Here is a 56,301-nt window from a genome sequence, read left to right as displayed (position 1 = left end):
GACACCCTCGGCACCGAGGCCGGCGACCAGCTGCTCAGCCAGGTCGCCGACCGGCTGCGCTGGAGCACCCGCGTCGAGGACACCGCCGTCCGGCTCGGCGCCGACGAGTTCCTCATCCTCGCCGAGGACGTCGAGGACCTCGACGGGCTGCGGGCGCTGGCCGACCGGCTGCTGTCGGTGCTCGACGACCCGTTCCAGCTGGGCAACCGCGAGATCGTGCTGTCGGCGAGCGTCGGGCTGACCATGGGCTCCGACGTCGCCCCCGACGACCTGCTGCGCCAGGCGCACAGCGCGCTCACCCGCGCCAAGCGGGACGGCAGCCGGGCGCGGATCGAGGTGCACGACGGCGGCCTGACCGAGGACGAGGTCGACCTGCTGCAGCTGGAGACCGACCTGCGCCGGGCGCTGGACGGCGACGAGCTGCGGCTGTTCTACCAGCCGATCGTCTCCCTGGCCGACGAGACGCTGCTCGGCTACGAGGCGCTCATCCGCTGGCAGCACCCCACCCGTGGGCTGCTGCCGCCCGGCGCGTTCCTCGACGCCGCGGAGAACAACCGGCTCACCTCCCGCCTGGGCGCCTGGGTGCTGCGCCAGGCGTGCACCGACGCCGCCGGCTGGCCGGCCGGGCTGCGGGTGCACGTCAACGTCTCCGCCCGGCACCTGGCCGAGGAGGGCTTCAGCGACCTGGTCGCGGCCGCGCTGGAGGAGTCCGGCCTGCCGCCCGAGCGGCTGGAGCTGGAGATCACCGAGTCGACGGCGCTGTTCGCCGCCGAGGCCACGCTGCAGGCGGTGTCGGAGGTGACCGCGCGCGGCGTCACGCTGGCGCTCGACGACTTCGGCACCGGCTACTCGGCGATCACCGCGCTGCACCGGCTGCCGATCCACACCGTGAAGATCGACCGGTCGTTCGTCGCCGACGTCGTCACCCGGCCCTCCACCGCCGCGCTGGTCCAGGGCCTGCTGCAGCTCGGGCAGGGCATGGGCCTGCAGGTGATCGCCGAGGGCATCGAGGACCTCGAGCAGGCCGAGTGGCTGCGCCGGCACGGCTGCGCGATGGCGCAGGGCTACGCGTTCGGCCGGCCCGCGCCGCTGCCCAGCCGCGCCGAGGCGCTGATGGCCGAGGTGCTCGTCGAGCAGGCCGCGGAGGAGGCCGCCGCCGTCCTGGAGGCCGTGACCGGCGAGCTGGAGGCGGTCACCGGCGAGCTGCCCCCGGTGCCGGACCCGGCCGGCGGCGACGGCGTCGACCTGTTCCCGCTGGAGGACGCCGGGGAGCCCCCGGCCTCCCGGCCGTTCCTCGTGGTCGTCGAGGACACCACCACCGACGACGAGCAGGACGACGACGAGCCGGACGACGACGAGCCGGCCGACGAGGACGAGTCCCGGCCCTGAGCCTTCCGGGCACGTCCGCGGAGGTGCCCGGTGCACCTCCGCGGACGTGCACGCTCAGCCGCGCGGCAGCGCCTGCGGCACCGGCCGCTTCGGGGCCCGGCCGTCGCCGGAGGACCGGCCGCGCAGGCGGCGGGCGATCCACGGCGCGACGAACCCGCGCACCCACGCGGCCTCCTCGGCCAGCGCCGCGCGCAGCGCCCGCGGCGGGGCCGGCGGCAGCGGGGTGCGCCACTCGCCGTCGCCGGGGACCGGGACGCCGAGCGCGTCGGCCGCGGCCAGCGCCATCCGCCGGTGCCCCTCGGCGGTGAGGTGGATGCGGTCGCTGTCCCACAGCCGCCAGTCCAGCAGCCAGTCCGCGCCCCACTGGTCGAGGACGACGGCGCCGTGCCGGGCGGCGATCGACCACAGCGAGGCGTTGAACACCGCGACCCGGCCGCGGGTGCGCCGGATGATCGGCGTCAGCCGCGGGTCGACACCGGTGGCCAGCAGCACGTCGGCGCCGCCGGCGCGGAAGCCGGCCACCGCCTCCTCCAGCGCGGCAGCCAGCACGTCGGGGTCGGCGCCGGGGCGGAGCATGTCGTTGCCGCCGGCCACCAGGCTCACCAGGTCCGGCCGCGCCGCGCGGGCGACCGGCACCTGCTCGGCGAGCACCTGCGGGAGCAGCCGCCCGCGGATGGCGAGGTTGGCGTACTCGACGTCGGCGCCCGGCGAGGCCTCGGCCAGGTGCCCGGCGAGCCGGTCGGCCCAGCCGCGGTACTCGCCGGGGCGGGCCGGGTCGGGGTCGCTGAGCCCCTCCGTGAAGGAGTCGCCGAGGGCGACGTAGCGGCGCCAGGAGCTGCGGGACGGTGCGGGCACGGATCCACTGCAGCACGGTGAGCGAGCACACAGCGCGCCGGGACCCCGGCCGCGGCGACGATTCCGGGCATGCCGACCTCCGTCGCTGCCTCGCTCACCCTCTCCTCGGCCGGCCCGGCCACCGCGTTGCTGCAGGTGGCGGTGGCCGCGCCCGCCACCGAGACGCTGACCGTGCTGTGCGAGGGGCGCCCGCTGGAGGTCGAGGAGGTCCAGGTGGGCGAGGCGCGGGTGCACCGGGTCCGGCTGGAGGCGGGCACCACCGAGGTCACCTACACCGCGACCGCGGAGCGCGGCGGCCCGGGCCGGGCGGTGACGCCGGAGGCGTGGGCGGAGGCGATCCGGCCCAGCCGCTACTGCCCGTCGGACCAGCTCGAGGGGTTCGCCTCCGCCGAGTTCGACCGCTCGCTGCCCCGCGCGGAGCTGGTGGGCGCGGTGACCGACTGGGTGCACCGCCGGCTGGTCTACGCCGCGGGCGCCAGCCGCCCGGTGGACACCGCCGTCGACACGCTGCTGGCCGGGCGCGGCGTGTGCCGCGACTACGCGCACCTCACGGTCACCCTGCTGCGCGCGCTGGAGGTGCCGGCGCGGCTGGTCGCCGTCTACGCGCCGGGGCTGGACCCGATGGACTTCCACGCCGTCGCCGAGGCCGACGTCGACGGGACGTGGTGCGTGGTCGACGCGACGCGGCTGGCGCCGACGTCGTCGCTGGTGCGGATCTGCTCGGGCCGCGACGCCGCCGACACCGCCTTCCTCACCACGCTCGGCGGGGCGCGGTTCCTCGGCATGACCGTCACCGCCGCCGTCGACGGCGACCTGCCCGCACCCGACGGCGCGCCGTTCCCGCTGCCCTGAGCGCTCAGCCCTCCTCGGGCGCCTCGCGCAGCCGCTCCCGGAGGTCGCGCGGGAGCAGCTCGACCATCTCGGCGGGCAGGAACGGCAGGTCCAGCAGCGAGAGCTTGGCCCGGCTGCGCTGTGCCGAGCGGGAGCCCTCGATCCGCACGAGCTGCCCGGCGCCGGGGCGGTAGGAGACGGTCACCTCGTCGCCGGGCTGCAGCCGGCCGCCGAGGACGCCGTCGAACTCCATCGCCGGCCGCCCGGCGCCGATGGTCAGGGCCAGGGTCTCCCGGGCGCCGAGCAGCACCGTGCGCGAGATGCCCTGCATCGGCGCCGCCGGGGTGAGCAGGATGCCGTCGACCTCCGGGCTGACCACCGGGCCGCCGGCGGCGTAGTTGTAGGCCGTCGAGCCCATGGCGGTGGCCACGATGACGGCGTCGCAGCGCAGGTGGCCGTGCCGCCGGCCGCCCACCGACAGGTCGGCGCTGACCATCCCCTCCCCCGGCACCCGCGCGAGGACGGCGTCGTTGAACGCCAGCCACTCCCAGTCGCGCAGCCGGACCACCAGGCAGCCCCGCGACTCGGTGGTGACCCGGCCCTCGGCGAGCGCGGCCAGCGCCTCGCCGAGCTCGCGGCCCTCCACCTCGGCGAGGAACCCCAGGTGGCCGAGGTTGACGCCGAGCACCGGCACCGGGCGGGCGCTGACCATCCGCATCGCCCCGAGGATCGTGCCGTCGCCGCCGAGCGCGATGACGCCGTCGCAGGTGCCCGCCAGCTCCTCGGGCGCCACCGCGGTGACGCCGGTCAGGGCGAGCCGGGCGACGTCGTCGCGATCGGCCAGCAGCTGCACCCCGGCGCCGGCGGTCCACTCGGTGACCTGCCGGACCGCGGCGGAGGAGTCCCGCGTGGGGTGCAGGACCAGCCCGAGGCGCATCCCGGCGCTCAGCCGCGCCAGGTCTCGAGGAGGCGCAGCCAGATCTCGCTGACCGTCGGGTAGGCCGGGACCGCGTGCCACAGCCGCGCGATCGGCACCTCCCCGACGACGGCGATCGTCGCCGCGTGCAGCAGCTCGGCCACCGCCGGGCCGACGAAGGTCAGCCCGAGCAGCACCTCGCGCTCGGTGTCGACGACGGCGATCGCGGTCCCCTCGTAGCCGTCGGCGAACAGCGCCGCGCCCGAGACCGAGCCGATGGGGTACTCGACGACGCGGTGCGGCAGGCCCCGCTCCTCGGCGTGGGCGCTGGTCAGGCCGACGCTGGCCACCTGCGGGTCGGTGAACACGACCGAGGGCGTGGCGGCGCGGTCGGCGGTGGCGGTGTGCGGCGACCAGTCCTCCCCGCGCACCTCCTCGCCGCGGGCGCGCGCGACGATCGCCGCGCCGGCCTGGCGGGCCTGGTACTTGCCCATGTGGGTGAGCTGCCGGCGGCCGTTGACGTCGCCGACGCCGTAGAGCCAGGGCAGCCCGCGCACCTGCAGCGTGTCGTCGACGTCGAGGTACTCCCCCGGCTCCAGCCCGACGCTGTCCACGCCGATCGCGGTCGTCCGCGCCCGCCGCCCGACGGCCACGAGCACCTCGTCGCCGCGGACCTCGCCCTCGGCGGTCGTGAGGACCACCTCGTCGTGCTCGCGGCGGGCCGCGCGGACCTCGGCGCCGAGCCGGACGTCGACGCCGCGGTCGCGCAGCGAGGCGAGCACGGCGTCCCCGGCCTGCGGCTCGGCGCCGGGCAGCAGCCGGTCGCCCTGCTGGAGGAGCGTCACCCGCGAGCCGAGGGCGTTCCAGGCGGAGGACATCTCGCAGCCGACGTAGCCGCCGCCGACCACCAGCAGCCGGCGCGGGGGCTCCTTGGCGCTCGTGGCCTCGCGCGGGCTCCACGGCTCGACGTCGGCCAGGCCCTCGACCGGCGGCACCGCCGGCTCCGACCCGGTGCAGACGGCGACGGCGTGCCGCGCGGTCAGCCGGGTCTCGCCGCCGTCGGGGCGGGTCACGACGACCGTGCGCTCGCCCTCGAGCCGGGCGGTGCCGCGGACCAGGTCGATGCCGGCGCCCTGCACCCAGCGCACTTGGCCCGCGTCGTCCCAGTGGCTCGCGAAGGAGTCGCGGCGCTCGAGGGTGGCGGGAACGTCCTGCTCGCCGGTCACCGCGGCCGCGGCGCCCCGGACCGCGCGGGCCTCCTCGATCGCCTCGGTGCCGCGCAGCAGCGCCTTGCTCGGCATGCACGCGTAGTACGAGCACTCCCCGCCGACGAGGTGCTGCTCGACGAGCACCGCGGACAGCCCGCCCCGCACGACGACGTCGGCGACGTTCTCGCCGGTCGAGCCGGCTCCCATCACGACGACGTCGTAGATCTCCTCGTCCGCGCTGCTCACCGGGCCATCCTGGCGGTGTGGTCGACTGGCCGCCATGCCGGTGTCACCCTCCGAGTTCACCGCCGCCCTGCGGCAGTACGCCGCGGGGGTGGCGCTGCTGACCGTCCGGGACGACATCGACGACGTCGGGACGACGGTCACCTCGGTCATGAGCGTGTCGGCCGACCCGCCGCTGGTCGCCGTCGGGCTGACCGCCGACGGCTACCCGGCCGAGGTGCTGGAGGCCGTGGGCAGCTGCGGGCTCACCGTGCTCGCCGCCGGGCAGGCGATCCTCGCCAGCCGGTTCTCCTCCGCGGGGCGGCCCTCGGCGCGGCACCTGCTCGAGTCGGTGCCGTGGTCGCGGGCGGGCGGCAGCGGCGCGATCGTGCTCGACGGCGGCGTCGTCGCGCTGGACTGCCGGCTCGACCGGCTGGTGCCGGCCGGGGACCACGTGCTGGCGCTGCTCGCCGTCGAGGACGTGCCGGTGCTGCGCGAGGACGCCGCGCCCCTGCTCCGGCTGCGCGGTCGCTACGTCGACGCCCCCTGACGGGCGGATCCGCGCACGCGGGACGGCCGGCCCCCTCGCCGGGCCCCGTCGCGCGCGTGCGAGCCATGGGGTGCGAGGGGGTCCGTCAACTAGCGTGCGGGGTGATGACCGAGCCGCAGACCCCCGTGCCGTCCGCGCTGCGCCGGGCCCTCGCCCGCGCCGAGCGGGGCGTGACCCTCGACGCCGGCGAGGCCGAGACCCTGCTGTCGGCCCGCGGGCTCGGCGACGGGGAGCCGCTGGACCGCCTGCTCACCGCCGCCTCCCGGGTGCGCGACGCCGGCCTCGCCTCGGCCGGCCGGCCCGGCGTGGTCACCTACAGCCGCAAGGTGTTCATCCCGCTCACCCACCTGTGCCGCGACCGCTGCCACTACTGCACCTTCGTGACCACGCCCGGGCAGCTGCGCGCCCAGGGGAGGGCGCCGTTCCTCTCCCCCGACGAGGTGCTCGACGTCGCCCGGCAGGGTGCCGCGCTGGGCTGCAAGGAGGCGCTGTTCACCCTCGGCGACCGCCCCGAGGACCGCTGGCCGGTCGCCGCCGAGTGGCTGGAGGCGCACGGCTTCGACTCCACCCTGGCCTACCTGCGCGCGATGGCGGTCCGGGTGCTGGAGGAGACCGGGCTGCTGCCGCACCTGAACCCCGGGGTGATGACCTGGGAGGAGGTCCAGCGGCTCAAGCCGGTGTCGGCGTCGATGGGGATGATGATCGAGACGACGGCGACCCGGCTGTGGTCCGAGCGCGGCGGCCCCCACTACGGCTCCCCCGACAAGGAGCCGGCGGTCCGGCTGCGGGTGCTCGAGGACGCCGGCCGCTCCGCGGTCCCGTTCACCACCGGCGTGCTGCTGGGCATCGGCGAGACGCCGGCCGAGCGGGTCGACGCCGTCCTGCGGATCCGCGCCGCGCACCAGCGGCACGGGCACGTGCAGGAGGTCATCGTCCAGAACTTCCGCGCCAAGCCGCGCACCGCGATGGCCGCGCACGACGACCTCGCGCTGCAGGAGTACGTGGCCGCCGTCGCCGTCACCCGGCTGCTGCTCGGCCCGCGGGCGCGGGTGCAGGCGCCGCCGAACCTGTCCGACTCCACCGAGCTCGGGCTGCTGCTGCGGGCCGGCGTCGACGACTGGGGCGGGGTCTCCCCGCTCACGCCCGACCACGTCAACCCCGAGCGGCCCTGGCCCAACATCGACAAGCTCGCCGCGCTCACCGCGGAGGGCGGGTTCACGCTGCGCGAGCGGCTGGCCGCCCAGCCGCGCTACGTGCTCGAGCCCGAGCCGTGGCTGGACCCGCGGGTGCGCCCGCACGTGGCCGCGCTGGCCGGGCCGGACGGGCTCGCGGTCGAGGGCCGGGTCCCGGCCGGGCTGCCGTGGCAGGAGCCGGACGAGGCGTGGGTGTCCTCCGGCCGCACCGACCTGCACGTCGAGGTGGACACCGTCGGCCGCACCGGCGACCGGCGCGGGGACTTCGACGCCGTCTACGGCGACTGGGCCGACCTGCGCTCGCGCACCGAGTCCGCCCGCGACGGCTCCTCCACCGCGCTCCCTGTCGGCGACCCCGAGGTGGCCGCCGCGCTGCGCGCCGCCGAGCGCGACCCCGCCGGCCTCACCGACGCGCAGTACCTCGCGCTGCTCGGCGCCGACGGCCCGGACCTCGAGGCGCTGTGCGCCCTGGCCGACGCCGTCCGCCGCGACGTCACCGGCGACGACGTCACCTACGTGGTCAACCGGAACGTCAACTTCACCAACGTCTGCTACACCGGCTGCCGGTTCTGCGCGTTCGCGCAGCGGCGCACCGACGCCGACGCCTACACGCTGTCGCTGTCCGAGGTGGGCGACCGGGTGGACCGCGCCTGGGCCGCCGGCGCCACCGAGATCTGCATGCAGGGCGGCATCCACCCCGACCTGCCGGGCTCCGCCTACCTCGACCTGATCGGCGAGGTGAAGCGCCGGCAGCCGGGCATCCACCTGCACGCGTTCAGCCCCATGGAGATCGTCAACGCCTCGGCGCGGACCGGGCTGTCGTTCGAGGACTTCCTGCTCGCCGCGAAGGAGGCCGGGCTCGACTCGGTCCCCGGCACGGCGGCGGAGATCCTCGACGACGACGTCCGCTGGGTGCTGACCAAGGGCAAGCTGCCCGCGGCGACCTGGCTGGAGATCATCGGCACCGCGCACCGGGTGGGCATCGCGACGACGTCGACGATGATGTACGGCCACGTCGACACCCCGGCGCACTGGGTGGCGCACCTGCGCACCATCGCCCGCCAGCAGGACGAGACCGGCGGGTTCACCGAGTTCGTGCTGCTGCCCTTCGTGCACCACAACGCGCCGATCTACCTCGCCGGCGTCGCCCGGCCGGGCCCGACGGTGCGGGAGAACCGGGCGGTGCACGCCGTCGCCCGGCTGCTGCTGCACGGCCGCATCCGCAACGTCCAGACGTCGTGGGTGAAGCTCGGCGACGCCGGCACCCAGGCGGTGCTGCGGGGCGGCGCCAACGACCTCGGCGGCACGCTGATGGAGGAGACCATCAGCCGGATGGCCGGCAGCGAGAACGGCTCGCTCAAGACGATCGCCGAGCTCGAGGCGATGGCCGCGGCGATCGGCCGGCCCGCGCGGCAGCGCACCACCGACTACGGCACCCCCTCGGAGGAGCGGCTGCGCACCGCCCGCTCCGAGGCCGGCCGCCGCGCGCTGACCCTCTCGATCACCCCCGCCTGAGCCGCCTGCCGGCGACTCGTCCCCGCGGGGTGATCCCCGCCCGCGCCGACGGCCCCTACCGTCCGGTCGCGGCGGAGGAGGCGGTCATGGTCCAGCAGAGCCCCAGCACCGCGAGCACCGGCGGGACCGGGAACACGCCCAGCAGCGCCCGACTCAGCGGCGGGGTCGTCGCGGCCCTCGCCGGCGGGGGGCTGCTGCTCGTGTTCATGCTGCAGAACCGGCAGGACGTCACGCTGGACTTCCTGTTCTGGAGCTTCACCTGGCCGCTGTGGCTGTTCGCCCTGGTGGACGCGTTCCTGGGAGCGATCCTGTGGCTCGGGCTCGGCGTGCTGCGCCGGCACCGTCGCCGGGTGGCGCGGCGGGCCGCCCGGGACGACTGACCGGGTTCCGGCCGACGGACGGGCCCGTCGGGGACACACCGGCCGCCCGGGGAGGGCAGCCCGTCGGGCTTGCGGTGCGCGCCGACGTCTCCCAGGATCGTCGCCGCACGGGCAGGAGGTGCACGGATGACCGGAGCTGACCACGGCGGTGACGCCACCGCCGAGATCCGCGTGCTCCTCGTCGAGGACCACCCGCACCTGCGCAGGACCCTGGTGGAGGCACTGTCCGAGGAGGACGGCCTCGTCGTCGTCGGCGAGTGCGAGGACGGGTCACAGGTGGTGGAGGCCGCTGCGCGCCTGCGTCCCGACGTCGTGTGCATGGACCTGTCCATGCCGGTGATGGACGGGTTGGCGGCCACGGAGGCGCTGCGTGCCGCTCGACCCGAGGCCCGGGTCGTCGTGCTGACCGCGGAAGCCGGCGAGGCACGAGTCGAGGCGCTCGCCGCCGGCGCCCACGCGCTGGTGCCGAAGGGCACCCGTCTCCACGCGCTGCTCCGCTGCGTGCGCACGGTCGCCGCCGGCGGCACGGGCTGTCCCTACTGCCTGTGACGCCGCGGCACCCCGTCGACCGTCGCGCCGCTTCCCGGCGCTCGGGTGACACCGGCACCGCCGGAACGCACCGGTGGGCCGCCGCGGGGGTCCGCGGCGGCCCACCGGGCTCACTGCGTCAGGCCGCCGGGTAGTCGGTCACGTAGGCCGGCGCGCCGGGACGGCTGCCGTCGACCTGGTCGCCGACGTCGTTGACCACGTGCCGGATGATCCCCAGACCGTCGAGGTGGACGGTCATCACGTGGTGCAGCCGGACGCCCGGCGTCGTCGGCACCTCGAAGCCGCTCTCGGTGGTGATCCCCGGACCGGCGTTGCGCTGGTAGCCGTACACGCCGCCGCCGTAGAGGCGGTGCTGCTGCACGTCGTCGGCCACCTTGTAGCCGGCCCAGCCCAGCGTGCCGTCGGGCTGCTGCCAGTCGGCCTGCGACGGCGGGTCGTAGGGCAGCTCGTTCTGGTAGAGCACCGTCGTCCCCTGCTCGCCGTTCCAGATCGTGTTGTGGGTCTGGAAGTGCTCGACGAACAGCCCGGTCGCGGTCACCCGGTCGCCGTTGACCTCGGCGCCCACGCGGCCGGTGTTGGTCCGCCAGCGGTCGGTGTCGCCGTTGACGCCCTGGGTGAAGCCGGGCTCGACGCCGTGGTCGGCGCGCCACACCCAGGTGTGGTCGACGAGCACGTCGTCGCTGTTGACCTCGAGCGCGGTGTCGACCTTGCCGACGTGCGGGCCGCCGACGCGGAAGTAGACGTCCGACAGCGTCGTCGGGTCCGCCGCGCTGGAGATCCCGCCGTCGCCGTTGGGCTTGCCGACCTGCAGCAGCGCCGGCGACTCGACGGTGCCGGCGTCGATCGTCACGCCGGCCACGACGACGCCGGGGACGTCGGCGACGGTCAGCGGGACCGCCCCGCCGACCGCGGTGAGCGTGGCCTGCCCCAGGCCGAGCACCACGGTGCCCGGCCGCTTGACGTCGATGCTGCGCGCGACGTCGTAGACCCCCGGCGTGAGCAGCAGGTGGCCGCCGCGGGCGAGGTGGTTGTTGATCTGCTGCACCGGCGTCGACGGCGTCGCGACGAGGAAGTCGGTGAGGGAGAGCGTGCGGCCCGGCGTGAGCCCGGCGGCCCAGCTGATGCCGCGTGAGGCCTGCTGCGCCGCGGGCACCCGGACGTTCCAGCGGCCCGCGTCGTCGAGGAAGAGGAACGGCTTCTCGCGGCTGACCGGGGTGTTCTGCAGCGTGGTGTAGGGCGGGTTCGGGAAGGCCGCCTCGGAGGGCGCGCCCTCGACGCCGGAGAACACCTGGTTCCACACGCCGTTGGACCAGCTGCCGATCGTGCTGTTGCGGGTCAGCCACTGCTGCTGCGAGCCGTTGACGACCGTGCCCGCCCGCGAGTCGGCGATGAACCCGCCGCTGGCGTACTGCGGGCCGGCGGTGCAGTAGTCCATCAGCGACAGGTTGCCGCCGGTGACGTCCACCCGGCGCAGCGAGACCGCCTGCGACACGGCCCAGAAGTTGGCGCTCTGCCGGCAGCCGTCCTGGCCGGCGCCGTTGACGTCGATCGTCAGGTTCGACACGGTGCGCCAGAAGTTGTTCAGCGCGATGCAGTTGGTCTCGGTCAGGCAGCGGTTGTAGGTCTCGACCTTGCCGTTGATGACCACGTCGGACGGCGAGTCCCCGAGGCCGGTGACCTCGGTGTAGTAGCCGACCTTGATCTGCAGCGGCTGGGCGTCGGTGCCGTAGACGCCGGGCTTGAAGAGGTAGGCGTAGCGCTCGCTGCCCATCTCGTTGTCCCGCTGCTTCTCCCAGGTGGCGTCGAGGGTCGCCTGGATCTGGCTGACGGGCGTGCTGGGGTCGAACACGGTGACGTTCACGCCGAGGGCCGGCGCGGTCGGGCTGGTGGCGGGCGGCGGGGCGGCGGAGGCCGCCCCCACCGCGAGGGGCGAGACGGACAGGGCCGTCGCGACGGCGAGCACGGCGCCGAGACGGCGCCGGCGGGCCGGGGGGAGGGATGCTGGCTGCACGGACGTCCTCATCGTCGAGGGGTGTACGCACGGTGTGACTGATGTCACGGTGCGGACACAGGTTAGGGGACCGTTCCGTTTCACCCGCAACCACCCCGGACGCCCGCGCAGGTCAGGCGGTCGGTACCGGCTCCCGCGGCGCGGGGACGACGACGGCGGCCGCCGGCTGGGCGGGGTCGTGCGCGGGCGCGGGCAGCGGGCGGCCGAACAGGAAGCCCTGCGCGTGCGAGCACGCCAGGCCGCCGAGGACGGCGTGCTGCTCGCTGGTCTCCACGCCCTCCGCGACCACCTCCAGCCGCAGGTTGTGCGCCAGCTCGATCATCGAGGCCACCAGCGCGGTCGAGCGGACGTCGCCGCCGAGGTCCTGCACGAAGCTGCGGTCGATCTTGAGGACGTCGGCGGGCAGCCGGCGCAGGTAGGACAGGCTCGCGTAGCCGGTGCCGAAGTCGTCGATCGCGATCCGCACGCCGAGCTCCCGGAGCGCGCACAACTGGCCGGCCACCCGGTCGACGTCGCGCAGCAGCACGCCCTCGGTCACCTCCAGCGTCAGCTGCGCCGCCGGCAGGCCGCTCGCGGCGAGGACGGCGGACACCAGCGCGACGACGTCGTCGTCGGCCAGCTGCCGCGGCGAGAGGTTGACCGCGATGCCGATCGGCCGGCCGGCCTCCGCCGTCCAGGCCGCCGCCTGGCCGACCGCCCGCTCGAGCACCCAGCGGCCGATCTCGAGGATCGCGCCGCTCGCCTCGGCCAGCGGCACGAACTCCGCCGGCGGCACCAGTCCCCGCTCCGGGTGGTGCCAGCGCAGCAGCGCCTCGTAGCCGGTGGTGCGGCCGTCGGCGAGGTCGACGGTGGGCTGGTAGTGGACCTCCAGCTGGCCGGCCCGGACCGCGGCGGCCAGGTCCTGCAGCAGGGTGACCTCGTCCTCGGCCGCCTCGGCCATGCCGGGCACGTAGCGGACCAGCCGGTTCTTCCCCAGCGCCTTGGCGCGGTACATGGCCAGGTCGGCGTTGCGCAGCAGTGTCCCGGGCCGCCGGTCGCCGGCGGTCGCGGTGTCGGCGACGCCGATGCTCACGTGCACCGCCAGCGGACGCCCGCCGACGTCGACCGGCTCGGCGAGCGCGGCCAGGACCCGCTCGCCGACGGCCGCCGCCTCGTCGGCGCCGCCGTCGACCACGACGGCGAACTCGTCGCCACCCAGCCGGCCCACCTCGTCGCCCTCGCGGACGCAGGCCCGCAGCCGGTCGCTCACCGTGGTGAGCAGGACGTCGCCGGCGGCGTGGCCGCGGGTGTCGTTGACGTCCTTGAAGTCGTCCAGGTCCAGGAACAGCACGCTGACCGGGCCGGTGCGGCGGGCCAGCAGCGCGGCGGTGGTCTGCAGCAGGCGGGTGCGGTTGGCCAGCCCCGTGAGCGGGTCGTGCAGCCCCTGCCGCTCGTTGAGCCGCCACGAGGACAGGTGCGCCAGGCTCGCGGCCAGCACGAACCCGCCGTGCACGAGTGCCCACAGCCACGGGTCGCGGTAGGCGGCCTCGTGGTCGAACACCGAGTGCGGGAAGAGCGTCCCGACCGCGCCGTGGTGCCCGATGACGACCACGAGGGCGAGCCCGAAGGGCACCCAGTCCTGGTAGAGCGACACCAGGCCGACGACGACGAAGAAGTGGAAGTGCGCCTCGGTCAGCCCGTCGCAGGCGTGCACGAGGAGCACCGAGGCGGCCAGCAGGCTCCCGGTCACCCCCGCCGCCCGCAGCGTGCGGCCGGCGTTCGGCAGCAGGCTGAACGACAGCGGGTAGGCGACGGCGAGGGCGGCACCGACCGCCGCGACCGGGGACCAGCCCCGGGCCACCGCGACGACGCCGATCACCACGGCCTGCACCGCGGCCAGCCGCAGCAGCAGCGTGTGCCGCCGCTGCCAGACCTCGTCCGGCAGGGGCCGCCCCTCGGGCAGCGCGCGGCGGAGTCGGCCGATGACGGGGAGCTCCATGGTGCCCCCATCGGCCGCCCATCCGTACCGGATCAGTTCCGTTCCCCCGTGCTCACTCCAGGGGGTGAGGAGGGCTCCCCGACCAGCGCGGACCGGAACGGCGCCGTGCGCAAGGGGCCCGCCGGACGGGGTAGGGCCGCGGGGTGCGTGCCATCACCTACACCCGGCCCGGCGGCCCCGAGGTCCTGCAGCTGACCGACCGGCCCACCCCCGACCCCGGCCCCGGCGAGGTCCTCGTCCGGCTGGCGCTGGCCGGCGTCAACCCGACCGACTGGAAGTCCCGCACCAACGCGCAGCCCGGGCCGGACGGCCAGGTGCCCGGCCAGGACGGCGCGGGCACGGTCGAGGCGGTCGGTCAGGGCGTGGACCCCGCGATCCGCGGCGAGCGGGTCTGGGTGTGGGAGGCGGCCTGGCAGCGCCCCTGGGGGACGGCGGCGGAGTACACCGTCGTGCCCGCGCGCCAGGCGGTGCCCATGGGCCCGAAGCCCTCGTTCGAGCTCGGCGCGGCGCTGGGGATCCCGTTCCTCACCGCGCACCGTTGCCTCACCCTCGGCGAGTCCGTGCCCGACCGGATGGGCCCCGGCTCGCTGACCGGGCGGACCGTGCTGGTGCAGGGCGGCGCCGGCGCGGTGGGCAACGCGGCGGTCCAGCTGGCGCGCTGGGCCGACGCCACGGTCATCGCCACGGTGAGCAGCCCGCGCAAGGCGCAGCTGGCCGCGGCGGCCGGCGCCTCGCACGTCGTCGACTACCGGCAGCAGGACGTCGTCGCCGAGGTCCGCAAGATCGCGCCGAAGGGCGTCGACACGGTCGTGGAGGTGTCCGCGGCCCGCAACGCCGCCGTCGACGCCCAGGTCGTCGGCATGCACGGCGCGGTGGCGATGTACGCCGACGACGGCGGCGCGGAGGTCACCGTCCCGGTGCGCGCGCAGATGGGTCCCAACGCCCGCTGGCAGTTCGTGTACGTCTACACGGTGCCCGAGCGGGCCAAGGTCCTCGGCGTCGAGGACGTCGACGCCGCCCTGCTCGACGGCGCGCTGCGGGTGGGCGAGGACGCCGGGCTGCCGCTGCACGTCTTCCCGCTGGCGGAGACCGCGCAGGCGCACCAGGCGGTGCAGGACGGCGTCGTCGGCAAGGTCCTGGTCGACGTCACGGCCTAGCCGACGCCGAGGTCCTTCGCGATGAGCATCCGCTGCACCTCGCTGGTGCCCTCGCCGATCTCGAGGATCTTCGCGTCGCGGTAGAAGCGCCCGACCGGCGTCTCGTTCATGAACCCGTAGCCGCCGTGCACCTGGGTGGCCGCGCGGGCGTTGTCCATCGCGACCTCGGAGCTGTAGAGCTTGGCGATCGAGGCCTCGCGGCGGAACGGCTCGCCGCGCAGCATCTTCTCGGCGGCGCGGTAGTAGGCCAGCCGCGCGGTGGAGGCGCGCACCTCCATGTCGGCGATCATGAACTGGACCGCCTGGTTGCGGCCGATCGGCCGGCCGAAGGCCTCGCGGGTGCCGGCGTAGCGCACCGACTCGTCCACGCAGCCCTGCGCGAGGCCCGTGGCCAGCGCGGAGATGGCCACGCGGCCCTCGTCGAGGATGGAGAGGAACTGCGCGTAGCCGCGGCCGCGCTCCCCCACCAGCGAGTCCTCGGGCACGCGGCAGTCGCTGAAGGACAGCTCGCGGGTGTCCGAGGCGTTCCAGCCGACCTTCGAGTACCGCGGGCCCACGGCGAACCCGGGGGTCCCCGCCGGGATCGCGATCGCGGAGATCTCCTTGCCACCGTCGGGCCGGGTGCCCGTGACGGCGGTGACGGTGACCAGCTCGGTGAGGTCGGTGCCGGAGTTGGTGATGAAGGCCTTGGAGCCGTTGACCACCCAGTGCCCGTCCTCCAGGCGCGCGGTGGTGCGGGTGGCGCCGGCGTCGGAGCCGCCGCCGGGCTCGGTCAGGCCGAACGCGGCCAGCGCCTCGCCCGTGCACAGCCGCGGCAGCCAGCGCTTCCGCTGCTCCTCGCTGCCGAACCGGTACAGCGGCATCGCGCCCAGCGAGACGCCGGCCTCCAGCGTGATGGCCACCGAGCTGTCCACCCGGGCCAGCTCCTCGATCGCCACGCACAGGTCGAAGTAGGTCCCGCCCGAGCCGCCGTACTCCTCGGGGAAGGGCAGGCCGAACAGCCCGAGCTCGCCCATCTGCCGCACGATCGCGGTGGGGAACTCGTCGCGCTCGTAGAAGCCGCCGATCTGCGGGGCCACCACCTCGAGCGCGAACTCGCGGACGGTCCGCCGCAGGGCCTCGGTCTCGTCGTCGAGCCGGTAGTCCAGCACGGTGTGCTCCCTGGTGCCGGGGCCGCCGGTGGGGTCCTCCCCGGGGCCCGCCTGCGGCCGCACCGGTCGGCCGGCCGCTCCCCCGCGATGTTAACGACGGTTCACATCGGGGTCCAGACGGCGGCGGTTAGCATCCGCGGCGTGACCGCCAGCCAGCCCGACTCGGCGCTGACGGCCGACGCCGCCCGGCCCTCCCGGCGGGAGCAGATCCTGCGGGCGGCCGCGCAGCTGTTCGCCGAGCGCGGCGCGCGGGCGGTCGGCGTCGACGACGTCGGCGCCGCGGTCGGGGTGACCGGCCCGGCGATCTACCGGCACTTCGCCAGCAAGGACGCGATGCTGGCCGAGATGCTCGAGGGCATCAGCCAGCGGCTGCTGGCCGGCGCGCGCGAGCAGGTCGCCGCCGCCGGTCCCGACCCCGCCGCGCAGCTGCGGGCGCTGATCGCCTTCCAGGTGGACTTCGCGCTGGACAACCCCGCGCTGATCACCGTGCAGGACCGCGACCTCGGCTCCCTGCCGGCGGACGACGCGGCCGCGGTGCGCCGGCTGCAGCGCCGCTACGTCGAGGTGTGGGTGGACGTGCTGGCCCGGCTGCGGCCCGAGGAGGGCACCGACGCCAGCCGGGCCCGCGCGCACGCCGTCTTCGGGCTGGTCAACTCCACGCCGCACAGCGCCGGCCGGCTGCCGCGCGCGCGGACGGCCGCGCTGCTCGCCGCGATGGCCGAGGCGGCCGCGACCGCCTGACGCGGCGTCGTCGCCGGGTCGTCGCCGGGGTCGTCAGTCCGCGGACGGGTCGGGCATCGGCAGGCTCAGGCCGGTGCCGGCGACCAGGTCGAGGTCGGCGGTGCCGCCCTCGCCGGGGCCGGTCCAGGCGGTCTCCACGACGGTGACCACCGGGCCCTGGACGGCGCTGGCGTACTCGGCGCCGTCCAGCCCGGCGGGCGCCCCCGGGTAGGTCACGCCCTCGCGCAGCAGGTCGCTGACGTTGCCGCTGCCGTTGCGGTCGGTCAGGTCGCGCAGGTCGCGGGCGGCGACGGTGTCGCCCATGTCCACGGTGGCGACCGAGACCACCACGGCCCGGCCGTCGACGTCGGTCGACCACAGCGCCCGCGCCAGGCCGGTGCAGTCGGTCCGCTCGAAGGAGTCGGCGACGTCGCCGTAGGAGTTGCCGACGCAGGTGTCGTCGACCTGCACCCGCTGCAGGACGAACTCCAGGCCGTCGAGGACGGTGCGCTCGCCCGGCTGCGGGCCGGCCTCCTGCGGCTCCGGGGACGCGGCCGGGGCGCTCGTGCTCGGCGGGGCGGCGGAGGCGTCACCCCCGCCGCCGGTGAGGCTCACCAGCGCGACCACCGCGACGACGACCACGGCCAGCGCGGCGGCGGCCAGCAGCACCAGCCGGCGCCGCGCGGCCGGCGAGCGGCGGCGCGGCCCCACCAGCGGGATCGGCGGGGACGGCGGGACCGGGACGGGCGCCGCGACCGGCGGCGCGACGGGCGGCGCGGCCGGCGGGGCCTCGTACCCGGCGGCGGTGTCGGCGCGGCCGAACAGCCCGCCGAGGCCGCCGGTCTCGTCGGCGACGTCGGCAACGGGGTCGGCGGCGGCGTGAGGGACGTCCGGGACGCCGCCCCCGGACTGGACGGCGGGCGCCTCGAACCGCGCGGTGGCCGGGTGCGCCGGGGCGGGTGCAGGCGCGACGGGTGCAGGCGGGACGGGTGCAGGCGGGACGGGACCGGGCTCGAGCGGAGCGGCCACCCGGGCGGCCGCCGCGCGCGACGCGGCCTCCTCGTCCGCCCGGATCGCGGCGGCGGCGACGGCGGCGGCCGCGACCGGGTCGACCAGCGGGCCGGCCGGGGCCGGGGCGGGCGGTGGGACGGCCACCGGGGCCGGCACCGGGGTGGACGGCGCCGCGGGGGCGGCCGAGGCGGCCATCGCCGCGGGGGCCAGCAGCTCGCGCCGGCGCAGGACGTAGGGCGAGTACGGGAAGCCCTCGCCGTTGAGCTCCTCGACCGTGGGCCCGCGGCCCTGCAGGCCGAGCGCGGTCAGCGCGGCGCGGACGTCGGCGGTGGTCCACAGCCGCGGGTTGTCCACCCCGGCGTAGCGGGCGGCCCGCGAGATGCCGAGCAGCAGCGAGCGGGGTTCCAGCAGCGCGACCTGGTCGCCGTCGCCGAGGTCGCCGTCGGCGGGGACCAGGCCGGTGAGGTCGCCGGCCAGGACGGTGAGCCGGGCGATGCGGCCGGGCTCGAGCCCGGCCCGGCGCAGCCGGACCGCGGCGTCCATCCCGGCCCGCATGAGACCGTCCAGCGGCGTCGAGCCGCCGCCGGCCAGCCGCAGCACCTCGCCGGGACCGGCGCCCGGGCCGATGGTCCAGGAGCCCTCCGGGGTCGCGGTGACGACGCCGGCCTGCCGGACCACCTCGACCACGCGCACGACGGCCAGGCCCTCGGGGACGAAGACCACGGCGTCGGACAGGCGCCGCTCCATGGGGCCGTCGACGACCGGCACCGACGCCACGACGGCGCCCCGGACGGCTCCGCCGCGGTCCCAGCGGGTCAGCTCGGCGAAGAGCGCACGCTCCCCCGCCGTCTGCGGCGGCACGGGCGTCAGGGCCAGCACGTCGTCCTCCGGGGGCGGGTGGGGGTCGGGGGGAGGCCGGGCGCGCGCGGGGGCGCGGGGCGCGGCCCGGGAGCGGGGTCCGGGCGGGCGGCTCCGTCCGACGTTACGTCAGCAGACGGGCCGGTCCCGCGCCTCAGCGGGACGGCGCGCCGCCGGCCGGGACCGCGGCGGCCGGGAGGCCCGGCTCGACGGGACGGCGCCAGCCGGCGAACCGCGCGCTGCCGCCGACGACGTCGACCGCCGACCACAGGACGGTGAACGCCGCGACGACGAGCGCGATCGACCACCAGGACCAGTTCCACGGCGGCAGGCCCCCGGCGGCGTCCTGCAGCCGGCCGGCGGCGTGGACGACGACGGCGGTGGCCGGCGCGGCGCTCCAGCCGGGCAGCCCGCGGGTGATCGCCAGGTCGACGCAGACGGCGCCGGCCAGCAGGACCAGCGGCAGCACCGACGGTGGGAAGCCCATCGCCACCAGCCCGGCCCACATCACGGCGCGGTAGGCGAGGTAGGTGCCGGCGACGACCGTCGCGGTCCACCGCAGGCCGACGACCTTGCGCGCCACGACCAGCGAGAGCAGGCCGGCGCAGAGGAGCCACGCCGGGTGCACCCAGGAGGGCACCGGCAGCATGAACATCGTCGGCGTCTGGCCCTGCGCGGCGGCGAAGTCCAGCAGCTGCGGTTCGGCCGTCGTCCGCCCGGCCTCGTAGGCGCGCAGCGAGAGGACGCCGTACTCCTGGTGCTGGTTGGGGAAGACGACGTTCTCGACGAAGAACAGCCACAGGCCCAGCGAGACGAGCGTGCGGACCCGGCCGGGCGCGGCGTACAGCCACCAGCCGCGGATCGCGCCGGCCAGCATGATCGCCGTCCCGAGGTAGAGCAGCGCGTGGCTCGGGCTCCAGCTGGTGATGTCCAGCCCGTTGATCCGGTGGTTGACGATGTCGACCGGGATGGCGACGAGGAAGGTGCCGATCCCCCACTGCATGAGCCGCAGCGCCCGGCGGTCGACGCCGTAGCCGCTGTAGCTGTGGAAGACCACCAGCGCGACGACCACCGCGGTGCCGGCCGAGTTGAGCAGGTGCGGGGGCGCCAGGTCGTCGCGCAGCCACCTGAAGTGCCAGGAGACGTCCCAGGACGAGCCGAGCATCTTGAGCAGGAAGGCCCCGAGCCAGGCGGTGTAGATCCAGCGCAGTTCGGTCTCCCCCGTCGGGCGCCCGGGCCGGCCCGGCGTCATGTACGCCGGCCACAGCCAGCGCAGCAGCGCGACGGGGTGCCGCAGCCCGGCCGCCAGCGAGCCCGGTGCCGGGGGGACCGCTCGGGCGTGAGCGGCGGGGGCGGGGTGGGGCACGGGAGGACTCCCTGGTCTCGCTGACGGGATGGACCCACCGTAACGGCGCAGGTCGCCGAAGCCGACCCCCCGAGTGGCGCCGGTGTGGCGCATGGAGTAGTGGGCCGACACGCGAGGCGTGCGGGACTGACGGGACGTAGGGTCGGCCGACGTGGCGGACAACGGCGGGCACCTGGTCTGGATCGACTGCGAGATGACCGGGCTGGACCTCACCCGGGACAAGCTCATCGAGGTCGCCGTCGTCGTGACCGACTCGGAGCTGCGGGTCCTCGACCCCGGCCTGGACCTCGTGATCTCCGCCGACGACGCCGATCTGGAGGACATGGCCGACGTCGTCACCGAGATGCACGCCAAGTCGGGCCTGACCGACGCGGTGCGCGCCTCGACCCTCACCGTGGCCGAGGCCGAGCAGCAGCTGCTCGCCTACGTGAAGCGGTGGGTGCCCGACCGGCGCACCGCCCCGCTGTGCGGCAACTCGATCGGCACCGACCGCGGCTTCCTCGCCCGCGACATGCCCGAGCTCGACGACCACCTGCACTACCGGATGGTCGACGTCAGCTCGATCAAGGAGCTGGCCCGCCGCTGGTTCCCGCGGGTCTACTTCGCCCAGCCGCCCAAGGGCCTCGCCCACCGCGCCCTCGCCGACATCGTCGAGTCGATCCGCGAGCTGGCCTACTACCGCCGGACGCTGTTCGTCGACACCCCCGGCCCGTCGACGTCGCAGGCGCAGCGGGCCGCCGGGGAGGTCGTCGCCGGCTTCGCCGACGTGCTCTCCGCGGCCGACGCCACGCCGCCCGCCACGGCCGCGGAGGACGGCACCCCCCCGGCTGCGTCGGGGAGCTGACCGGCTCCGGTATCCTCGTCCCTGCCTCCGGCGCGGGTCCGCTGCCGGGAGCACGCGGTGGGTGTAGCTCAGCTGGTAGAGCACCAGGTTGTGATCCTGGGTGTCGCGGGTTCGAGCCCCGTCACTCACCCCATCGGGAGAGGCCCTGGTCGGTTCGCTGACCAGGGCCTTCTTCCGTTCCGTCGCCGCCGACGACGGCGTGCTACACGGCCACTCCGGCGCCCTGACGCGCGGCGGCGGCCGGGGAGCGGACGTGTCGACCGATGAGTTCACCCGCGACCGCAGCCAGGCGCCTCGAGAGGTCGGCGTCCCGACTCGGGTCCCCGTCGGTCAGCTCGCCGAGCGCCACCACCTGGTCGAGCCCGAGTCGCCGTCGCTCGTCGGGGGTCAGCAGCGACTGCCCGACGACGGCGGAAACGGGGCGCGGCGCCGATCGTGTCGCGACGACGGCGGGCAGCTTCCCGGCCAGGGTCTGCCCGTCCATGCGGCCCTCGCCGGTGACGACGGCGGCGCAGTCGGCGACCGCGGCGTCGAAGCCGAGGAGGTCCAGGAAGAACTCCGCGCCGGCGACGCGCCGGGCGCCGAGCCACCGGCAGGCGAAGCCGAGACCGCCCGCCGCACCGGCACCGGGTTCGTCCGCGAGGGCCCCTCCGCCGTCGGCCGCTCGAAACCGGGAGGCGTCCAGCAGACCGACGAGGTGCCGCAGGCCGACCTCGAGCTTGCGGACCTGGTCCGGGGTGGCACCCTTCTGCGGGCCGAACACGACCGCGGCACCCTCGGCGCCGAGCAGCGGGTTGGTCACGTCGGTGGCTACGACGAGCTCGACGGCGTCCAGGTCGCAGATTCCCGACGGGTCGATCTCGGCGATCTGCGTCAGCGTTCCCCCCGTCGGCTCGACGTCACGTCCTGCGTCGTCCCGGAACCGGACGCCGAGAGCGGCGAGCAGTCCCGCGCCGCCGTCGGTGCTGGCGCTGCCGCCGAGGCAGAGGACGATGCGTCGTGCTCCCGCCTCGAGCGCCGCGAGCACCGCCTGCCCGAATCCGTAGCTGGACGCGGTCATCGGGGCCGGTTCCCCGGGCGCAAGCGTGGTCAGTCCGCAGGTGTTGGCGACCTCGACGACCGCGGTGCTGCCGTCGAACGCGAACTCGGTGGTGTGCCGGCGTCCGTCGGCGCCGCGCACGGACACCGGGCGGGGAGCGGAGCCGGCGTACAGAGCGGCGGCCACGCTGCCGTCACCGCCGTCGGCCAGCGGCAGGAGCCTCGAGGCGACACCGGCCGCCTCCAGGCCCTGCCCGACGGCCGTCGCCACCTCAAGGGCGGTGAGGGAACCCTTGAACTTGTCCGGAGCCACGAGGACGCGCATGTCAGGCCCTCGCCACCACGGGAACGGGGACGGCGACGACGCCGGGAACCGGCGGCGGCTCCGCTGATGCGGCGGCGTCGTCGGTGTCCACGGTCTCTGCCGGCACCTCGTCGATCTCGTGCAGCGGCGGGACGTCGTCACCGCGCAGGACCCGGCGGGCGCGGTCGCGGTCCAGCGTCCTGTCCCAGGCGGCGATGAAGAGAGTGGCGACGGCGTTGCCGCAGAAGTTCACCAGCGCCCGGCACTCGGACATGAACTTGTCGATGCCGAAGACGAGCATGATGCCCGCCGCCGGGATGGTGCCGACGGTGGACAGGGTCGCGGTCAGCGCGATGAAGCCGCCGCCGGCGACGCCGGCCGCGCCCTTCGACGTCAGCAGCATGACCGCGAGCAGGCCCAGCTGCTCGGTGATCGACAGGTCGGTGTTGGTGGCCTGGGCGATGTAGAGGGCGGCCAGGGACAGGTAGATGGCGGCGCCGTCGAGGTTGAAGGAGTAGCCGGTCGGCACCACGAGGCCGACGGTGGACTTCTCCACGCCGGCGTGCTCCATCTTCTTCATCAGCCCGGGCAGGGCCGGCTCGGCGGTGGAGGTGCCGAGGATGAGCAGGAGCTCCTCCCGCAGGTACCGCAGCAGATGGAAGAGGTTCAGCCGCAGGTAGGCCATCACCGCCCCCAGCACGACGAAGACGAACAGCGCCGAGGTGACGTAGAACAGCGCGATGAGCGAGCCGAGGCTGGTCAGCGTCTCCAGGCCGTACTCGCCGATGGCGTAGGCCATCGCCCCGAACGCGCCGAGCGGGGCCGCCTTCATGATGAACGCGAGCACCTTGAACACCACCGCGGTCAGCCGCTGGACGCCGGACAGCACCGGTGCGCCGACCGCGCCGACCGCGTTGAGCGCCACGCCGAAGACCACGGCCATGAAGATGATCTGCAGGATCTCGCCCTCGACGAAGGGGGCGACGGCGCTCTCCGGCAGCACGCGCAGCAGGAAGTCCCACCAGTGCTGCTCCTGCCCGGCCTCCACGAGCGAGCCGACGTCCTCGGTCGGTTGCAGCGTGCTGACGTCGGCGTTCACGCCGTCACCCAGGCGGAAGACGTTGATGGCGACCAGTCCGGCGACCATCGCCAGGATGGTGCCGATCTGGAAGTAGGTCAGCGCCTTGATCCCGGTCAGGCCGACCTTCTTCAGGTCCGCGACGCTGGCGATGCCGCCGACGATGGTGAGGAAGACGATGGGGCCGATCAGCATCTTCATCAGCCCCACGAACGCGGTGCCGATGGGCTCCATCGCGACCCCGACGCCGGGCCAGGCGGCGCCGACGACGACGCCCAGCACGATGGCGACGAGGACGTAGAAGTACAGCTGCCGGTACCAGCGCTTCTTCTCGGCCGGTGGCGTGTGCGCGTGGGACAGGTCCATTGGGGACACCTCGGTCCTTCACTGCCGGAGGGGTGGACGGGGTAGCCGCCACAGTGGGTGACTCCGGCCACACCGGTCCAAGACGCGTTCGCTACCGCACCGGTAGGTTCGGCCTATCGGTCCGCGGGAGGTGACGCGGTGGACGTCCGGCAGCTGACCTACTTCCTCGCCGTCGTCGAGACCATGAACTTCGGCCGCGCTGCGGAGCAGCTGTACATCGCGCAGCCCTCGCTGTCCCAGGCGATCGGGACACTCGAGCGCGAGCTCGGTGTGCCGCTGTTCCACCGGGTGGGCCGCGGCATCCGGCTCAGCGACGCCGGAGCCCAACTGGTCGAACCGGCCCGCCAGGTGGTCCGTGACCTGGAGGCCGCCCGGGCCGCGGCGCTGTCCGTTCGCGGGTTGCAGCGCGGCCGGGTCGAGCTCGTCGCGATGCCCAGTCCCGGCATGGAGCCGTTGTCGACCCTGATCCGCGACTTCACCGCCGCCCATCCGGCGATGACGGTCACGGCCGACGCGGCGTTCACCCCCGAGGAGGTGGTCCAGGCAGTCAGGACCGGCCGGGCCGAGCTCGGGCTGCTCGGCGCGGCCTCGCCCCCGCACCCCGGTGGCCTGCGTGTCCTGCTGATCGAGGACCAGCCCCTGGTCCTGGTCTCCCCGCCCGAGGACGGTGCGCCGCCGCAGCACGAGGACCGCGGGCCGATGGGGGAACCGGCCATGCGCACGGTGGACCGTGCGGCCCTCGCCGGGACGCGACTGATCGTGAGCAGGCAGGGCAGCCTCATGCGGGGGCTGGTGGACGACGTCCTGGCCAGCGGCGTCGATGCGCGCATCGTCGTCGAGGTCGAGCACCGGACCTCGATCATGCCTCTGGTGCTCGCCGGTGTGGGACACGCAGTCCTGCCGTCGTCCTGGGCGCCGCTGGCGCAACGGTCGGGCGCACTGGTCCGGCGGATCGAGCCCGCCGTCCTGCTGCGGATCGCTCTCGTCTCCCGGACGAGCACCCTCACGCCGGCCGCCCAGGCCTTCGTCACGTGCGTCGAGCAGTACGTGTCCGACGCGGAGGCGGGCACGGGCCGCGGGGATCGATAGGCCCGGGCTATCCGAAGGATCGACAACACGTCTTGGACGGGCAGCGACGTGACGCCGTTCACTCGATGACGACCGCAGCAGTCGTCCCCACGGAGACCGTCATGACCGCCCAGCGCACGTTCCACATCGCCGCCATCCCCGCCGACGGAGTCGGTGTCGAGGTCGTCGCGGCCGGCCGCGCCGTCCTCGACACCCTCGCCGAGGCCTCGAACGGCCGCTTCACCTTCAACTGGCAGGAGTTCCCCTGGGGCGCGGACTACTACGCCCAGCACGGCCGGATGATGGACGAGGACGGCCTCGACCAGCTCAAGGACTTCGACGCCATCTACTTCGGCGCCGTCGGCTGGCCGACCGTCCCCGATCACGTCAGCCTGTGGGGCCTGCGCCTCAAGATCTGTCAGAACTTCGACCAGTGGGCCAACGTCCGCCCCGTCGAGTTCCTCCCCGGCATCCAGAGCCCGCTCCGCAAGGCCGACACGACCGACCTGAGCTGGGTCGTCGTCCGGGAGAACTCCGAGGGCGAGTACGCCGGCTTCGGCGGCCGCAACTTCGCCGGCCGCGACGACCGCGGTGAGGTCGCCGTCCAGTCCGCGGTGTTCACCGAGGTCGGCTGCGAGCGGATCATCCGGTTCGCCTTCGACCTGGCCCGCACCCGGCCCCGCAAGAAGGTCTCCAGCGTCACCAAGAGCAACGCCCAGCAGTACGGCATGGTGCTCTGGGACGACGTGTTCAAGCGCGTCGCCGCCGAGTACCCGGACGTGGAGACCGAGAGCGTGCTGGTCGACGCTATGGCCGCCAAGTTCGTCCTGCGCCCCGAGGACCTCTCCGTCGTCGTCGCGTCCAACCTCAACGCCGACATCCTCTCCGACCTCGGCAGCGCCCTCGCCGGCAGCCTCGGCCTGGCGGCCAGCGCCAACCTCAACCCGGAGCGGCGCTTCCCCTCGATGTTCGAGCCGGTCCACGGCTCCGCACCCGACATCGCCGGCCAGGGGATCTGCAACCCCGTAGGCGCCATCGGCAGCGCGGCGCTGATGCTCGAGCACTTCGGCCTGCACGACGAGGCCAAAGCCGTCCAGCACGCCATCGAGGTCACCTCGGGCAAGGGCATCCGCACCCGCGACGTCGGCGGGACCGCCAGCACGGAGGACGTCACCGCGGCCATCATCGACCACCTGTCCCTCTGACCGTCCCCACCCGGAGCAGCCCCGCGGCAACGTCCGAAGTGGGGGGCAGACTGGGGGGCAACCGACCGCTCAGGACCACTGCAGACCGCTCAGGACCGCTCCAGGACGTCCGAGGACACGCGTAGCCTGGGCGTTCGCCGGGTCACCAGGCCCGGGACCGACCTCACTCGGGGGTTCGAGCCCCGTCACTCACCCCGCACGCAGAGGCCCTGGCCGGGTTCCCGGCCAGGGCCTCTGCCGTTCCCCGGAGGTGCGGAGGGACGGCCGTCGGACGAGGATGACCCCAGGAACCGCCGAGGCGAGGAGGTCCCCGTGCCTGGCACCTCTGCCCCCCGCGCCGGACGACGGCACACCGGCACCGGCGACCCCGTCACCGCCGGCTGGGACCGCGACGACGCCGCTGCCGAGCGGGACGCCGACGCCCGCGCCCGCGACCGGGACGCCGAGGGCCGCGACGAGCGCTCCCTCGAGCGCATGACGGCCGCCGGGCACCGGCACGCGACCGTCGGCCGGGACCGGGCGGCCGACCGGGAGGCCGCCCGCTCCGATCGCGACGCCCAGGAGGCCGACCGCAGGGCCGCGGCCCGTGACCGCGCGGCGGCCGCGGCCGACCGGGACGCGGCGGCCCGCGACCGGGCCGCCGCCCGGATCGACCGGGAGCAGGCCGCGGTCGACCGGGCGCAGGACCGCTGAGCGCGGGGAGCGGTCAGTCCAGCGTCCCGGTGCGGATGACCTCCTCGGCCACCTGGCGCAGCTTGACGTTGCGGTGGCTGCTGGCGGTCCTGAGCAGGACGAACGCGGCCTCCTCGTCGACCTTGCGCAGCGCCATGAGGATGCCGATCGCCATGCCGATCCGCCGGTTCGACTCGAGGGCGACGCGCAGGTGCGTCATCTGCTCGTCGGCGACGAGCAGGTTCTTCTCCATGCGGGCGACCTCGTCGGCGGCCCGCTGCAGGGCGGCGGCGACGGCCGCCGAGGTGTGGCCGGATGAGGGACGCGACCGGCCGCCGGCGCCGGCCGGCGGGCGCTCCGCGGGGGCGTGGTCAACCACGGGTGGTCTCCGTGCGGGCGGGGCGGAGGGGCCGCGTCACCGGGTGCCCGTGGCTGGACCCCTGGTCGTTTCCCCGGACGGTAGCCGATGCCCCTGCCTCAGCGTCCGGCGTCCGGTGCGGGCAGCGGCCGGTCCAGGGGGTGGGCGCGCTCGTCGGCCGGCAGCCGGGCGGCCAGGAGGGTGACCGCGGCCAGCACCGGCGGCGCCAGACCGGCCACGAGGAACGCCGCCCGCAGGCCGGCGCCCTCGCCCAGCGGCCCGGCCAGGGCCACCGACACGGGCACCAGCGCACCCGAGACGACGAAGTCGAGGCTGGACACCCGGCCGAGCAGCGCCGGTGGGACGCGACGCTGCAGCAGGGTGCCCCAGATCGTCATCCCGCCGTGCACCCCGGCGCCGACGAGGACCGCGGCGGCGACCATGACCGGCACCGACGTCGCGGTGCCGAACGCGACCAGCGGCAGGCAGCCGGCGGCCCACAGCAGCACGGTCGTCGTGAGGTAGCGGCGCGGCAGGGGCCGCGAGGCGACGACGAGCGAGCTCAGCGCGCCGCCGACGCCGGAGCCGGCGAGCACCAGGGCGTGCTCGACGGGGCCGCCGCCGGCGCGCTCGCGCAGGGCGAACGGCGTCAGGACCTGCAGCGGCCCGGTGGTGACCAGCAGCATCAGCGCCCCGAACAGCAGCGTGGCGAGCAGCCAGCGGGTGCGCACGAGGAAGGTCAGCCCCTCGTGCAGGTCGGCCAGCAGCGCCCGCGCCGGGTGCGCCGGCCCGTCCGCGGCGCGGTGCACGGGCAGCAGCGGCAGCCCGAGGACGCAGACGGTGGCCGCGAGCGAGGTGGCTGCCGTGGCCAGCAGCGCCGCGCCCGGGGAGGCCGCCGCCACGAGCAGCCCGGCCAGCGCGGGCCCGGTGACCTGGTAGAGCAGCGGCCGCATCGCGCCCTCGAGGCCGTTCGCGGCCAGCAGCTGCTCCTCCGGCAGCAGCGCGGGCACCAGCGCCGAGTAGGCCGGGTAGTGCAGCCCGAGTCCGGCCCCGCCGAGCAGCCCGGCGACGGCGAGCAGCGGCAGCGGCAGCGCGCCGGCCACCGACAGCGCCCCGGCGAGGCCCACCGGCACCGCCGCCAGCAGGGTGACCGCGACCAGCAGGTGGCGTTGCGGCACCCGGTCGGCGAGCACCCCGCCGGGCAGCGCCGTCGCCAGCGTCCCGACCGCGGAGGCGCCGGTCACCAGCGACAGCTCCGCCGGGCCGCCGCCGAGGGCCACCACCTGCCAGACGGCGGTCACCGCCCAGGCGCCGTTGGCCACCAGCGACAGGGCCAGGGAGAGCGCCAGCCGGCGGTAGGCGGCCGAGCGCAGCGGCGCCAGCGCCCGCGGGGAGGCGGTCACCGGCCCATGGTGCCCCGCGGCGCGGGCCGCCCTCCCGCCGCCCGCCGGAACCACGCCGCCGGAGTTCCGGAAACGCGCATGGACCGGGCCCGGACCGGGCACCGCTCCCCCGTGGGGGACTGGCGGGAACAGCTGGACGGCTTGCCGTTGGAGAGCCGGCTCAAGGCCCTGCTCGTGTACGAGCTGGCCTCCGACCGCGTGCCCGGGCAGCCGCTGGACGTGACGACGGCGGCGGTGCGGGCCGTCGCGACGGCGGAGGGCCTGGACACCGGCCAGCCGTGGATCGACGCGGCCGCCGCGCGGATCAGCGCGACCCCGGACGGGGCCCCGGGCGCCTGACCCCGGTGTGCCGCCTGTGACGGCAGGGGCGGGTGCGCCGCCCCGATCCGGACACGCACCGGGCGGTGCTGGCCCGCCGCCGCGCCGCCTCGGACCCTGGCGGCATGACCACTGCCTTCTCCTACGGGACCGCGCACGCGGTCGTGATGGTCGGCTCGGTCGGCAGCCCCGAGGGCCTGCAGCCCCGGCAGATCGGTCCGGCGCACGCCACGATCGGCCGGGTCACCGGCCGCAGCCGCAAGTCGCTGTGCGGCGCGTACGTGGCGGTGGACGAGCAGACGGAGTGGCCACCGGAGGAGTACGAGGAGCACCAGCTCTGCCCGGAGTGCGCGGAGCTGGCCCGCCTCTGAGGTCCTCAGCCGCCCGCGACCGAGGGCAGCACCTGCACCACCGACCCGGCGGGCACCGGCGTGGCCAGGCCCGCGGAGAAGCGGACGTCGTCGCCGTCGACGTAGACGTTGACGAAGCGGCGCACCTCCCCCGCCTCGTCGCGGATCCGCCGCTCCAGCACCGGGTGGGTGGCCGCCAGGGCGTCGAGCAGGCCGGCCAGCGTCGCGTCGCCCGGGTCCACCCGCAGTCGCCGGGAGCCGCCGGCCAGGTCGGCCAGCACGCCCGGCAGCAGCACCTCGACGCTCACGGCAGCACCGCCGCGCGGACGCACAGGACGTCGGGCAGGTGCTCGGCGACCGTGGTGAAGGTGTCGCCCTCGTCGGCGCTGGCGTAGACGCAGCCGTCCCGGGTGCCCACGTAGACGCCGGTCGGGTCGCCCTCGTCGACGCAGACGGCGTCGCGCAGCACCGAGGTCCAGGACGCGTCGGGCAGCCCCGCGCCCAGCTCGGTCCAGGTGGCGCCGGCGTCGCGGGTCCGGTGCACCCGCAGCCGCCCGTTCGGCGGCACCCGCTCGGCGTCGGCGACCAGCGGCACGACCCAGGCGGTGCCCGGGGTGCGCGGCGAGGCGGCCACCGGGAAGCCGAAGTCGACGGGCAGGCCCTCGGCGATCGAGGTCCAGGACGCGCCGCCGTCGTCGGTGCGGAAGACGCCGAAGTGGTTCTGCGCGTAGAAGCGGTCGGGGTCGCCCGCGTCGGCGGCCACCTTGTGCACGCACTGCCCGTACTCCGGCGGCGGGTCGGGCAGGAACGGCGCGGTGATGCCGGCGTTGCGCGGCGCCCACGTCGCCCCGCCGTCGTCGCTGGCGTAGACGCCGCCGGCGCTCATCGCCACCAGCACCCGGTCGGTCGTGGGGTGCGGCAGGACGGTGTGCACCGCGCCGCCCCCGCCGCCCGGCTCCCAGCTCGGCCGGTGCGGGTGGTCCCACAGGCCGCGGACCAGCGCGAAGGTGCGGCCGCCGTCGTCGCTGCGCCACAGCGAGTGCGGCTCGCACCCGGCCCACACGACGCCGGGGCGGCCGGCGGAGTCCGGGCGGATCTGCCAGACGCGCGCCAGCGCGGCTCCGGTGTCGGCCGGGAAGCGGATGGCGCCCTGCTCGGTCTCGGTCCACGTGCGGCCGAGGTCGTCGGACCAGGTGACGGTCGGGCCCCAGTGGCCGTACTGGACCCCGGCCAGCACCCGCGGCGCCCCGCCGTCGGTGTCACCGCCCCGGGTGTCGATGCCGACCGCCGCCACCTCCTGCGCGAGCAGGTGCGGCCCGTCCACGGTCCAGGTGCGGCGGCCGTCGTCGCTGCGGGCCAGCCACAGTCCCTTGCGCGTCCCGATGGCGAGCAGGTCGGTCACGGTGCCTCCGCGGCGTCGGCGGGACCCGGCGGGTCCCTCCCGACAGGGCAGACCGCGGTCGGCGCCGGAACTGAGCGGTGGGCCCGCTCAGAGGCGCGTGGAGCCCTCCGAGCCCTCGGCGGTCCGGCCGGGGTGCCCGCCGGCGTGCCGGTCGGCGAGGCCGGGGGCCAGCCGCTCGGCCTCCGCGCGCAGCTCGTCCGCCGCCGAGGCGTGCTCCCGGGCCGCCTCGGCCCGCCGGCGGGCCTCCTGCTCGGCCAGGCGGGTGCGCTCCTCGACCTCGGCGCGCTCGCGGCGGGCGCGGGCGGCCTGCTCCTCGGCCAGGGCCTGTTCCTTCTCCGCCTGCACGCCGCGCAGCCGGGCCTCCTCGAGGTGCTCGCGCGCCTGGGCGCGCTGCTGCTCGCGGCGGCGTGCGCCGGCGACCCGGCTGCGCTTGGCCAGCGCGAGCCCGATCAGGGCCAGCACGACGACCGCCACGACGACGATGAGCACGATCAACCAGGTGTCCACGACGCTCTCCCTCCCGAGATCGACTCGGGAGTGCCCTGGTGAGCGCCCCGGGAAACCGAGATCACTTCAGCGCGGAACCCTCCTGCCACTGGTCCCACGGGATCGTCCAGTCCGCGATCGACGAGGTGAGCGGGCCGGCGTCGGAGTTGACGATCTCGACGACGTCCCCCGGCTGGGAGAACTCGTAGAACCAGCGGGCGTTCTCGTCCGAGAGGTTGATGCAGCCGTGGGAGACGTTCTCCCGGCCCTGCTGTGCCACCGACCACGGGGCGCCGTGCACGAACTCGCCGCTGTCGGACAGCCGCACGGCCCACTTCACCGGCGTGCGGTAGCCCTCGGGGCTGTCGACGGGCACGCCGTAGGTGCTCGAGTCCATGACCCGGTCGGCGTTGAGCTCGGTGACCACGTGCGGGCCGTTGTAGCTCGGGTTGTCCGGGCTGCCGGCGCTCATCGGCCAGTCCTGCACCAGCGTGTCGCCGTCGTAGACCTGCATGCGGTGGGTCGCGGCGTCGGCGATCGACACGTGCCGGTCACCGATGCGGAAGGAGACCGTGCGGTCCTTCTCGCCCCAGACGCCGTCGCCGAGGTCGACGCCGTAGAGGTCGGCCTCGAGGGTCACGTCGGTCTGCGCCGGCCAGTACTGCGACGGGCGGAAGTGCACCTCGGTGTCGCTGATCCAGCTCCAGACGCCGTCGGTGGGGGTGGAGCTGGTGACCAGCAGGTGGCTCTCGGCGGCGGCCTTGTCGGCGACCGGCTGCTCGAAGTACACGCGGATCGGCATGCCGACGCCGACCGTCTGGCCGTCCAGCGGGCCGACCGAGGGGGTGGTGACCGTCTGCGGGTCCACGGTGGTGAAGGTGCTGGTCGCCTCGGCCTGCTCGCCGTCGGCGTTCGTCGCGGTGGCGGTGAGCGTGTAGGTGCTGCCGTAGGCGAGGTCCTCGTCCGGCGTCCAGACGTCGGTGCCCTCGGTCTCGCCGTCGGCCACCTGGCCGGGCACGTCCGCGCCGGCGCCGTCGGTGACGGTGACGTCGGCGAGCTCGCCGTCGGCGACGGAGATCTCCACCGGGTCGGCCGGGGCGACGTCGACCGCGCCGTCGGCCGGGGCGAGCTGCAGCTGCGCGGGCGCCGCGTCGGCCGGGGTCGGGGCCGCGGACGACGACGAAGCCGACGACGACCCGCCGTCGTCGCCGCCCTGGCACCCGCTGAGCAGGACCAGCGCCCCCGCCGTGACCAGCGCAGCCATCCGTCGCACCGTGTTGCCCCCTCGTCCCCGCGGAACCGTGCCCGCACCCGGGCACGGCCGTACCCACCCAGTGTCCACGCGGATCACGGAACCGTGGCGTCCGCCACCCGGGGACCCCCGAGCGGGACGCCGTCGACCGCTGGTATCGTTCTCCCTCGTGACCCGGGCAGCCGGGAGACACGCGCCATTAGCTCAATTGGCAGAGCAGCTGACTCTTAATCAGCGGGTTCGGGGTTCGAGTCCCTGATGGCGCACAGCACACGAGAGCGGCTCCTCCCCGGCGGGAGGGGCCGCTCTCGTCGTCTCAGGGGCCGTCGCCGGGGGCCGTCCCCTCGAGCAGCGGGCGCTGGCGCGTCGAGAGCGGGGCGAGCTCCGCGTCGAGGGCCCGGTACGCCTCCCCCTCCCGCTCGAGGAAGGCGGTCCAGGCGCCCCGGTCCCGCCAGCGGTCGACGGTGAGGAAGCGGCCGCCGTCCCCCGCGCCGCGGAACAGCTCCGTGCCGGCGTACCCGCCGGCCCGCCGGAACAGCCGTGCCCAGTCCCCGTCCGCCCCGTAGGCCGCGACGAACCGATCCGCGGCCGCGGGCGCGACGTCGTACTCCCAGATCCGCACGAACACGCCGGTCCGGACCTCCGGCTCAGCCCAGCCGCAGCCCGTGCCCGGCGAGCGCCTCGTCCAGGAGGCGCAGTGCCCTCGGGCCGACGCCGTGCAGCGCGGCGAGCGCCGCCCGCGGGACGCCGTCCAGCGAGGACAGGTCCGGGTACCCGGCCTGCTGCAGGGCACGGGTGGCCGGCGCGCCGATCCGGGGCAGCTCGTCGAGCGGCGTCACGCCCGGGACCGTAGCGGCCCCGGGCGGGCCGGGTCAGCCGCGGACGGCGCGCACCACCCGGCGGACGCCGAGCGCCGCGGCCCCGGCGCCGGCCAGCCACGGCCCGGCGACGACCACCGGGTCGAGCAGCTGGTGCCGGGCGTCCGAGCGCCCGCGGCGCGAGCGCAGGCCGCCCCGGGTGAACTCGGTCCGCAGGCCGGTGGCGGGCACGTCGGGCCGGGCGGAGGCGAAGGACCGCAGGTGGTGCTCCCAGGCGTCGACGCGGTCGCCGACGACCAGCAGCAGCCAGTGCGCGAGCCGGCCCTCGCTGAAGCGGGCGTAGGCGAACCGGCGGATCGTCCCGGACAGGCCGCGCAGCGGTTGCGCGGTGCCGAACACCGGCGTCACGAAGGCGTGCTCGATCGACCGCTCCCGGCCCTCGCTGCCGGGCTGGCGCTCGGGGAAGTCCCAGTGGGCGCCGGTGTCGGCCGGGTACTGCAGCTTCGGGTACGAGGGCCGGTCGGCCGGGTCGAGGTCGGCGCCCCACCCGGGGATGCGGGCCCGCAGCTCCTCGCGGCTCGGCGGCGGGGTGCGCTTGTCGCGGACGTACGCGCTCGGGATGTCGGACTCGGTCATGGTCGCCCCTCAGGCCGCGTCGGGCAGGATCACCGGCTTGATGCAGCCGTCGAGCTTGCTGGAGAACACGTGGTAGGCCTCCGCGATGTGCTCCAGCGGGAAGCGGTGCGTCACCACCTCGCGCGGGGTCAGGTGGCCGTTGCGGACGTGCTCGAACATCCGCGGCCACTGCCGCTTCACCGGCGTCTGGTTCATCCGCAGCGTGAGCCCCTTGTTCAGCGCGTCGCCGAACTTCACCGCGTTGGGGATCGGCCCGTAGGCGCCGACGACCGACACCGTGCCGCCCTTGCGCACGCCGTCGATGGCCCAGTTGAGCGCGACCGGCGAGCCGCCCTGCAGCTTGAGCTTGGTCCCGGTGACGTGCTGCAGGAAGTTGCCGTCGGCCTCCGCGCCGACCGCCTCGATGACGACGTCGGCGCCGAGGTGGTCGGTCTGCTTCTTCACCTCGACCACGACGTCGTCGTGCTCGTCGTAGTCGATCGTCTCGGCGTGGGCCATGGTCCGCGCCTTCTCCAGCCGCTCCTGCAGGTGGTCGACGACGATCACCCGGCCGGCCCCCATGAGCCACGCCGACTGCGCGGCGACCAGCCCGACCGGCCCCGCGCCGAGCACGACCACGGTGTCCCCCTCGGCGATCTCGCCGAGCTGCGCGCCGAAGTAGCCGGTGGCCGCGGCGTCGGTCATGACGACGGCGTCCTCGTCGTGGATCCACTCGGGCATCCGCACCGGGCCGACGTCGGCGAACGGGACGCGCACGTACTGCGACTGGCCGCCGTCGTAGCCGCCGGTGGTGTGCGAGTAGCCGTAGATGCCGCCGACCGCCGTCACGTTGGGGTTCACGTTGTGGCAATTGGAGTACAGGCCGCGGGCGCAGAACCAGCACGACCCGCAGAAGACGTTGAACGGCACCATCACCCGGTCGCCGACCTGCAGGTTCCGCACCGACGGGCCGACCTGCTCGACGACGCCGATGAACTCGTGGCCGAACGTGTGGCCGATCCGGGTGTCCGGCATCAGCCCGTGGTAGAGGTGCAGGTCCGAGCCGCAGATCGCGGCCAGGGTGACCCGGACGATCGCGTCGTTCGGGTGCTCGATCGACGGGACGTCCTTGTCCTCGACGCGGACCTTGTACGGCCCGCGGTAGACCATCGCGCGCACGCAGCGCCCCTCTCCTCGTGCCGGGCCCTGCACACCGGCGCTGCCGCAGCCGTGCCCGGCGCCCGGCGGCCGGAAACGGCTTCGGACGTCCGGACGGGCCGCGCACCGCTCAGGCGGTCGTCGAGTCGGGCGCCCGGGCGGCGCCCCGGGACCGCCTCCGCTCCGTGGCACGGGTGACGTCGTCGAGCAGCCGGCGCAGCTCCGCGGCGTGCTCGCCGAGGTCCTCCTCCAGGCCGGCGAGGACGGCGCCGGCGTCGCGGGCGAGTCGCCGGCCGGCGCTGGTCAGGCGGACCAGGCGCCCGCGGGACCGGGCGGGGTCGGCGACCGTCTCGACCAGGCCCAGGCGGACCAGGCCGGCGACGAGGTCCTGCTGGGCCTGGCGGGTGGTGCCCAGCCGCCTCGCCAGCTCCGCCGGGGCGGTCCCGCCCGGCTCGAGGAAGGCGAAGACGAGGGACTGCGCCGCCGACAGCCGCGGCCACCCCTGGTCCGCCAGCTCGTCCCGGAGGACGGCGTCGAAGGACCGGCCCGCTTGCAGCAGCAGGTGGGCCAGCGGCAGCTCCTCCCGCCGTTGCACGGTCGTCAGGTTACCTGACATCCTATTGTCAGGGGACCTGACAGGGAGGTCGGAGTGCGCATCGTGGTGTTCGGAGCGGCGGGCGGCGTCGGCCGCCACGCCGTGCGGCTGGCGGCCGAGCGCGGGCACACGGTGGTCGCCGTGGCCCGCCGGGCGACGGGCCTGCCGGGGGTCGTCGAGTGCCCCGGGGACGTCCGCGACGCCGCCCTGGTGGGCGGAGCGGTGCGCGGGGCCGACGCCGTCCTGTGGTGCGTCGGGGTCACCCGGTCCTCGGGCGGGGACGTCGGCCGGACGGCGCTGCCCGGGGTGGTCGCGGCCATGCGCGCGGCCGGGGTGCGGCGGTTCGTCGGGATCTCCGGCGCGGGGGCGGACCTGCCCGGCGACCGCAAGGGACGCGGCGCCCGCCTCGTCTCGGCCCTGACCCACCGGCTGGCACGGGACGTCGTCGAGGACAAGGAGGGCGAGTATCGAGTGCTCGCCGGCTCGGACCTGGACTGGACCCAGGTGCGCCCGCCGCGCCTGGCCGAGCGGCCGGGCACCGGCCGGTACCGGCTGACGACCGAGGCGCCGGGGTTGCGCGCGGCTCCGCTGGCGAAGGCCGACGTCGCCCTCGCCCTGGTGGAGCTCGCCGAGGGGCGGGACCGGCTCTCGGCGGCGCCGTTCGTCGTGGCCGGCGACCGGTGACCGTGCTCGTCGCCGGGGCCACCGGCACGGTCGGCAGCGAGGTCGTCCGCCGGCTGGCCGGCCGCGGGGCCGACGTCCGGGCCGGCGCGCGCGACCCCGAGCGGGCGGCTCCCGCGCTCCCGGCCGGCGTGCCCGCCGTCCGGCTCGACCTGGAGGACCCCACCTCGTGGCCGGCCGCCCTCGACGGCGTCGAGGCGCTGTTCCTGCTCCGCCCGCCGGACGTCGCCCGGGTCGGACGCCTGCAGCCCTTCCTCGACGCGGTCGTCGCCGCCGGGGTGCGGCGGGTCGTCGTGCTGTCGGTGCAGGCCGCCGGGCGCAACCCGCTGCTCCCCCACCGGGCGCTGGAGAGGCGGGTGGAGGTCACCGGCCTGTCCTGGACCCACCTGCGCCCGGCCAACTTCTTCCAGAACCTGCTCACCGTGCACCGCGAGGAGTTCCGCGACCGGTCGCGGATCTCGGTGCCGGCCGGGAACGGGCGGACCGCCCACGTCGACGTCCGCGACCTCGCCGAGGTGGCCGCCACGGCGCTGACGGAGCCGGGCCACGAGGGGCGGGCCTACGAGCTGACCGGCCGGGAGGCGCCGACCTTCGCCGAGATCGCGGCGACCCTGTCGGCGGTGCTGGGCCGCCCGGTCGTCTACCCGCGGCCGGGCGCGGTCGCCTTCGTACGCGAGCAGCTGGCCGAGGGCAGGCCTCCCGGGCTGGTGCTGGTCATGACTCTGCTGTTCACGACCACCCGGCTGGGGCTGGCCGCGCGCACCACCGACGACCTGGCCCGCCTGCTGGGCCGGGAGCCGACTCCCCTGCGCCGGTTCGTCGAGGACCACGCCGACGCCTGGCGGCCGGAAACCGGTTGAGCCCGTCCCCAGCATGGACGGCATGACGACTCCCCCCGTGCTCGAGCCGGTGCACCGTCCGGAGGACGGCGAGCTCGTCGGCCACCTGACCGCCATCGACGGCCGGGACGGGTGGACCGCGCACGCCGTCCCCGGCATGCCGCTGCGGCACCTCCCCACCCGCGAGCAGGCCGTCGCCTTCCTGCGCGAGCGCGGCCTGGCGCTGCTCGCCGGGCGCTGGACCTACACGCCCGAGCGCGGCGAGCCGCGCACCGCGTGGCTGGTCGAGGCCCGGCCCGGGGCGGTCGTGGTCCGGTTCGGGTACGACCCGGCGTCGGTGCCGCTGGCCGGCGCGGACCTCGGCCGGCTCACCCCGGCATAGCGGCGGCCCGGGGAGCGTTCCGCGGGCGTGAGCAGCCCGCGGGACGTCGACGTCGTGGTCATCGGCGCGGGCCAGGCCGGCCTGTCCGCCGCGTACCACCTGGCCCGCCAGGGCTTCGCGCCCGGCAGCGGCTTCGTCGTCCTCGACGGCGACGCCGCACCCGGCGGGGCCTGGCAGCACCGCTGGTCCTCGCTGATCCTGGCGACCACCCACCGGGTGCACGAGCTGCCGGGCCTGCCGTTCGCGCCGGCGTCGGAGGACCTGCCCGCCGCCGAGGCGGTGCCGGCCTACTTCGCCGAGTACGAGCGGCGCTTCGCCCTGCCCGTGCAGCGGCCGGTGCGGGTGTCCGCGGTGCGCCACACCGGCGACGGGCGGTTCCTGGTCCAGGCGCCCGAGGGGACCTGGCGGGCCCGCGGCCTGGTCAACGCCACCGGCACCTGGACGCGGCCGTTCGTGCCGCGCTACCCCGGCCAGGAGACCTTCCGCGGCCGGCAGCTGCACACCGTGGGCTACCGGGGCGCGGAGGAGTTCGCCGGGCTGTCGGTCGTGGTCGTCGGCGGCGGCGCCTCGGCGGTGCAGCTGCTCGGGGAGATCGCGCCGGTCGCGCGCACTACCTGGGTGACCCGCCGCCCGCCGGTCTGGCGCGAGGGTCCCTTCGGCGAGGAGCAGGGCCGGGAGGCGGTGGCCCGCGTCGCGGCCGCGGTGCGCGCCGGCCGGATGCCCGGCAGCGTCGTCGGCGCGACCGGGCTGGTGGTCACCCCGTGGGTGCGCCGCGCCCTGGACGACGGCGTCCTCACCCGCCTGCCGGTGTTCGACCGGATCACCCCCGACGGCGTCGCGTGGGACGACGGCCGGTCCGTCGCCGCCGACGTGGTCCTGTGGGCCACCGGCTTCCGCGCCGCGGTCGGCCACCTGGCCCCGCTGCGGCTGCGCACCCGCGACGGCGTCATCCGGCTCGACGGCACCTCCGCCGTCGACGAGCCGCGGCTGCAGCTGGTCGGCTACGGGCCCAGCGCGAGCACGATCGGCGCCAACCGGGCCGGCCGGACGGCGGCGGCGACCCTGCGCCGGCTGCTCGACGCGGACCTGCCCCGCAGCGCCTGACCGGGGGCGTCCCCCAGCACCGGGTGGGGGACGGTCCAGGGTCGGGCCGGGGGTCCTCCCCGATGTGCCGGGCACCCCGGTGCCGAGAGCCTTCCCGGCATGACCTCGCAGCCCTCCCCTCCCCCGGCGGTGACCCCGTGATCGTCGCCAGCGGACTCACCAAGCGCTACGGCGACCGGGTCGCCGTCGACCGCGTCTCCTTCACCGTCCGCCCGGGCCGGGTGACCGGCTTCCTCGGCCCCAACGGCGCCGGCAAGTCGACGACGATGCGGATGGTCATCGGCCTGGACCGGCCCACCGAGGGCTCGGTCACCGTCGACGGCATCCGGTACCTCGACTGCCCCGCCCCGCTGCGCGCGGTCGGCGCGCTGCTCGAGGCCCGCGCGCTGCACCCGGGCCGCACCGCCTGGGCGCACCTGCGCTGGATGGCCGCCTCCAACGGCATCCCCGCCGCCCGCGTCGACGAGGTGCTCGGCCTGGTCGGCCTGGAGGCGGTGGCCGGGCAGCGCGTCGGCCGGTTCTCCCTCGGCATGGGCCAGCGGCTGGGCATCGCGGCCGCGCTGCTCGGCGACCCGCCGGTCGTCGTCCTCGACGAGCCGGTCAACGGACTGGACCCCGAGGGCATCCGCTGGGTGCGCACCCTGGCCCGCGACCTCGCCGCCGAGGGCCGCACCGTGCTGGTGTCCAGCCACCTCATGGCCGAGATGGCGCTGACCGCCGACCACCTCGTCGTCATCGGCCGCGGCCGGGTGCTCGCCGACTGCCCCACGGCGGACTTCATCGCCGAGCACGCCGCCTCCTACGTGCGCGTCCGCACCCCCCGGCCCGCCGACCTCGCCGAGCTGCTGCGGCGCGCGGGCGCCGACGTCACCCGCGACGGCGACGAGCTGCGCGTCCAGGGCGTCGACGCCGCCGCCACCGGCGAGCTCGCCGCCGGCGCCGGCCTGGTGCTGCACGAGCTGGGCCTCGTCCGGTCCTCCCTCGAGGACGCCTTCATGACCCTGACCGCCGGCAGCGTCGAGTACGCCGCCGCCCGCCCCGCCGAGGTGACCCGGTGACCGCCTCCACCCTGGCCGCGCGCCGCGCGTCCTCCCCCGCCCCGGCCGCGACCGCCGGGCTGCCCCGCGCCCTGCACGCCGAGTGGATCAAGCTGTGGTCGGTGCGCTCCACCGGCTGGTCGATCGCCGCGATGGTCGCCCTCGGCGCCGGGCTCACCACGCTGGTGTGCGCGCTGGTCGCCCCCGACCTCGCCGCCGGGGAGACCGGTGAGCCGGTCGGCGCGTTCATCACCTGGGGGCTGCTGTTCGCCCAGGTCACCGCCGTCGTCCTCGGCTCGCTCGTCGTCACCGCCGAGTACGGCACCGGGATGATCCGCGCGACGCTGGCCGCCACCCCCCGCCGCGGGACCGTGCTCGTGGCCAAGGCGGTCGTGCTCAGCGCCGTCCTGTTCGTCGCCGGGGTGGTCACCGCGACGCTCGGCTGGCTCGGCGGCAACGCGTTCCTGTCCGCGGAGGGGATCGGCCTGTCCCTCGGCGACGACGGGATGCTGCGCTCGCTGCTCGGCAGCGGCCTCTACATGGCCGGGCTCGGGCTGTTCGCGATGGCCGTCGGGTTGCTGGTCCGCTCCACCGCCGCCGCGGTGTCGGTGGTGCTCGCGCTGGTGTTCCTCGTCGGCAACCTGGTGATGCTGCTGCCGGGCGCCCTGGGCGAGTGGCTGACCAAGCTCATGCCGGGCAACGCGGGCTCGCGGATCGCGATGCCGGAGTCGTTCAACCCGCTGCTGCTCGAGCCGTGGACCGGGTTCGCCGTCTTCGCCGCCGAGGTCGCCGTCGTCCTCGCCGTCGCCGCGGTCGCCTTCACCCGCCGCGACGCGTGAGCCGGAGTCGGACACCTCTTCCGCCGACGGTCGTGCTCTGCACACACCTGTGTGCAGAGCACGACCGCGCTCGGAGGACACCTCGCCGGCCTCCGGCGGCCGCCAGGCACAGTGGAGGGGTGACCTCCCCCGATCCCGCCGCCCTGGGGCGCGAGCGCGCCGACCTGCTGCTGACCCGCCTCGCGGCCGGCGACGACGCCGGAGCCGACACCCTGCTGGCCGAGGTCGAGGAGGTGCGCGACCTGGTCTACGTCGGCGCGGCGCTCACCGCGCAGGCCCGGGCCGAGGGGCGCGCGCTGCCGCCGGCGCAGCGGGCGCAGGCCAACACCCGGCAGCTGCGGCTCGGGGCGGTCCGGGACGCCGCCCGCACCGACGTCGCCGCGCTGCGGCAGTGGCTGCGCCGCTCCGGTGAGGAGCTGCTGCTCATCCGCTCGCTGCAGGCGGCGGCCGACCGCGTCTCCTGACTCCCCGCGGTCAGACCGCGGCCGGGACCGCCGCGGTGCGCGGCTCGAGGTGCACCCCGGCGATCGTGCAGCGCACCGAGCCGCCGGCCAGCTCGACCGTGGGGACGGCGACCGGCAGCAGCCGGGCCGACGCCTCGATCGCCCGGCGCTGGCCGGCGTCCAGGCTCGCCGCGGCCCGCGCGGACAGCGCCAGCACCGGGCCGTCGGCGCCCCGCACCTCGATGGCGTTGCCGGCGAACTCCCCGACCTGCCGCGCGGTGAGCGGGACGACGGTGCGCCCGGTCGCCTCCAGCCGGGCGACGAGCTCCGCCCGCTCGGCCGCCGACGGCAGCAGCTCCAGCCCGACCAGCGCGTACCCGCCGGCCACGCTCATCATCACGTTGGTGTGGTAGACCGCCCGGCCGGCCGCGTCGACGGCGTCGAAGACCACCGGCTCGTAGCCGAAGCCGCGGCAGAAGCGGTCCAGCGCCCACGGGTCGACCCGCAGCGACCGCGCGACGTAGGCCGTGCGCGCCACGTGGTCGAGCACCATCGCGCCGGTGCCCTCGAGGTAGCGGCCGTCGTGCTCCAGGCCGGAGAGGTCGACCACCTCGTGCACCCGGTAGGCCGCCTTGAGGAACTCGACGACGTCGCCGCGCCGCTCCCCGCGCCGGTTGGCCGCGTACATCGGGAACAGCGCGACCCGGCCGTCGGCGTGGGTGGACAGCCAGTTGTTCGGGAAGACGCTGTCGGGCCGGCCGGGCTCCGGGTCGTCGAACAGGTGCACCGTGACGCCCGCGGCGGTGAGCGCCTCGGCCAGCGCGGTGACCTCGTCGTACGCCCGCCGCGCGAGCACGCCCGGGTCCTCGTGGACGACGGGCACCTGGAAGGCGTTGTCCCCGAGCGTCAGCGGGTTGGGCGAGAAGGCGTGCGGGCGGACGAGGACCACGGCCGAGGGGGCCTGGGCTGCGGCCCCGGGCGTCACGAGGGGATCGGCGTGAACGCCGCGACCATCCCGAACAGGTCCTTGGGGTCGTCCGGCTCGGCGACCAGGTCGATGTCGTCGACCCACGGCGTGCCGGCGACCGCGTCGCGCACGTAGCGCAGCGCCGACAGGTCCTCGATCGCGAAGCCGACGGAGTCGAACAGCGTCACCTGGGCCGCCGAGGTGCGCCCGGCCGCCCGGCCGGTGAGCACCTGCCACAGCTCGGTGACCGGGAAGTCGGCCGGCATCGCCTGGATCTCGCCCTCGATGCGGGTCTGCGGCGGGAACTCGACGAACACCTCGACGTCCTCGCGCAGCAGGATCGTGGGGTCCAGCTCGGTCTTGCCCGGGCAGTCGCCGCCGATGGCGTTGAGGTGCATGCCCGGCTCGATCCACTCGGCCTGCAGCACGGTGGCCCGGGCCTTGTCGGCCGTGCAGGTGGTGACGACGTCCGCGCCGCGCACCGCCTCGTGGCCGGAGGACGCCACGGTCACGTCGAAGCCCAGCGGCTCGAGGTTGCGGACCAGCTTGGCCATCGCGGCCGGGTCGGTGTCCCAGACCGTGACGTCGTTGATGCCGAGGGCCCCGCGCATGCCCAGCGCCTGGAACTCCGACTGGCTGCCGGCGCCGATGAGCGCCAGGCGCCGGGAGTCCGGCCGGGCCAGGAGGCGGGCGACCATCGCCGACGTCGCCGCCGTCCGCAGCGCGGTCAGCAGGGTCATCTCGGCGAGGAAGACCGGGTAGCCGTTGGAGACGTCGGCCAGCGCCCCGAAGGCGCTCACCGTCTGGAAGCCGCGCGCCGGGTTGCTCGGGTGCCCGTTGACGTACTTGAAGGCGTAGGTCTCGCCGTCGCTGGTCGGCATCAGCTCGATCACGCCCCAGGGCGTGTGGCTGCCGACGCGGGCGATCTTGTCGAAGGACTCCCACCGGCGGAAGTCGTCCTCGATGGAGCGGGACATCCCGGCGATGATCCGCTCCGGCCCGGTCTCAGCCGTCCAGCGGACCATGTTGCGCACGTCGACGAACGCGGTCATGCCGGAACGGTATTGCTGGGCGATCTGCACACACAATGAGCGAACGGCGCGCGTTGTGCCCAGACATCGACCACTTCAGCAAGATCAGCTGTACGTTCTGCGCATGGCCGACCTCAGCGACCTCGACCGCCGCCTGCTCTCGGCGCTGCGCGAGGACGGCCGCGCGCCGGTGGCCGAGCTGGCCCGCCGGCTCGGGGTCACCCGGGCCACGGTGACCAGCCACCTGGACCGGCTCGTGGCCGAGGACGTCATCGTCGGGTTCACCGTCCGGGTGCGGGACGAGGCCGCCGCGGGCGGGGTCCGGGCGGTGTCGCTGGTCGAGGTGGAGGGCCGCTCCACCGACGACGTCATCCGGCGGCTGCGCGGCTTCCCGGAGATCGAGTCGATGCACTCGACCAACGGCGCGTGGGACCTCGTCGCCGAGCACCGCACCACCGACCTCGTGGAGTTCGACCGGCTGCTCAACCGGATCCGGTCGGTGCCCGGGGTGATCAACAGCCAGACGAGCCTGCTGCTGACCTCGGTGCTGCGCTGAGGGGGTGCGCGCTGGGGCCCGGGCACGCCCGGGCCCCAGCGCAGCGGTCTCAGGCCCCCGTCAGGGACACGTACGGGAGCGTCACCGGCGCCCCGCGCGTCCAGTCGAGGACGTCGGCCTGCGTGCTGCCCGGCGGCACCAGGACGTCGAGGGCGTTTGGGTCCCTCGTGTCGGTGTCGCGGGCCGCGGTGGCGTCGGTCCACTCCCCCGCGCCGCCGCCGAAGCGGTACTCCTGGATCCACGACGTGCCGCGCTCGGGCGCGGACTGCCAGTAGGCCAGGTCGTAGACCGGCCGGACGTTGCCGACCCCCTCGCCGGTGCCGTCGGCGTGGCTCGCCATGACCAGCGCGTACTCGGCGCCCGCCAGGTCGAGGTCGCCCAGGGCCGAGCGCGGCACCGAGACCACGACCTGCCGGCTCTCCGGGACGGCGGTCAGCGTCGCCCCGCTGACGGTGGTCCCGGCCGCGTCCCGCACCCCGAGGTCGGTGAACCCGTCGGCGGTGACCACGAGGTCGTAGGGCGCGGCGAGCGCGGCGTTGGTGCCGGGCAGCGCCGGCACCGCACCCTCGCCGTCCCCGGCGCGGACGTACACGTCGAACCGCTGCACCGAGATCTGGTTGCCGCCCCAGGGGTTGGTGACCTCGCCGTCCAGGGTCACGACGAAGTTCACCTGCGGCCCGTCGTCGTACACGCCGAACCGGGTGACGTCGAAGGCGCCGGGCACGAAGGCGGCGTTGGTCGGGTAGACGTAGCTGCCGGGGCCGTGGTCGTCACCGGCCGGGTCGTCGACCACGCCGACCGGCGTCCCGACGGCGGTGGAGACGACGGTGCGCCGGACCACGCTCGTGCCGCCGTCCTCCCCGACCGCGACGACGGTGACCGTGTTGCGGCCGGTCGACACCGGCACCGTGGCGGTGAAGGCGCCGTCGACGACCTGCGCCGCCACCGTCTCCCCGCCGGTGGCCACGTGGACCTCCGCGCCGTCGGTCGTGCCGGTGACCTCGACCCGGCCGGCGTCGGTCCGGGCGCCGTCGGCCGGGGCCGTGACGGTGAGCGCCGGCCCCTCGGGCAGGGCGCCGTCGGCGTACCGGTCGGCGACGAGGGCCGGCGTCTCGACCGGCCGGCCGGCGTCGATGGACACCGCCAGCCGGACGAACTGCGCCATCGACCAGGCCAGCGGCGTCGCCGACCCGGTGCCCTCGCCGAAGCGGAAGCCGGCGGCGTCGGGCCGGTCCCAGACCTGCTCGGGGATCATGAGGCCCTCGTTGGCCGCGCCGGCCATGGTGCGCAGGAACGCGTCGGCGCTCCGTCCGGCCGCGAGCTCGTACTCACCGCGCTCCCCGCTCAGCAGCGGCCACAGCCGCCCGACCCCGGTGCCGTCGTACGGGCTGCCGTCGGCCTTCTCGCCGTAGCCGTCGAAGCCGTAGCGGTACCACATGGGCCCGTGCGGGGTGTCCACGCGGATCTCGTCCAGCTCGGGCAGCGAGGCCAGGACGCTCGGGTCGCCGGCCGGCCGGACGCCGAGGCGCACCAGCTCGAGGAAGCCGGCGTCGACCACCTCGCGCTCGGGGTGCCACCCGCCGCCGTTGTTGATCTCCACCCAGTCGTCGCCGTCCGGGTTGCCGTTCGCGTCGATGCGGACGAAGTAGCGCCCGTCGCCGTGGGGGCCGGTCGTGGTGAACGTCCACTCCTCGAGCCGGCGCTGCCAGTCGTCGGCCACGCCGGTGTAGAGGGCCGCGGAGGCCCCGTCACCGTTGCGCCGGGCGATCTCCGCCGCGGTCACCAGCCCGGCGATCTCGGCGGCGATGGTCGAGGGCGAGTAGCCGCCCTCCTCCTCCCACCGCTCCTGCGGCGTCGACGGGCCGCGGGCGACCAGGAAGTCGGCCGACCTCTCCACGTGCTCCCACGTGTCGGCGTCGAACCGGCCGAGCTGCCCGGCGAGGACGAGCGGCAGCGCGACCTCGTCGAGCTGCAGGCTGCCCCAGTACGGCGTCCCGTCGAGCAGGGTGTTCTGCGGGAACGAGCCGTCGGGCCGCTGCTGGACGTCGAACAGGTAGTCCAGCGACCGGTTGGCCGCGGCCTCGTCGCCGGCGGCCAGCTGCGCCGTCGCGACCTGGTAGAGGTCGCGGGCCCACACCAGGTGGTAGCCGCCGACACCGGACTCGTCCGCGTCGATCGCCTGACCCCACGGCACGGTGAGCGAGGCGATGTTCGCGCCCGGGTAGGTCTTGTCCTCGTGCGCCTTGAGCGTCATCAGCGCGACGTCGTACTGCGTCCGCAGCTGCGGGTCGCCGGCCACGCTGGCGGGAGCGGCGTCGAGCGAGGCGAGGTAGCCGGCCCAGCCCTCCTCGTAGGCGTCGCGGACCGCGGGGAACGCCCGGCGCAGGGACCCCTGGGCGGTGGTGAGGGCGTCGGTGCCGGAGGGGCCGAAGCCGAGGGCGATCGTGGCCCGGAGCGTGCGGCTGTTGCCCTGGGTCGCCAGCTGGCCGACCTGGACGACGTTCCCGTCCGGTGACGAGCCGTACGTCCGGTCCAGCCGGTGGTCGTCGCGCAGGTCGGTCCAGCCGTCGCTGACCCCGGAGAAGCCGGTGGAGACGCGGGCGAACGCCGGGGAGGCGACCAGCGCCGAGGCGACGGGGGTGTCCCCGCCGGTGTCCTCGGCGACGAGCGCGCTGCCGACCGTCGAGCCGCTGTCGTGCAGGCCGCTGTTGGCCAGCGACGGGTTGTAGAGGACGTAGGCGGTGTACCGGCCACCGTCGAGGCTGTCGACGCGGACGTCGACGAGCACGGTCGACCGGGCCGGGTCGGTGACGTAGCTCTTGGTGATCCGGTAGCGGCCGTCCCGGTCGGTGTTGACCTGCTGGTAGCTGAGCGCCTGCGGGTCGGCCAGGACCACCTCGTGCGTGGTGGCGTCCCGCTCCAGCTCGGTGAACGTGCTGCCGTCGGTGACCACGAGCTGCAGGTCCTGGACGTTGGCGACGTCGACGCGCGGGTAGTAGACCTCGCTCATCAGGCCGTCGACCAGCGTGTACCAGACCTTCGACTGCTCGGTGACCGCGGTGCCGACGCCGACCTTGGCGCCGCTGGTCCAGGTGGACCCGCCGCCGGGTGCCCCGGGGGCGACGTCCGGGGCGGCGTGCGCCGGCGCGGCGCCGAGGACGCCGGCCGCGAGGACCGCGGCGACGCACGAGCCGAGGGACCTCCTGCGGAACGGGGTCGGGCCCCGCCGTGGACTCCGGCCGGAGCCGGGGATGGGGAGCAGCACGCGCTGACCTCTCTGTCAGGGTGTGATCGGGAGGAGACGCACCGTAGGGGGCGGATCCGGAGAGGTCAAAGCGCGTGCAACACCCGGGTCGCCGTCCGGGCCAGCGGCAGCCCTGCCAGCAGGACGCCGGCGACGAGCACGTAGGTCCAGGGCAGCCCGACGCCGGCCGCGACCAGCCCGAGGACCAGCGCGCCGATCGCCGTCCCCGCGTCGAACGAGGCGTTCCAGAGCGCGCTCGCGGCGGTCGAGCCGCCCTCCCCGGCGCGGGCGAAGGCGGTGACCAGCGTGAGGTTCTGCACCGCGCCGTAGCCCGCCCCGAAGACCGCCGCCCCGACCAGCACGACGGCGTCGCCCGTGACCAGGCCGAGCGCGACGGCGGCCAGCCCGACCGCGCCCGCGACCAGGGCGGCGGGGAGCAGCCGGCGGCTGCCGAGCCGGTCGGCCAGCAGTCCCGCGCGCCAGCGGGTGAGCGCGCCGGTGATGCCGAAGAGGAGCAGCGCGGCCGTCGCGAGGACGCCGTCCGGGCGCTCGATGGGCAGGAAGGTGACCACGCCGCCGCCGGCGAGGGTGACCAGCAGCAGCACCGCCGACGGCGCCAGCGCGGCGCGGGCCGCGGCGCGCGAGGACGTGCCGGCGCCGCCCTCCCAGTGCACCGAGCGGGCCAGCCCGGGCACCAGCGGCAGCGCGAGCACCGGGGAGGCGGCCAGCCACGCCAGCCAGCCGGGGTGCCCGTCGAGCACCAGCGCCACCCCGGCCGGCACCGCCAGCAGGTTGGGCACCGCGATCGCCAGCCCGTAGAGCCCGATCGACTCGCCGCGGCGCTCGGGCGGCGCGGCCTGCGCGGCGAGCACCGCGCCGAGCACGGTGAGCACCGCGAAGCCGGCGCCGCGCACCGCGGACACCGCCGACAGCCACGGGACGCCGTCGCCGAGGGCGTACAGCGGCGCGGGCGCGCCCAGGGCGAACAGGCCGGCGGCGAGGACCGGGCCCAGGCCGAACCGCGCGGTCAGCGCCGGGACGACCGACTGCACCACGATGGTCATCGCCAGGAAGACCGCGGTGACCACCCCGGCGGTGTCGGCCGACGCCCCGCCCGCCACCGCGTACGCCGGCAGCGAGGCCAGGGTCAGGCAGTAGCTGGCGAAGCCGAGCGTCGTCGCGCCCACCAGCGCCCGCATCGCCGGCAGCCGCCACAGCGACACCCGGTCCGTCGTCCCCCTGCTCACACCGCTCCCCTCCGCAGGCGTCGTCGCCCGGCCGCCCAGCATGACCGGGGAACCGGCGGCTCCCGGGTAGGGGGTGTCCGTGCTGCTCACCGTGGGCCACGGCGCCGACGACCGGACCGCCCTCGCCGCCCGGCTGTCCGGTGCCGGGGTGGACCTGGTGGTCGACGTCCGCCGCTTCCCCGGCAGCCGGAGCAACCCCGACGTCCGGCGGGAGGCGCTCGAGGAGTGGCTGCCGGCCGCGCGCATCGGCTACCGGTGGGAGGAGCGGCTCGGCGGGCGGCGCCGGCTGTCCGCGGGCGAGCCGGTGGCCGACGGCTGGTGGACCGTGGCCCAGTTCGCCGCCTACGCCGCGCACACCCGGACCGCCGGCTTCGCGGCCGCGCTCGACGGCGTGCTGGCCGAGGCGGCGCACGCGACGGTCGCGGTGATGTGCAGCGAGGGCGTGTGGTGGCGCTGCCACCGGCGGCTGGTCGCCGACGTCGCCGTCCTCGCCCACGGCGTGCCGGTCACCCACCTCATGCCCGACGGCCGGCTCACCCCGCACGTCCCGGCCGAGGGCGCGGTGCTGGGTGACGACGGCCTCGTCCACTGGCCCGGCTGACCGACGTCCTGGCTCACCGTGACGCGTCCTGGCTCACCACCGACGGTGAGCCAGGACGCAGCACGATCAGGTCACCTGATCATCCGGCGTCAGCCCATGTGCGGGTAGCGGTGGTCGGTCGGCGGTACGAAGGTCTCCTTGATCGACCGGGTCGACGTCCAGCGCTGCAGGTTCTGCGCGGCGCCGGCCTTGTCGTTGGTGCCCGAGGCCCGCCCGCCGCCGAAGGGCTGCTGGCCGACGACGGCGCCGGTCGGCTTGTCGTTGACGTAGAAGTTGCCCGCCGCGAAGCGCAGCTTCCGCTGGGCGTGCGCGATGGCCGCCCGGTCCTGGGCGATGACCGCGCCGGTCAGTGCGTACGGCGCCGCCGACTCCATCTGCGTGAGCACGGCGTCGTAGTCGGCGTCGTCGTAGACGTGCACCGCGAGGATCGGGCCGAAGTACTCGGTGGTGAACACCTCGTGCCCGGGGTCGGTGCCCTGGATGACGGTCGGCCGGACGAAGAAGCCCTCGGAGTCGTCCTTCTGGCCGCCGGCCACGATCGACAGCGCGGGGTCGTCGTCGACCCGGTCGATGACGCCGGACAGCTTGGAGAACGACTTCCGGTCGATGACCGCGCCCATGAAGTTCGAGAAGTCGGTGACGTCGCCCATCGACAGCGACTCGGTGGTGTCGACCAGGTCGTCGCGCAGCCGGGCCCACACCGACCGCGGGACGTAGGCGCGCGAGGCCGCGGAGCACTTCTGCCCCTGGTACTCGAACGCACCCCGGACCAGCGCGGTGCGCAGCACGTCGACGTCGGCCGAGGGATGGGCGACGACGAAGTCCTTGCCGCCGGTCTCGCCGACGACGCGCGGGTAGCCGCGGTAGTTGGCGATGTTCTCGCCCACGGTGCGCCACAGGTGCTGGAACACCGGGGTCGATCCGGTGAAGTGGATGCCGGCGAGGTCGCGGTCGGCGAGCACCACCTCCGACACCGGGATGCCGTCGCCGGGCAGCATGGTGATCACGCCCGGGGGCAGGCCGGCCTCCTCCAGCAGCCGCATGACGAAGTGCGCGGCGAACTGCTGGGTGGGGGCGGGCTTCCAGACGACGGTGTTGCCCATGAGCGCCGGGGCGGTGGGCAGGTTGCCGGCGATCGCGGTGAAGTTGAACGGCGTGACCGCGTAGACGAAGCCCTCCAGCGGCCGGTGGTCGCTCCGGTTCCACACCCCCGGCGAGGACACCGGCTGGGCGGACACGACCTCGCGGGCGAAGTGCACGTTCCAGCGCCAGAAGTCCACCAGCTCGCAGGCGCTGTCGATCTCGGCCTGGTGGGCGGTCTTGGACTGGCCGAGCATGGTCGCGGCGTTCAGCGTCTGCCGCCAGGGCCCGGCGAGCAGGTCGGCGGCCTTGAGGAACACCGCGGCGCGGTCGTCGAGGGACAGGTCGCGCCAGGCGGGGGCGGCGGCCTTCGCGGCGGCCACGGCCTCGGTCGCGTCGGCGTGCGTGGCGTGCGCCGAGGTGCCGAGGACGGCGGCGTGCCGGTGCGGCTGGACGACGTCGAAGCGCTCGCCGCCGGCCATGCGCTGCTTGTCGCCGATGGTCGCCGTCAGCTCCAGCGGCTCGGCGGCCAGCTCGGCCAGGCGGGTCTCGAGCGCGGCCCGCTCGGGCGAGCCGGGCGCGTAGGTGAGCACCGGCTCGTTGCGCGGCGGGGGGACGCGGGTGGTGCCGTCCACGGGGGCCTCCAGGGGGGTGTGTCAGAGACGGCCGTCTCTGCCGGGTCGGGTCAGCGGGAGACGAGGGCGCGGAGGAAGAAGCGGAGGTTCGCCGGGCGCTCGGCCAGCCGGCGGACGAAGTAGCCGTACCAGTCGCGGCCGTAGGGCACGTAGGCGCGCACGCGGGTGCCGGAGGCGGCCAGCCGGCGCTGCTCGTCGACCCGGATGCCGTGCAGCATCTGGACCTCCCACGAGTCGGCGGCACGCCCGTGCTCGGCGGCCAGCCGCTGGGCCAGGTCGATCATCGCCGGGTCGTGGCTGCCGACCATCGGGTAGCCCGGCCCGCGCATGAGCACGCCGAGGCAGCGCGCGTAGGCGGCGTCGACGTCGCGGCGGCCCTGGTGGGCGACCGACGGCGGCTCGTCGTAGGCGCCCTTGACCAGCCGCACCCGCGAGCCCGGCGTGGCCAGCGCCTGCACGTCGTCCTCGGTGCGGTGCAGCGCGGCCTGCAGCACCGCCCCGGTCTGCGGGTGGTCGCGGCGCAGCTCGGCGAGGACGGCGAGGGTGGCGTCGACGGTCGAGGACTCCTCCATGTCGAGGGTGACCGTGGTGCCGATCCGCGCCGCGCACTCGACCACCGGCCGGACCAGCCCCAGCGAGAGGTCCTCCCCGCCGGGCAGCGCCTGCCCGAAGGCGGACAGCTTGACCGACACCTCGGCGCGCGGGCCGAGGTCCAGTGGCCCCAGCGCTTCCAGCAGGGCGAGGTAGGCGTCGCGGGAGGCGCGCGCCTCGGCCGGGTCGGTGACGTCCTCGCCGAGGTGGTCGAGGGTCACCTCGATGCCCTCGCCGGTGAGCCGGCCGACGACGGCGAGGGCGTCGGGCAGCGTCTCGCCGGCCACGAACCGCTCGACCACGCGCCGGGTCACCGGGGTGCCCACGAGCGCGCGGCGCAGCGCCGGGCGGCGGGAGGCCCCCAGCAGCAGGGTCTTCGTGGTGAGCACCGGCCACCTCCGTCGTCGTGACTGGCCTCGAACGCTAGGAGCGCCCGATCGGGTCCACCAGGGACGGACGTACGGACTCCGGACGTCCGGCTTCATACAGTCGTACGGTGCGCGACGACCTGCAGGACGTGGTGGACGAGGTCGCCCGGCTGCTGCACGCCCCGGCCACGCTCGAGGACGTCGACTTCACGCTGCTGGCCTTCGCCGCGCACCCCCTCGACGGCGGCGACACCGCGATGGACGCCGTCCGCACCCGGTCGATCCTCGGCCGCGGCTCCACCCCGGACACCCGCCGCTGGTTCGAGGACCTCGGTATCGCGACCGCGCAGCGGCCGGTGCGCACCCCCGCCGACCCGGCCGCGGGGATCCTCACCCGCCTGCTGCTGCCGGTCCGGCACGGCGGCCGCACCCTCGGCTACCTCTGGCTGCTCGACGGCGGCCGCACCGATCCCGACGACGACGCCGACCCGGACCTGGCCGCGGCGGTCGACCTCGCCGCCCGCGCGGGACGGCTGCTGGCCGGCGGGGACGACGACGGCGACCTCGGCGAGGCCCTGGCCGCGGCGCTCACCGGCACCGCGCCGGCGCGGGAGCGGGCGACGCGCACCCTGACCGCCCGGCTCGGCGCGGACACCCCGCTGGCACTGGTCGCGCTGCGGGGCGCGCTCCACGACGGGCAGCGGCTCCCGCCGGCCGCGGCGGTGCTCGGCGAGGACCGCCGCGAGGTCGCCGTCCTCGTCCGGCTGGCCCGCCCCGGCGACCTGCGCCCGGCCGCGACCACCGCGTCCGCGGCGCTCGCCCGGATGCCCGCCGGCGCGGCCGCGGGGGTGTCCGACCCCGTCGCGGGGCCCGCGGGCCTGCCCGCGTGCTGGGCGCAGGCCGGCACCGCGGCCCGGGTCGCGGCCGTGGCGCCGGGGCTCGCGCCGGTGGCCCGCTGGTCCGAGCTCGGCGGCTGGCGGGCCGCCGCGGCCCTGCCCGCGCCCGACCCGGCGGTCGCGCCGCTGCTCGCCGACCCGGTGCTCGCCGCCACGGCCGAGGCCTACCTCGACGCGGCCGGCAGCGTGGTCCGGACGTCGGCGGCGCTGTCGATCCACCGGCAGACGCTGTACTACCGGCTGGGCCGGATCACCGCGCTGACCGGCCTGGACCTGGCCGACGGCGACACCCGGCTGCTGGTGCACGCCTCGCTGCGCCGCGCCCGGCTGCCCTGACCGCCCGTCTCCCCGAGCCGCTGCCCGGCGGCGGCGAGCACCCGCGGCACCAGCCGGCGGTGCACGGCCGACAGCGACGGCCACAGCAGCCGGCCCTGCAGCCGCTCGTAGGACAGGCACGTGGTCCAGGTGACCCGGCGCCCGGTGGCCTGCACGACCATGTTCGCGCGCAGCGACCGGGACGCGGTCTCCAACCGGATCCAGTCCTCGCCGCGCCCGCCGACCCGCCAGCCGCCCACGGTGTCCGGGGAGCGCCGCGGGTCCAGGCGGAGGGCGAGCAGCCCCCGCCAGATGAACCGCTCCCCCGGGCTCGGGACGTCGCCGAACATCGCCCGCGCCCACCGCTCGGGCGTCGCGGTCACGTCGGTGACCAGGGTGCACCGGTCGGCGTAGTCGATCCGGGGCAGCGAGCAGACCTCCCGGGCGGACGCGGTGATCCCGCGGAGCACGCCGGTGCTGCCGAGCAGGGTCATGGCGGATCCCCTCTCGTATACGGTGCCGTACAGACGACGGTAACGGTTTTATACGGTGGCGTACAGGAGGTGGGCGTGGCGGTCGTGCGCACCCCGCGGGAGCGGTGGGTCGAGCAGGGCCTGCGGGCGCTGGCCGAAGGCGGTCCCGACGCCGTCCGCGTCGAGGTCCTGGCCAAGGACCTCGGGGTGACCAAGGGCGGCTTCTACGGGCACTTCGCCGACCGGGACGCCCTGCTCGAGGCGATGCTCGACACCTGGGAGCGGGAGAGCACCGACGAGGTGCTCGAGCGCGTCGAGCGGGAGGGCGGCGACCCGCGGACCCGCATCGCGCGGGCCGGCGTCCTCACCTTCTCCAGCGACCGCCTGCTCCCCGTCGACCTGGCCGTCCGCGACTGGGCCCGCCGGGACGAGGCGGTCGCCGCGCGCCTGCGCCGGGTCGACGAGCGGCGCATGGGGCTGCTGCGCGAGCTGATCGGCACGTTCTGCGCCGACCCCGACGAGGTGGAGGCGCGCGCCCTGATCGCCTTCTGCCTGGCGATCGGCGAGCACTTCCTCGCCACCGACCACGGCGGGCGCACCCGGGCGCAGGTCCTCGCCCGCGCCGCCGACCTGCTGCTGGACCGCCCGCCGCGGTCCTGACCCGCCGGAGGGGGACTGTTGCGCACTGCACCTTCTCCCCCGCGACGCTGTCCGGGGCGTGACCTACGCTCGAAGGGCTGATGGCTGCGGGAGGAGAGGCGTTGCCTCGAGACGCGGGCGGCGCCGGCGACGTCCTCCGGGACCTGCGCACGGCCACCGCCGTGGAGCACGGACAGGTCGAGGCCACCCTCGACCTCATGGACCCCGCGCTGGACCGCGGCCGGCTGGTCACCGTCCTGGCGCGGCTGCACGCCTTCTGGGCCGCGGCCGAGGCCGGGCTGGACGACTGGGCCGCCCGCCACCCCGCCGACGCCGCCGCCCTCGACTGGGCGCGCCGCCGCCGCACCGGCCTCTACGCCGCCGACCTGGCCGCGCTGGGCGGCTCGCCCGACGCCGGCCGGCCCGACCTGCCCGCCGTCACAGGCACCGACCAGGCGCTGGGCCGGCTGTACGTGATGGAGGGCTCCACCCTCGGCGGCACCTTCATCGACCGCCACCTCGCGGCCCTGCCGGGGCTGCCCCGGCTGCGCTGCTTCAGCCCCTACGGCGAGGACACCGGTGCGATGTGGGCCGCGTTCCGCCGGGTCACGCGGGCGCACGTCGCGGACGCCGGGGACGCCGGGCGGGTGGTCGCCGCGGCCCGGGAGACCTTCGCCGTCCTCGCCGACTGGTGCGCCCCGGCGGCGCAGGGGGCGACCGCGTGACCGACGTCGACGCCACCGCCGGGGCGGACGTCGCGTGGCTGTCGCCGGGTGAGCCGGTCGACCTGGACAACTGCGCCCGCGAGCCGATCCACGTCCCGGGCAGCGTCCAGCCGCGCGGCGTGCTGCTGGCGGTCAGCGAGCCGGACCTGGTCGTCGTCCAGGCGTCGGAGAACCTCGCCGGGCTGACCGGCGTCATCTGGTCCGACGCGCTCGGCCGCCCGCTCGCCGACGTCATCGGGGTGGCGCAGACCGAGGCCGTCGTCCGCTCGGCCAGCGCGTTCGGCGACCTGCGCGAGCGCAACCCGGTGGAGGTCACCCTCGACGTCGACAGCGCCCCCGTGCCGGTGGACGCGATCCTGCACCGGACGGTGCTCGACGGCGCCCGGGACGAGCACGGCCGGGCGGACGACGGCGACGCGCCGCTGACCAACCTCGTCGTGGAGCTCGAGCCCGCGCGCGGGCCGCGGCCGTTCTCCTTCCCGAACACCTACCAGGCGGTGCGCGGGACCGTCGCCGAGCTCAACCGGGCCTCCACGCTGCAGGAGCTCTACGACATCACGGCGCGGGCGATCCGCGCGCTCACCGGCTTCGACCGGGTGATGGTCTACCGCTACGACGCCGACTACAACGGCGAGGTCGTGGCCGAGGCGAAGGCCGCGGACCTCAACCCCTTCCTCGGCCTGCACTACCCGGCCTCGGACATCCCGGCCCAGGCCCGGGCGCTGTACGAGAAGAACTGGATCCGGCTGATCAGCGACGTCGACTACGTCCCCAGCCGCATCCAGCCGGCCGCGCACCCGGCCACCGGCCGGCCGCTGGACCTCACCTACTCGACGCTGCGCAGCGTCTCGCCCATCCACGTCGAGTACCTGCAGAACATGGGCGTGCGCGCCTCCATGTCGATCTCGCTGCTGCGGGACGACCGCCTGTGGGGCCTCATCGCCTGCCACCACTACTCGGGCCCGCACCAGCCGCCCTACGCCACCCGCGCCGCGGCCGAGTTCCTCGGCTCGACGCTGTCGCTGCGCCTGGTCGACCGCACCGCCGAGGACGAGGTGCACCGGGCGCTGCAGGTCCGCTCCACCCTGGCCTGGCTGACCACGGCCACCCTGGACGAGGACCGCGCGCTGGCCGACACGCTGCTCGGCAGCACCAGCCTGCTCGACGTCCTGCCCGCCGACGGCGTGGCCGTCTGCCTACAGGGCAGCCGCGGCACCAAGGGCGCGGAGCTGCCGGACGACGTCGTCGAGCGGGTCGTGGCCTGGGCCGCCGCCCGCGGCGAGGACGTGGTGGCCACCGACGCCCTGCAGCGCGAGGCGCCGGGGCTCGGCGTCCCGGTCGAGGTCGCCTGCGGGGTGCTCGTGCTGCCGCTGCCCGAGGGCCAGTACGTGCTGTGGCACCGGCGCGAGGCCGTGCGGCACGTCGACTGGGGCGGCGACCCGCACAACAAGGCGATCGCCGAGCGGGAGGGCGACGACGTCCGGCTCAGCCCGCGCAAGAGCTTCGACCGCTGGCGGGAGACCGTCCGCGAGCGCTCGCACCCGTGGACGCCGCAGGAGCGTGCCGAGGTGGTGCAGCTGCGCAGCCACCTGCTCGAGGCGCTCTACGCCCGTTCGCGCAGCATCGTCCGCGCCGCCGAGACGCTGCAGCGCAGCCTGCTGTCCGAGCCGCCGCAGCCCAACCACCTGCAGATGGCGGTGCGCTACGTGCCGGCCACCCGCGAGGCCCAGGTCGGCGGCGACTGGTACGACGTCTTCGTCCAGCCCGACGGCTCGACGATGCTGGTCATCGGCGACGTCGTCGGCCACGACGTCCAGGCCGCCGCCTGCATGGCCCAGCTGCGCGGGCTGCTGCGCGGCATCGCCTACGACAGCGGGGACAGCCCCGCGGCGGTGCTCACCCGGCTCGACGCGGCGATCGAGGGACTGCAGCTCGGCGCCATGGCCACCGTGCTGGTCGGCCGGCTCGACCAGACCGGCGCCGCCGGGGTCACCCGCCTGCGGTGGGCCAGCGCCGGCCACCTGCCCCCGCTGGTCTCCACCCCAGACGGCACCAGCGCCCCGCTCGACGGCGGCCGGCCGGGCCTGCTGCTCGGGGTGAGCCCGGAGGCGGTCCGCACCGACGCCGAGGTGGTCCTCGCCCGCGGCTGCACGGTGCTGCTGTTCACCGACGGCCTGGTCGAGCGCCGGGCCGACGGCTTCGACGACGGCGTCGACCGGCTCGCGCAGGCCCTCGCGGAGCTGCGCGACCGGCCGGTCGAGGAGGTCTGCGACGAGGTCCTGGCGCGGATGGTCCCCGACGGCGCCGAGGACGACGTCGCCCTGGTCGCCGTCCGCCTCGCCCCGGAGGAGTAGCCCGGAGGAGTAGCCCCGGAGGAGTGGTCGTGCACTTCCGCGGAGGTGCACCGGGCACCTCCGC

The 56,301-nt window shown here is 75.8% G+C and carries 55 protein-coding genes and 2 tRNA genes (1 of these 57 only partly in view); 29 read left to right on the top strand and 28 right to left on the bottom strand.

Features of this window, described 5'->3' with window-relative positions; translation table 11 throughout:
- Positions 1–1,389 carry the 3' portion of a putative bifunctional diguanylate cyclase/phosphodiesterase gene (locus ACI79B_RS17270; protein ID WP_456927011.1) on the top strand. The gene continues 645 nt to the left of window position 1, outside the view, so the window shows 1,389 of its 2,034 coding nt (coding positions 646–2,034); its start codon lies off the left edge, out of view; its stop codon occupies positions 1,387–1,389.
- A gap of 54 nt (positions 1,390–1,443) precedes the next feature.
- Here the strand turns inward: ACI79B_RS17270 and ACI79B_RS17265 are convergent, their stop codons facing one another.
- Complete coding sequence (locus ACI79B_RS17265) at positions 1,444–2,244, bottom strand: SGNH/GDSL hydrolase family protein (RefSeq protein WP_456927012.1); 801 nt, start codon at positions 2,242–2,244, stop codon at positions 1,444–1,446.
- Positions 2,245–2,313: 69 nt separating this feature from the next.
- Between ACI79B_RS17265 and ACI79B_RS17260 the strand changes: the two genes are divergently transcribed.
- Entirely contained in the window at positions 2,314–3,096 is a 783-nt protein-coding gene (locus ACI79B_RS17260) for a transglutaminase-like domain-containing protein (protein WP_456927013.1), read from the top strand.
- Between the two features lie 4 nt (positions 3,097–3,100).
- Here the strand turns inward: ACI79B_RS17260 and ACI79B_RS17255 are convergent, their stop codons facing one another.
- Together ACI79B_RS17255 and ACI79B_RS17250 are read right to left on the bottom strand one after the other, a co-directional pair.
- A complete protein-coding gene (locus ACI79B_RS17255) occupies positions 3,101–4,012 on the bottom strand; it encodes an NAD(+)/NADH kinase (RefSeq protein WP_456927014.1) in 912 nt (303 codons plus the stop codon).
- 8 nt (positions 4,013–4,020) lie between these two features.
- Positions 4,021–5,445: a dihydrolipoyl dehydrogenase family protein gene (locus tag ACI79B_RS17250; RefSeq protein ID WP_456927015.1), complete on the bottom strand. Its 1,425-nt coding sequence runs from the start codon at positions 5,443–5,445 to the stop codon at positions 4,021–4,023.
- Positions 5,446–5,479: 34 nt separating this feature from the next.
- Here ACI79B_RS17250 and ACI79B_RS17245 point away from each other — a divergent pair, with 34 nt between their 5' ends.
- The 4 genes from ACI79B_RS17245 to ACI79B_RS17230 all read left to right on the top strand — a co-directional run bounded on the left by ACI79B_RS17245 (position 5,480) and on the right by ACI79B_RS17230 (position 9,608).
- The gene (locus tag ACI79B_RS17245; protein WP_456927016.1) at positions 5,480–5,971 is read left to right on the top strand and encodes a flavin reductase family protein; all 492 of its coding nucleotides are present in this window, start codon (positions 5,480–5,482) and stop codon (positions 5,969–5,971) included.
- 104 nt (positions 5,972–6,075) lie between these two features.
- Complete coding sequence (locus ACI79B_RS17240) at positions 6,076–8,679, top strand: bifunctional FO biosynthesis protein CofGH (RefSeq protein WP_456927017.1); 2,604 nt, start codon at positions 6,076–6,078, stop codon at positions 8,677–8,679.
- Between the two features lie 86 nt (positions 8,680–8,765).
- Positions 8,766–9,059, top strand: a complete 294-nt coding sequence (locus ACI79B_RS17235) for a lipopolysaccharide assembly protein LapA domain-containing protein (protein ID WP_456927018.1) — start codon at positions 8,766–8,768, stop codon at positions 9,057–9,059.
- Between the two features lie 126 nt (positions 9,060–9,185).
- A complete protein-coding gene (locus ACI79B_RS17230; protein WP_456927019.1) occupies positions 9,186–9,608 on the top strand; it encodes a response regulator in 423 nt (140 codons plus the stop codon).
- Between the two features lie 118 nt (positions 9,609–9,726).
- Here the strand turns inward: ACI79B_RS17230 and ACI79B_RS17225 are convergent, their stop codons facing one another.
- Both ACI79B_RS17225 and ACI79B_RS17220 read right to left on the bottom strand, forming a co-directional pair.
- Positions 9,727–11,619: a glycosyl hydrolase family 28-related protein gene (locus tag ACI79B_RS17225; protein WP_456927020.1), complete on the bottom strand. Its 1,893-nt coding sequence runs from the start codon at positions 11,617–11,619 to the stop codon at positions 9,727–9,729.
- Positions 11,620–11,731: 112 nt separating this feature from the next.
- A complete protein-coding gene (locus tag ACI79B_RS17220) occupies positions 11,732–13,597 on the bottom strand; it encodes a putative bifunctional diguanylate cyclase/phosphodiesterase (protein WP_456927022.1) in 1,866 nt (621 codons plus the stop codon).
- A gap of 143 nt (positions 13,598–13,740) precedes the next feature.
- On the opposite strand from ACI79B_RS17220, the gene ACI79B_RS17215 reads away from it, so the two are divergent.
- Positions 13,741–14,754 carry an NADPH:quinone reductase gene (locus tag ACI79B_RS17215; RefSeq protein WP_456927023.1) on the top strand — a complete coding sequence of 338 codons (1,014 nt, stop codon included), beginning with the start codon at positions 13,741–13,743 and terminating at the stop codon, positions 14,752–14,754.
- Here the strand turns inward: ACI79B_RS17215 and ACI79B_RS17210 are convergent.
- Positions 14,751–15,905: an acyl-CoA dehydrogenase family protein gene (locus ACI79B_RS17210; RefSeq protein WP_456927024.1), complete on the bottom strand. Its 1,155-nt coding sequence runs from the start codon at positions 15,903–15,905 to the stop codon at positions 14,751–14,753. The two genes, ACI79B_RS17215 and ACI79B_RS17210, sit on opposite strands and share 4 nt — an antisense overlap.
- A gap of 141 nt (positions 15,906–16,046) precedes the next feature.
- Between ACI79B_RS17210 and ACI79B_RS17205 the strand changes: the two genes are divergently transcribed.
- The gene (locus ACI79B_RS17205) at positions 16,047–16,646 is read left to right on the top strand and encodes an SACE_7040 family transcriptional regulator (RefSeq protein ID WP_456927025.1); all 600 of its coding nucleotides are present in this window, start codon (positions 16,047–16,049) and stop codon (positions 16,644–16,646) included.
- Between the two features lie 33 nt (positions 16,647–16,679).
- Here the strand turns inward: ACI79B_RS17205 and ACI79B_RS17200 are convergent, their stop codons facing one another.
- Together ACI79B_RS17200 and ACI79B_RS17195 are read right to left on the bottom strand one after the other, a co-directional pair.
- A complete protein-coding gene (locus ACI79B_RS17200; RefSeq protein ID WP_456927026.1) occupies positions 16,680–18,515 on the bottom strand; it encodes a hypothetical protein in 1,836 nt (611 codons plus the stop codon).
- Between the two features lie 133 nt (positions 18,516–18,648).
- The gene (locus tag ACI79B_RS17195; RefSeq protein ID WP_456927027.1) at positions 18,649–19,860 is read right to left on the bottom strand and encodes a hypothetical protein; all 1,212 of its coding nucleotides are present in this window, start codon (positions 19,858–19,860) and stop codon (positions 18,649–18,651) included.
- Between the two features lie 151 nt (positions 19,861–20,011).
- Here ACI79B_RS17195 and orn point away from each other — a divergent pair, with 151 nt between their 5' ends.
- Positions 20,012–20,704, top strand: a complete 693-nt coding sequence (orn, locus tag ACI79B_RS17190) for an oligoribonuclease (RefSeq protein WP_456927028.1) — start codon at positions 20,012–20,014, stop codon at positions 20,702–20,704.
- A gap of 57 nt (positions 20,705–20,761) precedes the next feature.
- A tRNA-His gene (locus tag ACI79B_RS17185) sits at positions 20,762–20,837 on the top strand.
- 69 nt (positions 20,838–20,906) lie between these two features.
- Here ACI79B_RS17185 and ACI79B_RS17180 read toward each other — a convergent pair.
- Together ACI79B_RS17180 and dctA are read right to left on the bottom strand one after the other, a co-directional pair.
- Positions 20,907–22,067 carry a glycerate kinase gene (locus tag ACI79B_RS17180; RefSeq protein WP_456927029.1) on the bottom strand — a complete coding sequence of 387 codons (1,161 nt, stop codon included), beginning with the start codon at positions 22,065–22,067 and terminating at the stop codon, positions 20,907–20,909.
- Position 22,068: 1 nt separating this feature from the next.
- Positions 22,069–23,490 carry a C4-dicarboxylate transporter DctA gene (gene dctA, locus ACI79B_RS17175; RefSeq protein WP_456927030.1) on the bottom strand — a complete coding sequence of 474 codons (1,422 nt, stop codon included), beginning with the start codon at positions 23,488–23,490 and terminating at the stop codon, positions 22,069–22,071.
- A 138-nt stretch (positions 23,491–23,628) separates the two neighbouring features.
- Between dctA and ACI79B_RS17170 the strand changes: the two genes are divergently transcribed.
- The 3 genes from ACI79B_RS17170 (at position 23,629) to ACI79B_RS17160 (ending at position 26,456) form a co-directional block, all read left to right on the top strand.
- Positions 23,629–24,579 (top strand): LysR family transcriptional regulator, encoded by a 951-nt coding sequence (locus ACI79B_RS17170; protein ID WP_456927031.1) that lies wholly within the window; start codon positions 23,629–23,631, stop codon positions 24,577–24,579.
- Between the two features lie 65 nt (positions 24,580–24,644).
- A complete protein-coding gene (locus tag ACI79B_RS17165; RefSeq protein WP_457000208.1) occupies positions 24,645–25,763 on the top strand; it encodes a tartrate dehydrogenase in 1,119 nt (372 codons plus the stop codon).
- A 312-nt stretch (positions 25,764–26,075) separates the two neighbouring features.
- Complete coding sequence (locus tag ACI79B_RS17160) at positions 26,076–26,456, top strand: hypothetical protein (protein ID WP_456927033.1); 381 nt, start codon at positions 26,076–26,078, stop codon at positions 26,454–26,456.
- A 13-nt stretch (positions 26,457–26,469) separates the two neighbouring features.
- Here ACI79B_RS17160 and ACI79B_RS17155 read toward each other — a convergent pair whose 3' ends face one another.
- Together ACI79B_RS17155 and ACI79B_RS17150 are read right to left on the bottom strand one after the other, a co-directional pair.
- Positions 26,470–26,814: an ANTAR domain-containing protein gene (locus ACI79B_RS17155; protein WP_456927034.1), complete on the bottom strand. Its 345-nt coding sequence runs from the start codon at positions 26,812–26,814 to the stop codon at positions 26,470–26,472.
- Positions 26,815–26,912: 98 nt separating this feature from the next.
- Complete coding sequence (locus ACI79B_RS17150; RefSeq protein ID WP_456927035.1) at positions 26,913–28,196, bottom strand: MFS transporter; 1,284 nt, start codon at positions 28,194–28,196, stop codon at positions 26,913–26,915.
- Positions 28,197–28,274: 78 nt separating this feature from the next.
- Between ACI79B_RS17150 and ACI79B_RS17145 the strand changes: the two genes are divergently transcribed.
- Both ACI79B_RS17145 and ACI79B_RS17140 read left to right on the top strand, forming a co-directional pair.
- Positions 28,275–28,535 carry a hypothetical protein gene (locus ACI79B_RS17145; protein ID WP_456927036.1) on the top strand — a complete coding sequence of 87 codons (261 nt, stop codon included), beginning with the start codon at positions 28,275–28,277 and terminating at the stop codon, positions 28,533–28,535.
- Positions 28,536–28,639: 104 nt separating this feature from the next.
- Complete coding sequence (locus tag ACI79B_RS17140) at positions 28,640–28,885, top strand: hypothetical protein (RefSeq protein ID WP_456927037.1); 246 nt, start codon at positions 28,640–28,642, stop codon at positions 28,883–28,885.
- Positions 28,886–28,890: 5 nt separating this feature from the next.
- On the opposite strand, the gene ACI79B_RS17135 is transcribed toward ACI79B_RS17140, so the two are convergent.
- The 4 genes from ACI79B_RS17135 to ACI79B_RS17120 all read right to left on the bottom strand — a co-directional run bounded on the left by ACI79B_RS17135 (position 28,891) and on the right by ACI79B_RS17120 (position 32,016).
- Positions 28,891–29,172: a ubiquitin-like small modifier protein 1 gene (locus ACI79B_RS17135; RefSeq protein ID WP_456927038.1), complete on the bottom strand. Its 282-nt coding sequence runs from the start codon at positions 29,170–29,172 to the stop codon at positions 28,891–28,893.
- The gene (locus ACI79B_RS17130; protein WP_456927039.1) at positions 29,169–30,266 is read right to left on the bottom strand and encodes an exo-alpha-sialidase; all 1,098 of its coding nucleotides are present in this window, start codon (positions 30,264–30,266) and stop codon (positions 29,169–29,171) included. Before ACI79B_RS17130 ends, ACI79B_RS17135 begins: the two co-directional genes overlap by 4 nt.
- A gap of 87 nt (positions 30,267–30,353) precedes the next feature.
- Positions 30,354–30,773 carry a hypothetical protein gene (locus ACI79B_RS17125; RefSeq protein WP_456927040.1) on the bottom strand — a complete coding sequence of 140 codons (420 nt, stop codon included), beginning with the start codon at positions 30,771–30,773 and terminating at the stop codon, positions 30,354–30,356.
- Between the two features lie 61 nt (positions 30,774–30,834).
- Positions 30,835–32,016, bottom strand: a complete 1,182-nt coding sequence (locus tag ACI79B_RS17120; protein ID WP_456927041.1) for a L,D-transpeptidase — start codon at positions 32,014–32,016, stop codon at positions 30,835–30,837.
- 181 nt (positions 32,017–32,197) lie between these two features.
- Between ACI79B_RS17120 and ACI79B_RS17115 the strand changes: the two genes are divergently transcribed.
- Positions 32,198–32,270, top strand: a tRNA-Lys gene (locus ACI79B_RS17115).
- A 50-nt stretch (positions 32,271–32,320) separates the two neighbouring features.
- Here the strand turns inward: ACI79B_RS17115 and ACI79B_RS17110 are convergent.
- The 5 genes from ACI79B_RS17110 to ACI79B_RS17090 form a co-directional block, all read right to left on the bottom strand.
- Positions 32,321–32,632, bottom strand: a complete 312-nt coding sequence (locus tag ACI79B_RS17110; RefSeq protein WP_456927042.1) for an antibiotic biosynthesis monooxygenase family protein — start codon at positions 32,630–32,632, stop codon at positions 32,321–32,323.
- Positions 32,633–32,651: 19 nt separating this feature from the next.
- On the bottom strand, positions 32,652–32,843 hold the full coding sequence (locus ACI79B_RS17105; RefSeq protein WP_456927043.1) for a DNA-binding protein: 192 nt from the start codon (positions 32,841–32,843) through the stop codon (positions 32,652–32,654).
- 33 nt (positions 32,844–32,876) lie between these two features.
- On the bottom strand, positions 32,877–33,458 hold the full coding sequence (locus ACI79B_RS17100; RefSeq protein WP_456927044.1) for a hypothetical protein: 582 nt from the start codon (positions 33,456–33,458) through the stop codon (positions 32,877–32,879).
- A gap of 9 nt (positions 33,459–33,467) precedes the next feature.
- The gene (locus ACI79B_RS17095; protein ID WP_456927105.1) at positions 33,468–34,607 is read right to left on the bottom strand and encodes a zinc-dependent alcohol dehydrogenase; all 1,140 of its coding nucleotides are present in this window, start codon (positions 34,605–34,607) and stop codon (positions 33,468–33,470) included.
- 118 nt (positions 34,608–34,725) lie between these two features.
- A complete protein-coding gene (locus ACI79B_RS17090) occupies positions 34,726–35,190 on the bottom strand; it encodes a MarR family winged helix-turn-helix transcriptional regulator (protein WP_456927045.1) in 465 nt (154 codons plus the stop codon).
- A 54-nt stretch (positions 35,191–35,244) separates the two neighbouring features.
- On the opposite strand from ACI79B_RS17090, the gene ACI79B_RS17085 reads away from it, so the two are divergent.
- From ACI79B_RS17085 to ACI79B_RS17055, 7 genes are all read left to right on the top strand, one after another.
- Positions 35,245–35,874, top strand: a complete 630-nt coding sequence (locus ACI79B_RS17085) for an NAD(P)-dependent oxidoreductase (RefSeq protein ID WP_456927046.1) — start codon at positions 35,245–35,247, stop codon at positions 35,872–35,874.
- A complete protein-coding gene (locus tag ACI79B_RS17080; protein ID WP_457000207.1) occupies positions 35,871–36,731 on the top strand; it encodes an NAD(P)H-binding protein in 861 nt (286 codons plus the stop codon). The genes ACI79B_RS17085 and ACI79B_RS17080 overlap by 4 nt, the downstream gene beginning before the upstream one ends.
- 22 nt (positions 36,732–36,753) lie before the next feature.
- Positions 36,754–37,092 (top strand): hypothetical protein, encoded by a 339-nt coding sequence (locus ACI79B_RS17075; RefSeq protein WP_456927048.1) that lies wholly within the window; start codon positions 36,754–36,756, stop codon positions 37,090–37,092.
- Positions 37,093–37,119: 27 nt separating this feature from the next.
- A complete protein-coding gene (locus ACI79B_RS17070; RefSeq protein ID WP_456927049.1) occupies positions 37,120–38,196 on the top strand; it encodes an FAD-dependent oxidoreductase in 1,077 nt (358 codons plus the stop codon).
- A gap of 137 nt (positions 38,197–38,333) precedes the next feature.
- Positions 38,334–39,254, top strand: coding sequence for an ABC transporter ATP-binding protein (locus ACI79B_RS17065; protein WP_456927050.1), 921 nt, complete (start codon positions 38,334–38,336; stop codon positions 39,252–39,254).
- Positions 39,251–40,072, top strand: coding sequence for an ABC transporter permease subunit (locus ACI79B_RS17060; RefSeq protein WP_456927051.1), 822 nt, complete (start codon positions 39,251–39,253; stop codon positions 40,070–40,072). Before ACI79B_RS17065 ends, ACI79B_RS17060 begins: the two co-directional genes overlap by 4 nt.
- Before the next feature lie 119 nt (positions 40,073–40,191).
- Positions 40,192–40,536, top strand: a complete 345-nt coding sequence (locus tag ACI79B_RS17055) for a hypothetical protein (RefSeq protein ID WP_456925967.1) — start codon at positions 40,192–40,194, stop codon at positions 40,534–40,536.
- Between the two features lie 10 nt (positions 40,537–40,546).
- Here the strand turns inward: ACI79B_RS17055 and ctlX are convergent, their stop codons facing one another.
- Together ctlX and ACI79B_RS17045 are read right to left on the bottom strand one after the other, a co-directional pair.
- Positions 40,547–41,464, bottom strand: a complete 918-nt coding sequence (ctlX, locus tag ACI79B_RS17050; RefSeq protein ID WP_456925968.1) for a citrulline utilization hydrolase CtlX — start codon at positions 41,462–41,464, stop codon at positions 40,547–40,549.
- A 32-nt stretch (positions 41,465–41,496) separates the two neighbouring features.
- Positions 41,497–42,534: an ornithine cyclodeaminase gene (locus ACI79B_RS17045; protein WP_456925969.1), complete on the bottom strand. Its 1,038-nt coding sequence runs from the start codon at positions 42,532–42,534 to the stop codon at positions 41,497–41,499.
- Positions 42,535–42,637: 103 nt separating this feature from the next.
- Between ACI79B_RS17045 and ACI79B_RS17040 the strand changes: the two genes are divergently transcribed.
- The gene (locus tag ACI79B_RS17040) at positions 42,638–43,069 is read left to right on the top strand and encodes an Lrp/AsnC family transcriptional regulator (RefSeq protein ID WP_456925970.1); all 432 of its coding nucleotides are present in this window, start codon (positions 42,638–42,640) and stop codon (positions 43,067–43,069) included.
- A 49-nt stretch (positions 43,070–43,118) separates the two neighbouring features.
- Here ACI79B_RS17040 and ACI79B_RS17035 read toward each other — a convergent pair whose 3' ends face one another.
- Together ACI79B_RS17035 and ACI79B_RS17030 are read right to left on the bottom strand one after the other, a co-directional pair.
- Positions 43,119–46,334, bottom strand: a complete 3,216-nt coding sequence (locus ACI79B_RS17035; protein ID WP_456925971.1) for a glucan 1,4-alpha-glucosidase — start codon at positions 46,332–46,334, stop codon at positions 43,119–43,121.
- A gap of 65 nt (positions 46,335–46,399) precedes the next feature.
- On the bottom strand, positions 46,400–47,560 hold the full coding sequence (locus ACI79B_RS17030) for an MFS transporter (RefSeq protein WP_456925972.1): 1,161 nt from the start codon (positions 47,558–47,560) through the stop codon (positions 46,400–46,402).
- 79 nt (positions 47,561–47,639) lie between these two features.
- On the opposite strand from ACI79B_RS17030, the gene ACI79B_RS17025 reads away from it, so the two are divergent.
- Entirely contained in the window at positions 47,640–48,161 is a 522-nt protein-coding gene (locus ACI79B_RS17025) for a DUF488 domain-containing protein (RefSeq protein ID WP_456925973.1), read from the top strand.
- An 89-nt stretch (positions 48,162–48,250) separates the two neighbouring features.
- Here the strand turns inward: ACI79B_RS17025 and pruA are convergent, their stop codons facing one another.
- Together pruA and ACI79B_RS17015 are read right to left on the bottom strand one after the other, a co-directional pair.
- The gene (pruA, locus tag ACI79B_RS17020) at positions 48,251–49,876 is read right to left on the bottom strand and encodes an L-glutamate gamma-semialdehyde dehydrogenase (protein ID WP_456925974.1); all 1,626 of its coding nucleotides are present in this window, start codon (positions 49,874–49,876) and stop codon (positions 48,251–48,253) included.
- 50 nt (positions 49,877–49,926) lie between these two features.
- On the bottom strand, positions 49,927–50,856 hold the full coding sequence (locus tag ACI79B_RS17015; RefSeq protein WP_456925975.1) for a proline dehydrogenase family protein: 930 nt from the start codon (positions 50,854–50,856) through the stop codon (positions 49,927–49,929).
- 107 nt (positions 50,857–50,963) lie between these two features.
- Between ACI79B_RS17015 and ACI79B_RS17010 the strand changes: the two genes are divergently transcribed.
- The gene (locus ACI79B_RS17010) at positions 50,964–52,067 is read left to right on the top strand and encodes a PucR family transcriptional regulator (protein WP_456925976.1); all 1,104 of its coding nucleotides are present in this window, start codon (positions 50,964–50,966) and stop codon (positions 52,065–52,067) included.
- On the opposite strand, the gene ACI79B_RS17005 is transcribed toward ACI79B_RS17010, so the two are convergent.
- Positions 51,965–52,540, bottom strand: a complete 576-nt coding sequence (locus ACI79B_RS17005; RefSeq protein WP_456925977.1) for a hypothetical protein — start codon at positions 52,538–52,540, stop codon at positions 51,965–51,967. The two genes, ACI79B_RS17010 and ACI79B_RS17005, sit on opposite strands and share 103 nt — an antisense overlap.
- Positions 52,541–52,615: 75 nt before the next feature.
- Here ACI79B_RS17005 and ACI79B_RS17000 point away from each other — a divergent pair, with 75 nt between their 5' ends.
- From ACI79B_RS17000 to ACI79B_RS16990, 3 genes are all read left to right on the top strand, one after another.
- Positions 52,616–53,179: a TetR/AcrR family transcriptional regulator gene (locus ACI79B_RS17000; protein WP_456925978.1), complete on the top strand. Its 564-nt coding sequence runs from the start codon at positions 52,616–52,618 to the stop codon at positions 53,177–53,179.
- Between the two features lie 101 nt (positions 53,180–53,280).
- The gene (locus tag ACI79B_RS16995) at positions 53,281–53,883 is read left to right on the top strand and encodes a biliverdin-producing heme oxygenase (protein WP_456925979.1); all 603 of its coding nucleotides are present in this window, start codon (positions 53,281–53,283) and stop codon (positions 53,881–53,883) included.
- A complete protein-coding gene (locus tag ACI79B_RS16990) occupies positions 53,880–56,237 on the top strand; it encodes a SpoIIE family protein phosphatase (RefSeq protein ID WP_456925980.1) in 2,358 nt (785 codons plus the stop codon). The genes ACI79B_RS16995 and ACI79B_RS16990 overlap by 4 nt, the downstream gene beginning before the upstream one ends.
- Positions 56,238–56,301: the final 64 nt, after the last annotated feature.

The organism is Geodermatophilus sp. SYSU D00879, assembly GCF_054050375.1.
The sequence above is the reverse complement of the archived record's forward strand: the minus strand, read 5'-3'. Positions and strand labels throughout refer to the sequence as shown.

Excerpts from the sequence above, each read along its gene's own strand:
- ACI79B_RS17260 (WP_456927013.1), top strand. The coding sequence starts at position 2,314 with ATGCCGACCTCCGTCGCTGCCTCGCTCACCCTCTCCTCGGCCGGCCCG.
- ACI79B_RS17255 (WP_456927014.1), bottom strand. The coding sequence starts at position 4,012 with ATGCGCCTCGGGCTGGTCCTGCACCCCACGCGGGACTCCTCCGCCGCG.
- ACI79B_RS17245 (WP_456927016.1), top strand. The coding sequence starts at position 5,480 with ATGCCGGTGTCACCCTCCGAGTTCACCGCCGCCCTGCGGCAGTACGCC.
- ACI79B_RS17240 (WP_456927017.1), top strand. The coding sequence starts at position 6,076 with ATGACCGAGCCGCAGACCCCCGTGCCGTCCGCGCTGCGCCGGGCCCTC.
- ACI79B_RS17235 (WP_456927018.1), top strand. The coding sequence starts at position 8,766 with ATGGTCCAGCAGAGCCCCAGCACCGCGAGCACCGGCGGGACCGGGAAC.
- ACI79B_RS17230 (WP_456927019.1), top strand. The coding sequence starts at position 9,186 with ATGACCGGAGCTGACCACGGCGGTGACGCCACCGCCGAGATCCGCGTG.
- ACI79B_RS17220 (WP_456927022.1), bottom strand. The coding sequence starts at position 13,597 with ATGGAGCTCCCCGTCATCGGCCGACTCCGCCGCGCGCTGCCCGAGGGG.
- ACI79B_RS17180 (WP_456927029.1), bottom strand. The coding sequence starts at position 22,067 with ATGCGCGTCCTCGTGGCTCCGGACAAGTTCAAGGGTTCCCTCACCGCC.
- dctA (WP_456927030.1), bottom strand. The coding sequence starts at position 23,490 with ATGGACCTGTCCCACGCGCACACGCCACCGGCCGAGAAGAAGCGCTGG.
- ACI79B_RS17165 (WP_457000208.1), top strand. The coding sequence starts at position 24,645 with ATGACGACCGCAGCAGTCGTCCCCACGGAGACCGTCATGACCGCCCAG.
- ACI79B_RS17145 (WP_456927036.1), top strand. The coding sequence starts at position 28,275 with ATGGACCGGGCCCGGACCGGGCACCGCTCCCCCGTGGGGGACTGGCGG.
- ACI79B_RS17140 (WP_456927037.1), top strand. The coding sequence starts at position 28,640 with ATGACCACTGCCTTCTCCTACGGGACCGCGCACGCGGTCGTGATGGTC.
- ACI79B_RS17120 (WP_456927041.1), bottom strand. The coding sequence starts at position 32,016 with ATGGCTGCGCTGGTCACGGCGGGGGCGCTGGTCCTGCTCAGCGGGTGC.
- ACI79B_RS17100 (WP_456927044.1), bottom strand. The coding sequence starts at position 33,458 with ATGACCGAGTCCGACATCCCGAGCGCGTACGTCCGCGACAAGCGCACC.
- ACI79B_RS17095 (WP_456927105.1), bottom strand. The coding sequence starts at position 34,607 with ATGGTCTACCGCGGGCCGTACAAGGTCCGCGTCGAGGACAAGGACGTC.
- ACI79B_RS17075 (WP_456927048.1), top strand. The coding sequence starts at position 36,754 with ATGACGACTCCCCCCGTGCTCGAGCCGGTGCACCGTCCGGAGGACGGC.
- ACI79B_RS17045 (WP_456925969.1), bottom strand. The coding sequence starts at position 42,534 with ATGACCGCGTTCGTCGACGTGCGCAACATGGTCCGCTGGACGGCTGAG.
- ACI79B_RS17040 (WP_456925970.1), top strand. The coding sequence starts at position 42,638 with ATGGCCGACCTCAGCGACCTCGACCGCCGCCTGCTCTCGGCGCTGCGC.
- ACI79B_RS17005 (WP_456925977.1), bottom strand. The coding sequence starts at position 52,540 with ATGACCCTGCTCGGCAGCACCGGCGTGCTCCGCGGGATCACCGCGTCC.